General features: G+C 71.3%; 47 protein-coding genes, 2 tRNA genes and 1 riboswitch (2 of these 50 only partly in view). Of the genes, 21 read left to right on the top strand and 28 right to left on the bottom strand.

Annotation, left to right across the window (positions count from 1 at the left end; all coding sequences use genetic code 11):
- The 3 genes from ACIA6T_RS28055 to hcp all read right to left on the bottom strand — a co-directional run.
- Positions 1-22, bottom strand: partial view of a hypothetical protein gene (locus ACIA6T_RS28055; protein WP_399449260.1) — the start only. The gene continues 377 nt to the left of window position 1, outside the view; the window shows 22 of its 399 coding nt (coding positions 1-22); it begins with the start codon at positions 20-22; its stop codon lies off the left edge, out of view.
- 73 nt (positions 23-95) lie between these two features.
- Positions 96-1190: an FAD-binding oxidoreductase gene (locus ACIA6T_RS28050; protein WP_399449259.1), complete on the bottom strand. Its 1095-nt coding sequence runs from the start codon at positions 1188-1190 to the stop codon at positions 96-98.
- Complete coding sequence (hcp, locus tag ACIA6T_RS28045) at positions 1187-2866, bottom strand: hydroxylamine reductase (protein ID WP_399449258.1); 1680 nt, start codon at positions 2864-2866, stop codon at positions 1187-1189. Before hcp ends, ACIA6T_RS28050 begins: the two co-directional genes overlap by 4 nt.
- 150 nt (positions 2867-3016) lie before the next feature.
- On the opposite strand from hcp, the gene ACIA6T_RS28040 reads away from it, so the two are divergent.
- Entirely contained in the window at positions 3017-3718 is a 702-nt protein-coding gene (locus ACIA6T_RS28040; protein ID WP_399449257.1) for a Crp/Fnr family transcriptional regulator, read from the top strand.
- Between the two features lie 139 nt (positions 3719-3857).
- Here ACIA6T_RS28040 and ACIA6T_RS28035 read toward each other — a convergent pair.
- Positions 3858-3941 (bottom strand) — tRNA-Leu (locus ACIA6T_RS28035).
- 389 nt (positions 3942-4330) lie between these two features.
- Here ACIA6T_RS28035 and ACIA6T_RS28030 point away from each other — a divergent pair.
- Both ACIA6T_RS28030 and ACIA6T_RS28025 read left to right on the top strand, forming a co-directional pair.
- Positions 4331-5101 (top strand): ABC transporter ATP-binding protein, encoded by a 771-nt coding sequence (locus tag ACIA6T_RS28030; RefSeq protein ID WP_399449256.1) that lies wholly within the window; start codon positions 4331-4333, stop codon positions 5099-5101.
- A 60-nt stretch (positions 5102-5161) separates the two neighbouring features.
- Positions 5162-7690: an ABC transporter permease gene (locus ACIA6T_RS28025; RefSeq protein WP_399449255.1), complete on the top strand. Its 2529-nt coding sequence runs from the start codon at positions 5162-5164 to the stop codon at positions 7688-7690.
- A gap of 148 nt (positions 7691-7838) precedes the next feature.
- Here the strand turns inward: ACIA6T_RS28025 and ACIA6T_RS28020 are convergent, their stop codons facing one another.
- From ACIA6T_RS28020 to ACIA6T_RS27955, 14 genes are all read right to left on the bottom strand, one after another.
- On the bottom strand, positions 7839-9137 hold the full coding sequence (locus ACIA6T_RS28020; RefSeq protein ID WP_399449254.1) for a class I SAM-dependent methyltransferase: 1299 nt from the start codon (positions 9135-9137) through the stop codon (positions 7839-7841).
- A gap of 627 nt (positions 9138-9764) precedes the next feature.
- Positions 9765-11156, bottom strand: coding sequence for an NAD(P)/FAD-dependent oxidoreductase (locus ACIA6T_RS28015; protein ID WP_383454461.1), 1392 nt, complete (start codon positions 11154-11156; stop codon positions 9765-9767).
- Between the two features lie 442 nt (positions 11157-11598).
- Complete coding sequence (locus tag ACIA6T_RS28010) at positions 11599-12540, bottom strand: exopolyphosphatase (protein ID WP_399449253.1); 942 nt, start codon at positions 12538-12540, stop codon at positions 11599-11601.
- Positions 12537-13070, bottom strand: coding sequence for a DUF501 domain-containing protein (locus ACIA6T_RS28005; RefSeq protein ID WP_399449252.1), 534 nt, complete (start codon positions 13068-13070; stop codon positions 12537-12539). The genes ACIA6T_RS28010 and ACIA6T_RS28005 overlap by 4 nt, the downstream gene beginning before the upstream one ends.
- A 30-nt stretch (positions 13071-13100) precedes the next feature.
- The gene (locus tag ACIA6T_RS28000) at positions 13101-13577 is read right to left on the bottom strand and encodes a septum formation initiator family protein (RefSeq protein WP_399449251.1); all 477 of its coding nucleotides are present in this window, start codon (positions 13575-13577) and stop codon (positions 13101-13103) included.
- Positions 13578-13742: 165 nt separating this feature from the next.
- Positions 13743-15032 (bottom strand): phosphopyruvate hydratase, encoded by a 1290-nt coding sequence (gene eno / locus ACIA6T_RS27995; RefSeq protein WP_399449250.1) that lies wholly within the window; start codon positions 15030-15032, stop codon positions 13743-13745.
- Between the two features lie 232 nt (positions 15033-15264).
- Positions 15265-15987: a transglycosylase family protein gene (locus tag ACIA6T_RS27990; protein WP_399449249.1), complete on the bottom strand. Its 723-nt coding sequence runs from the start codon at positions 15985-15987 to the stop codon at positions 15265-15267.
- A 3-nt stretch (positions 15988-15990) separates the two neighbouring features.
- Positions 15991-16159: riboswitch (cyclic di-AMP (ydaO/yuaA leader) on the bottom strand.
- Positions 16160-16364: 205 nt separating this feature from the next.
- Entirely contained in the window at positions 16365-17384 is a 1020-nt protein-coding gene (locus ACIA6T_RS27985; RefSeq protein ID WP_399449248.1) for a transglycosylase family protein, read from the bottom strand.
- A gap of 203 nt (positions 17385-17587) precedes the next feature.
- A complete protein-coding gene (locus ACIA6T_RS27980; protein WP_399449247.1) occupies positions 17588-18850 on the bottom strand; it encodes a cytochrome P450 in 1263 nt (420 codons plus the stop codon).
- 271 nt (positions 18851-19121) lie between these two features.
- Entirely contained in the window at positions 19122-20114 is a 993-nt protein-coding gene (locus ACIA6T_RS27975; RefSeq protein ID WP_399449246.1) for a nucleoside triphosphate pyrophosphohydrolase, read from the bottom strand.
- 70 nt (positions 20115-20184) lie between these two features.
- Positions 20185-20832 carry a SurA N-terminal domain-containing protein gene (locus ACIA6T_RS27970; RefSeq protein ID WP_399449245.1) on the bottom strand — a complete coding sequence of 216 codons (648 nt, stop codon included), beginning with the start codon at positions 20830-20832 and terminating at the stop codon, positions 20185-20187.
- Positions 20833-20990: 158 nt separating this feature from the next.
- Positions 20991-22487, bottom strand: a complete 1497-nt coding sequence (locus ACIA6T_RS27965) for a protein kinase (RefSeq protein WP_385050311.1) — start codon at positions 22485-22487, stop codon at positions 20991-20993.
- Positions 22488-22525: 38 nt separating this feature from the next.
- Positions 22526-23170, bottom strand: a complete 645-nt coding sequence (locus ACIA6T_RS27960) for a hypothetical protein (protein WP_399449244.1) — start codon at positions 23168-23170, stop codon at positions 22526-22528.
- A 185-nt stretch (positions 23171-23355) separates the two neighbouring features.
- A complete protein-coding gene (locus ACIA6T_RS27955; RefSeq protein WP_399449243.1) occupies positions 23356-25464 on the bottom strand; it encodes an N-6 DNA methylase in 2109 nt (702 codons plus the stop codon).
- A gap of 200 nt (positions 25465-25664) precedes the next feature.
- Here ACIA6T_RS27955 and ACIA6T_RS27950 point away from each other — a divergent pair, with 200 nt between their 5' ends.
- Entirely contained in the window at positions 25665-26144 is a 480-nt protein-coding gene (locus ACIA6T_RS27950) for a hypothetical protein (protein ID WP_399449242.1), read from the top strand.
- Between the two features lie 20 nt (positions 26145-26164).
- Positions 26165-26965 (top strand): hypothetical protein, encoded by an 801-nt coding sequence (locus ACIA6T_RS27945; protein ID WP_399449241.1) that lies wholly within the window; start codon positions 26165-26167, stop codon positions 26963-26965.
- A 13-nt stretch (positions 26966-26978) separates the two neighbouring features.
- On the opposite strand, the gene ACIA6T_RS27940 is transcribed toward ACIA6T_RS27945, so the two are convergent.
- Entirely contained in the window at positions 26979-27758 is a 780-nt protein-coding gene (locus tag ACIA6T_RS27940; RefSeq protein ID WP_399449240.1) for an HNH endonuclease family protein, read from the bottom strand.
- A 163-nt stretch (positions 27759-27921) separates the two neighbouring features.
- Between ACIA6T_RS27940 and ACIA6T_RS27935 the strand changes: the two genes are divergently transcribed.
- A complete protein-coding gene (locus ACIA6T_RS27935) occupies positions 27922-28107 on the top strand; it encodes an antitoxin (protein WP_399449239.1) in 186 nt (61 codons plus the stop codon).
- Positions 28108-28171: 64 nt separating this feature from the next.
- Here ACIA6T_RS27935 and mfd read toward each other — a convergent pair whose 3' ends face one another.
- The 3 genes from mfd to ACIA6T_RS27920 form a co-directional block, all read right to left on the bottom strand.
- Complete coding sequence (mfd, locus tag ACIA6T_RS27930) at positions 28172-31780, bottom strand: transcription-repair coupling factor (protein ID WP_399449238.1); 3609 nt, start codon at positions 31778-31780, stop codon at positions 28172-28174.
- Positions 31781-32090: 310 nt separating this feature from the next.
- Positions 32091-34670, bottom strand: a complete 2580-nt coding sequence (locus tag ACIA6T_RS27925) for an ABC transporter permease (RefSeq protein WP_399449237.1) — start codon at positions 34668-34670, stop codon at positions 32091-32093.
- Positions 34667-35506: an ABC transporter ATP-binding protein gene (locus ACIA6T_RS27920; RefSeq protein WP_399449236.1), complete on the bottom strand. Its 840-nt coding sequence runs from the start codon at positions 35504-35506 to the stop codon at positions 34667-34669. The genes ACIA6T_RS27925 and ACIA6T_RS27920 overlap by 4 nt, the downstream gene beginning before the upstream one ends.
- 440 nt (positions 35507-35946) lie before the next feature.
- Between ACIA6T_RS27920 and ACIA6T_RS27915 the strand changes: the two genes are divergently transcribed.
- On the top strand, positions 35947-37440 hold the full coding sequence (locus tag ACIA6T_RS27915; protein ID WP_399449278.1) for an MFS transporter: 1494 nt from the start codon (positions 35947-35949) through the stop codon (positions 37438-37440).
- A 46-nt stretch (positions 37441-37486) separates the two neighbouring features.
- Here the strand turns inward: ACIA6T_RS27915 and ACIA6T_RS27910 are convergent, their stop codons facing one another.
- From ACIA6T_RS27910 to ACIA6T_RS27900, 3 genes are all read right to left on the bottom strand, one after another.
- On the bottom strand, positions 37487-38371 hold the full coding sequence (locus ACIA6T_RS27910) for a cellulose-binding protein (protein WP_399449235.1): 885 nt from the start codon (positions 38369-38371) through the stop codon (positions 37487-37489).
- Between the two features lie 203 nt (positions 38372-38574).
- Positions 38575-41382: an SUKH-4 family immunity protein gene (locus tag ACIA6T_RS27905; RefSeq protein WP_399449234.1), complete on the bottom strand. Its 2808-nt coding sequence runs from the start codon at positions 41380-41382 to the stop codon at positions 38575-38577.
- Between the two features lie 9 nt (positions 41383-41391).
- Positions 41392-42411 (bottom strand): SMI1/KNR4 family protein, encoded by a 1020-nt coding sequence (locus ACIA6T_RS27900; RefSeq protein ID WP_399449233.1) that lies wholly within the window; start codon positions 42409-42411, stop codon positions 41392-41394.
- Positions 42412-42763: 352 nt separating this feature from the next.
- Between ACIA6T_RS27900 and ACIA6T_RS27895 the strand changes: the two genes are divergently transcribed.
- Together ACIA6T_RS27895 and ACIA6T_RS27890 are read left to right on the top strand one after the other, a co-directional pair.
- A complete protein-coding gene (locus ACIA6T_RS27895) occupies positions 42764-43276 on the top strand; it encodes a YwqJ-related putative deaminase (RefSeq protein ID WP_399449232.1) in 513 nt (170 codons plus the stop codon).
- Between the two features lie 42 nt (positions 43277-43318).
- Positions 43319-43813 carry an SUKH-3 domain-containing protein gene (locus tag ACIA6T_RS27890; RefSeq protein WP_399449231.1) on the top strand — a complete coding sequence of 165 codons (495 nt, stop codon included), beginning with the start codon at positions 43319-43321 and terminating at the stop codon, positions 43811-43813.
- A 62-nt stretch (positions 43814-43875) separates the two neighbouring features.
- On the opposite strand, the gene ACIA6T_RS27885 is transcribed toward ACIA6T_RS27890, so the two are convergent.
- Complete coding sequence (locus ACIA6T_RS27885) at positions 43876-45186, bottom strand: sensor histidine kinase (protein WP_399449230.1); 1311 nt, start codon at positions 45184-45186, stop codon at positions 43876-43878.
- 161 nt (positions 45187-45347) lie between these two features.
- On the opposite strand from ACIA6T_RS27885, the gene ACIA6T_RS27880 reads away from it, so the two are divergent.
- The 7 genes from ACIA6T_RS27880 (at position 45348) to ACIA6T_RS27850 (ending at position 51013) form a co-directional block, all read left to right on the top strand.
- Complete coding sequence (locus ACIA6T_RS27880; RefSeq protein WP_399449229.1) at positions 45348-46214, top strand: hypothetical protein; 867 nt, start codon at positions 45348-45350, stop codon at positions 46212-46214.
- 15 nt (positions 46215-46229) lie between these two features.
- Positions 46230-46302: transfer RNA gene (locus ACIA6T_RS27875), tRNA-Gln, on the top strand.
- A 114-nt stretch (positions 46303-46416) separates the two neighbouring features.
- Positions 46417-47862 (top strand): bifunctional UDP-N-acetylglucosamine diphosphorylase/glucosamine-1-phosphate N-acetyltransferase GlmU, encoded by a 1446-nt coding sequence (gene glmU / locus ACIA6T_RS27870; protein ID WP_399449228.1) that lies wholly within the window; start codon positions 46417-46419, stop codon positions 47860-47862.
- A gap of 88 nt (positions 47863-47950) precedes the next feature.
- A complete protein-coding gene (locus ACIA6T_RS27865) occupies positions 47951-48931 on the top strand; it encodes a ribose-phosphate diphosphokinase (RefSeq protein ID WP_385050226.1) in 981 nt (326 codons plus the stop codon).
- 217 nt (positions 48932-49148) lie between these two features.
- A complete protein-coding gene (locus ACIA6T_RS27860) occupies positions 49149-49742 on the top strand; it encodes a 50S ribosomal protein L25/general stress protein Ctc (protein ID WP_399449227.1) in 594 nt (197 codons plus the stop codon).
- A gap of 72 nt (positions 49743-49814) precedes the next feature.
- Positions 49815-50417 (top strand): aminoacyl-tRNA hydrolase, encoded by a 603-nt coding sequence (gene pth / locus ACIA6T_RS27855; RefSeq protein WP_399449226.1) that lies wholly within the window; start codon positions 49815-49817, stop codon positions 50415-50417.
- Between the two features lie 110 nt (positions 50418-50527).
- Positions 50528-51013, top strand: coding sequence for a hypothetical protein (locus ACIA6T_RS27850; RefSeq protein ID WP_399449225.1), 486 nt, complete (start codon positions 50528-50530; stop codon positions 51011-51013).
- A 71-nt stretch (positions 51014-51084) separates the two neighbouring features.
- On the opposite strand, the gene ppc is transcribed toward ACIA6T_RS27850, so the two are convergent.
- Positions 51085-53817 (bottom strand): phosphoenolpyruvate carboxylase, encoded by a 2733-nt coding sequence (ppc, locus tag ACIA6T_RS27845; RefSeq protein WP_399449224.1) that lies wholly within the window; start codon positions 53815-53817, stop codon positions 51085-51087.
- A 291-nt stretch (positions 53818-54108) separates the two neighbouring features.
- On the opposite strand from ppc, the gene ACIA6T_RS27840 reads away from it, so the two are divergent.
- From ACIA6T_RS27840 to ACIA6T_RS27825, 4 genes are read left to right on the top strand one after another with little or no spacing between them, the layout of a single operon-like run.
- Positions 54109-55122, top strand: a complete 1014-nt coding sequence (locus ACIA6T_RS27840) for an acyl-CoA desaturase (RefSeq protein ID WP_399449223.1) — start codon at positions 54109-54111, stop codon at positions 55120-55122.
- Entirely contained in the window at positions 55119-55796 is a 678-nt protein-coding gene (locus ACIA6T_RS27835) for a TetR/AcrR family transcriptional regulator (protein ID WP_399449222.1), read from the top strand. Before ACIA6T_RS27840 ends, ACIA6T_RS27835 begins: the two co-directional genes overlap by 4 nt.
- 41 nt (positions 55797-55837) lie before the next feature.
- Positions 55838-56089 carry a type II toxin-antitoxin system Phd/YefM family antitoxin gene (locus tag ACIA6T_RS27830; protein ID WP_399449221.1) on the top strand — a complete coding sequence of 84 codons (252 nt, stop codon included), beginning with the start codon at positions 55838-55840 and terminating at the stop codon, positions 56087-56089.
- Positions 56086-56334: a type II toxin-antitoxin system RelE/ParE family toxin gene (locus ACIA6T_RS27825; protein WP_399449220.1), complete on the top strand. Its 249-nt coding sequence runs from the start codon at positions 56086-56088 to the stop codon at positions 56332-56334. The genes ACIA6T_RS27830 and ACIA6T_RS27825 overlap by 4 nt, the downstream gene beginning before the upstream one ends.
- Here ACIA6T_RS27825 and ACIA6T_RS27820 read toward each other — a convergent pair.
- The gene (locus ACIA6T_RS27820; RefSeq protein WP_399449219.1) at positions 56309-57139 is read right to left on the bottom strand and encodes a trans-aconitate 2-methyltransferase; all 831 of its coding nucleotides are present in this window, start codon (positions 57137-57139) and stop codon (positions 56309-56311) included. The genes ACIA6T_RS27825 and ACIA6T_RS27820 overlap by 26 nt on opposite strands.
- A gap of 114 nt (positions 57140-57253) precedes the next feature.
- Here ACIA6T_RS27820 and tamR point away from each other — a divergent pair, with 114 nt between their 5' ends.
- Positions 57254-57395, top strand: partial view of a MarR family transcriptional regulator TamR gene (tamR, locus tag ACIA6T_RS27815; RefSeq protein ID WP_399449218.1) — the 5' portion only. Its footprint extends 356 nt past the window's final position; only the first 142 of its 498 coding nucleotides appear in the window; it begins with the start codon at positions 57254-57256; its stop codon lies off the right edge, out of view.

The raw sequence follows: 57395 nt of genomic DNA, 5'->3' as shown, positions 1-57395 counted from the left end.
GCCCCGCCGCCCCGGCCGGCATACGCGCTCCTGCTCAAGCTCCTCCGCGGCACCCGGGTACGCGCACTCGGGTGCCGCGGGCGGCGGGGGGAGGATCAGGCGGTGGTGGAGACCGAGAACTTCTCGCTCAGGATCCGCGTGATCGGGACACCCGCCTCCTGGGCGACCTTCTCGACCGCGTCGATCATGCCCGGCGGGCCGCACACATAGAGGTCGGGCAGCTCCTCGTCGCGTTTCCGGAGGTCCGCGAGGTCCTCGGCGAGGGCGGTCACGGGGCCGCCGGCGCGGACGTCCGTGCGTTCGCACGGCCGGTTCACGCACAGCTGTACCGAGAAGTCCGCCAGTTCTCCGCCGACCTCGGCCAGGACGTCCTCGCCGAAGATGTCGTCCTCGCCGCCCACCCCCAGATAGAACCGCAGCGCGTGCGGCTCCTGGAACTCGGCCATGCGGCGGGCCATGGAGAACAGGGGCGAGACCCCCGTGCCGCCCGCGACGAACCAGCGGGGCCGCGGCCCGGTCTCGACGAGGCCGAAGGCTCCCTGGGGGCCGTGCACGGTCAGCGTGTCCCCGGTCCTCGCCGTGTGGTCCAGCCAGGTGGAGAAGTGGCCGCCCTCGCGCAGACGGACGTAGAACTCCAGTTCACCGTCCCAGTTGGGGGCGTTGGAGTAGGAGTACGCGCGGGTCTCGTCCTCCCCCGGGATCTGCAGCTGGGCGAACTGGCCGGGTTCGAACTCGGCGGTCCCGCCGTGCTCGGGGTCGTCGTCCAGCCGGAGCAGAAGGCGTACGACGTCATGCGTGCACCGGTCGATGGCGGCCACGGTGGCGGAGCACACGGAGATGGTCCCGGTCAGCACGCGGGAACGCTCGTACGGCAGCGAGATCGTCAACGGGCTGCCGGCGTAGGTGCGGCACAGCAGGGCGCCGCCGGACGCCGCCCGCTCCGGGCTCAGCGCGAGTTCGCTGTGGTCGCCGAGCGTGAACTCGCCGTCGACGACCGTGGCCACGCAGGCACCGCACGTCCCCTTCCGGCACAGCGCGGGCAGCAGGTATCCGGCGTCCGCGGCCGCGTCCAGGACGGACTGTCCCTCGGCGGCGGTCGCCCCGATGACCTCCCCGTCGAGGGTGGTCATGGTCAGCGGGTACCCGTCGGGTGCGGCGGGCGTCGGTTCCGGGGTCGGCACGGCGGTCATCGGGCCGCTCCCAGCGCGTCGGCGAGGTCCTGCTCGGCGCTCTGGCTGGTGCGCAGGCCGAAACGCTCGGACAGCAGGTCCCACACCGGTTCGGTGACGAACGCCGGCACGCTCGGGCCGGTGCGGACGTTGCGCAGGCCGAGATGGAGCACGGTGGTCAGGATCGCCAGCGCCTTCTGCTCGAACCAGGCGAGCACCAGGGTGAGCGGCAGGTCGTCGACCGTGCGGTCCATCGCCGTGGCCAGGGTCTCGGCGACCCGGATCGCGGAGTAGGCGTCGTTGCACTGGCCGACGTCGAGCAGCCGGGGCAGACCGCCCGGTGTGGTGCCGTGGGTGAGCCGGTTGAACCGGTACTTGTTGCAGCCCAGCGTGAGGATCACGGATTCCGCCGGGGTGTTCATGGCCAGTTCCGTGTAGTAGTCACGGCCGGGGGCGGTGCCGTCACAGCCGCCGATCAGGAACATGTGCCGGATGTCGCCCGACCCGATGGCGCCGACGATGTCGTCACCGATCTCCAGCAGGGCCCGGCGGCCGTAGCCGATGGTGATCTCCTTCTCCGGTTCGTCCGCCGGGAAGCCGGGGGTGCCCTTGGCGGCGCGTACGACTCCCTTGAAGTCGTAGTCGTCGATGTGCCGCACCCCCGGCCAGCCGACCGGGCCGGTGGTGAAGGTGCGGGTCCTGTAGGCGGGCAGCGGTTCGATCAGACAGTTCGAGGTCATCACGATCGGTCCGGGGAACGCCGCGAAGTCCTGCTGCTGGTCCTGCCACGCGCCGCCGTAGTTGCCGGCCAGGTGCTCGTACCTGTTCAGCTCCGGGTAGGAGTGGGCGGGGAGCATCTCGCCGTGGGTGTAGACCTGGATGCCGGTGCCCTCGGTCTGCTCGAGGATCTCCAGCAGTTCGTCGAAGCCGTGGCCGCTGACCAGGACGGCCTTGCCCCGGACGGCGGAGACCTTGACCTTCGTGGGGCGCGGCGTCCCGAACGTACCGGTGTTGGCGCCGTCCAGCAGCTCCATCACCTTGAGGTTGGTGGAGCCGACCGCGAGGATCCGTTGCAGCAGTTCCTCCCGGTCGCTCGGGCCGTCCGCCAGATAGGCGAGGTGTTCCTCGATCTCGCTGTCGACCTCGTCGCTCCGGTAGTCGACGACACGGGCGTGGTGGGCGTAGGCGCACACTCCCTTGAGGGAGTAGAGGACGAAGGCGCGCAGTCCCGTGATGTCGGCGCCCAGTTCCTCGTCGTCCACCAGGATGCCGGCCTCCGGCGCCTGCCGGAGCAGGTCGTCGACCTTGGCGGCGGGCCGGAACGCGGCCGGACCGTCCAGCACGGCCGGCTCCTCGCCGGCCTCCCGGGCCGCCTGCTCGTGCGCGGCCCGGACCCGGTCCCGGAGCGCGGCGCCCTCGTGGATCATCTTCACGAACCGGGTGGCGTTGAAGTTGACGTTGGTGAGCGTGGAGAACATGCCGTGAACGACGAAGGCGGCAGCCTCCCGGTCCAGCTCGACACCCCGCTCGGCGGCGGCCCGCGCGTGCTGGGAGATGCCCTTGCAGACATGGATCAGCAGATCCTGCAGGGCGGCGGTGGTGGCGTCCTTGCCGCAGTTCCCCTTGACCGTGCAGCCGACCGTACCGCCGGTACGGTCCGTCTGTTCGCACTGGTAGCAGAACATGTCATGCGCCATGGGGCTGTCTCCTCTTCCGATCGCTCACGCGGCAGGCCGTGGCCACCGGCCCTGGCTCCCGCCGGCGCGATCAACGTAGGAAAGAAGCAGCGGAGTTGCCTTGACGCAGGTCAATTCGGCGGAGATTTCACGGACGATAGGATCCGGAGCATGGCCCTCCGTCGGGAGTCACCCCGCAGTCTGCTCCGCTCGATACCGCTCTTCAACCAGCTGGACGCGGAAAGCCTGACCCACCTGGCCGCCTTCACCCGGACCTTCCCGGCGGCCAAGGGACAGGTGGTGGTGGAGGCGGGCACCCGGCCGGGGGCGTTCTACTGCCTCATCACGGGACAGGTCCAGCTGGCCGTCTCCGCGGCGTTCGGTGGAGAGAAGGTGATCTCCATCGTCGCCCCGGGCCAGACGTTCGGTGAGGCCCTGCTGTTCACCGGCGACCCCTACCCCGTCAGCGCCGTCGCGCTCTCCGACTGCCTCCTGCTGTCCGTGCCCTTCGCCCCCGTGCTCGAACTCGCCGACAACCGGTCGGGATTCGCGCTCCAGATGGCCGCCGGGCTCGCCATCCGCCTCCAGCACTTCGTCATGGACATCGAGCAGTACGCCCTGCACAGCGGGACCGAACGCGTCCTCGACCTGCTGCGCCGGCTCGCCGAGGAGACCTGCCCGGCTCCCCGCCCGGCCCCGGCCGTGGTCACCCTCCCCGCCTCCAAGAACGTCATCGCGTCCCGGCTCAGCCTCAAGCCCGAGACGTTCTCCCGCATCCTGCGGCGGCTGACGGACGCGGGCGCGATCCGGATGAACGGCCGCACCATCGTCCTCGTCGACCTGGACGCCCCGGACATCACGGGCCTGATCTGAGGCGCGGGTCCCGCCCTCGCACGCGGTACGGTCCCGCCCTCGCACGCGGTGCGCCGGTGACACAGCGGTGCGCCGGTGACACGAACGGGTGACGGCGCACCCGGCCGTGCCGGCCGGTCGAGCGCCGTGGTCGAAGAAGTGCCCGGAGCCGGACTCGAACCGGCACGCCCGCTGAGGGGCAGCGAGGTTTAAGCTCGCCGTGTCTGCATTCCACCATCCGGGCAGGCCGTGGGCTCCGCTTCGCGGTTCCGAGCCTATCGGTGGCCCTCCCGTCGACAGCGGCGGGATGAACCGATCTTGTCTTATTTTATTGGCGCCTGAGGGTGCATCAGCACTGCGAACTCGCCGTCAGCACGTGCCAACAGCCTTGCGTGTGACGTTCCGTCACGCACGCGGAATGACGGAATTTCACCGTCCGAACAAGGGCGCTCCACCCGTTCCACGCACCCCTGCTCAGGGGCCGCCGTCATCCCCAGGTATGACGCCGCGCCCGGTGGTCCCTCCCGAGTCGCCCCCCGGAACCGGAGCAGCGGCTGACTACACGGCGGCGAAGCGGCGCAACGATGGACGACGTCCCCGAGAACACACCGTCCCGACAGGAGCGTCCATCCCGTGACCACCGCACCCCTCGCCGACCGGACCACCGCCGTGGCCGCGCGCGCCACGGAGCTTTCGAAGATCTACGGCCAGGGCGAGACCCAGGTGGTCGCCCTGGACCGGGTCTCCGTCGCCTTCCGGCAGGCCGAGTTCACCGCGATCATGGGCCCGTCCGGGTCCGGCAAGTCCACGCTGATGCACTGCGTGGCCGGCCTCGACACCTTCTCCTCCGGTTCCGTCCGCATCGGTGAGACCGAACTGGGCTCGCTGAAGGACAAGCAGCTCACCAGGTTGCGCCGGGACAAGATCGGCTTCATCTTCCAGGCGTTCAACCTGCTGCCGACGCTGTCCGCGCTGGAGAACATCACCCTCCCGATGGACATCGCGGGCCGCAAGCCGGACAAGGAGTGGCTGGACACCGTGATCCGGATGGTCGGCCTGTCGGACCGGCTGAGCCACCGGCCCTCACAGCTCTCCGGCGGTCAGCAGCAGCGGGTCGCGGTGGCGCGGGCGCTGGCGTCCAAGCCGGACATCATCTTCGGCGACGAGCCCACCGGAAACCTCGACTCCCGTTCCGGCGCCGAGGTGCTGGGCTTCCTGCGCAACTCCGTGCGCGAGCTGGGGCAGACGGTGGTCATGGTGACGCACGACCCGGTCGCCGCCGCCTACGCGGACCGCGTCGTCTTCCTCGCCGACGGCCGGATCGTGGACGAGGTGCACGGGCCGACGGCCGACTCGGTGCTCGACCGCATGAAGCGGTTCGACGCCAAGGGCCGCACCAGCTGACGCCCCCGCCCGCTCCCCCGCCCGCCCCTCCTCCGTACGTCTGGACTCGAGAAGACTTCCATGTTCCGTACCGCCTTGCGCAATGTGCTCGCGCACAAGGCCCGGCTCCTGATGACCGTGCTCGCCGTGATGCTCGGCGTGGCCTTCGTGTCGGGGACCCTGGTCTTCACCAACAGCCTCTCCGACGCCCTGCAGAAGCAGTCCGCCAAGGGATTCGACCACGTCGACGTCGCCGTCACCCCCCAGTGGAAGGAGGCGGAGGGCGACAAGGTCGGCGAGTACCGGGAGCTGACCCGCGAACTGGTCGACGACAGCGCCGCCGTGCCCGGCGCCGCGCAGGCCATCGGCACCGTCCAGGGCTTCACCGCGCTCGCCGACAAGGACGGCAAGCTGCTCGGCGACGGCTTCCAGTCGCAGGGCGGCAACTACTGGGGCACCGAGGACCCCCGGTACCCGCTGGCCGACGGGCGTGCGCCGAAGGGTGAGGGCGAGGTCCTCATCGACTCCGAGACCGCGAAGCGGGCCGGTTACAAGGTCGGCGACAAGGTGAGGATGTCGGTCGACGGGCCCGTCCTGGAGCCGGAGATCACCGGCATCTTCACCACCGACGACGGCAATGTCGCGGCCGGCGGCAGCCTCACCCTGTTCGACACGGCGACCGCGCAGAAGCTGTTCGGCAAGCCGGGCACCTTCGACGAGATCGCCGTCAAGGCGAAGGACGGCGTCAGCGACACCGCGCTGCGGGCCCAGCTGGAGAAGGCGCTGCCGTCCGACGTCGTGGAGACCACGACGGGCACGCAGCTCGCCGAGGACCAGGCGGAGGCGATCGCCGCCTCGATGGGCGGCCTGAAGCAGGGCCTGCTGGTGTTCGCCGGGATCTCGCTGTTCGTCGGGACGTTCATCATCGCCAACACCTTCACCATGCTGATCGCCCAGCGCACCAAGGAGCTGGCCCTGATGCGCGCGGTCGGCGCCTCCCGGCGTCAGGTCACGCGGTCGGTGCTGATCGAGGCGTTCGTGGTCGGCGCGGTCGCCGCCGTCGCCGGACTCGTCGCCGGTGTCGGCATCGGCGCGGGGCTGCGCTCCCTGATGGGGACGCTGGACGCGCCCATGCCCGACGGGCCCCTGGTGATCAGCCCGGGCACGGTCGGCTCCGCGTTCGCGGTCGGCATCCTGGTGACCATGCTCGCCGCGTGGCTGCCCGGCCGCCGGGCCGCGAAGATCCCGCCGGTGGCGGCGATGGGCTCGGTGCACGCCGCGGCGACCACCAAGTCGCTGGTGCTGCGCAACACGCTGGGCGCGCTGTTCTCGGCGGCCGGTGTCGCGGTGGTCCTCGCGGCCACGACGATGGAGGGCTCCGACGGCCAGGCCCCGATGGGTCTGGGCGCCGTCCTGCTGATCATCGGTGTCTTCGTCCTGACCCCGCTGCTGTCCCGCCCGCTGATCGCCGCCGCGGGGCCGGTGCTGCGCGTCTTCGGGGTCTCCGGGAAGCTGGCCCGGCAGAACTCGGTGCGCAACCCGCGCCGTACCGCCGCCACCGCGTCCGCGCTGATGATCGGGCTCACCCTGATCACCGGGATGACGGTGATGGCCGGCAGTCTGCAGAAGTCCATCGACAAGATGGCGGCCTCCGCGATCGAGGCGGACTACATGGTGTCCATGGCGAACGGACACCCGCTGTCGCCGGACGTCGAAAAGGAACTGAAGCGGGCCGACGACGTCACCGCCACCAGTCCGATGCGCAACGCGTACGCCCTCGTCGACGGCGAGGACGAGTACCTGACCGGCGTGAACGGCGCCACGATCGGCGAACTGACCGAGTTCCCGGTGGTGCAGGGCGCCTTCGAGGTCGGCGGCACGCGGGTCGTCGTGGACGAGGACACCGCGAAGTCGTACGGCTGGAAGGCCGGTTCGGACTTCACCGTCACCTATGAGGACGACGAGAAGCAGGAGCTCACGGTCTCCGGTGTCTACCAGGCCAACGACATGATCAGCGGCATCATGATCGACACCGCGACGCTCGATCCGCACGAGGCGGAACCGGCCGACATGATGGTCATGCTGAAGACCGCCGACGGTGCGTCCGACGCGGTGAAGGACTCGCTGGAGAAGGCCCTCGGCACCAACCCGGCGATCAAGGTCCAGGACAAGCAGGACCTCTCCAACGAGATCGCGAGGATGTTCACCCTGATCCTGAACATGGTCTACGGCCTGCTGGCGATGGCGGTGATCGTGGCGGTCCTCGGCGTCGTCAACACGCTGGCGATGTCGGTGTTCGAGCGCTCCCAGGAGATCGGCATGCTGCGGGCGATCGGCCTGGACCGCACGGGCATCAAGCGGATGGTCCGGCTGGAGTCCCTGGTGATCTCGCTGTTCGGCGCGGTGCTCGGCCTCGGCCTGGGCGTGTTCTTCGGCTGGGCGGCCGGTGAGCTGGTGGGGTCGAGGATGGCGACGTACGAACTGGTCCTGCCGTGGGCCCGGATGGGGGTCTTCCTGCTGCTGGCCGCGGTGGTGGGTGTGCTGGCGGCGCTGTGGCCGGCGCGGCGGGCGGCCCGGCTGAACATGCTGCAGGCGATCAAGGCCGAGTAGGAGCCACGGCCAGGGGACGTCGTTCGGATCAGGCCGGCTCCAGTGGGCGGTGCCGGCCCCCGCGGCCCCGGCAGGATCCGAACGACACCCCCAAGGCTGTGACGCGGGCCCCGTTCCGGGTGGAGCGGGGCCCTTCGCCGTGTGCGGATCAGTTCCAGGTGCGGGCGCGCAGGGGGAGGGCGGAGGCGCCGGACTCGGGGGTCCTGACGGCGAGGACCTGGTTGACGCCGAGGCGGTTGCGTTCGAAGGCGAGGGCGGACGCGGCCATGTACAGCAGCCAGACGCGGGCCCGTCCCGGACCGGCGAGCGACACCGCGCGGGTCCAGTCGTCCTCCAGGTTCGCCACCCAGCGGCGCAGGGTGAGCGCGTAGTGCTCGCGGATCGACTCGACGTCGCGCACCTCGAAACCGGAACGTTCCAGCAGGGACACCGTGGTGCCCAGCGGGGCGAGTTCGCCGTCGGGGAAGACGTAGGCGTCGATGAAGGGGTCCACCCGGTACGACGTCTCGTCCCGCTGCGGGCGGCGCGCGATCTGGTGGTTCAGCAGCCGTCCGCCCGGCTTGAGGAGCCGGTGCAGGGTGGTGGCGTACTCCAGGTAGTGCTCGGATCCGACGTGTTCGGCCATGCCGATGGAGGAGACGGCGTCGTACGGGCCGTCCGTGACGTCCCGGTAGTCCTGTACGCGGATCTCGACGCGGTCGCTCATGCCCTCGTCGGCGACACGCTTACGGGCGTACGCGGCCTGTTCGTGGGAGAGGGTGACGCCGACGACGCCCACGCCGTGGTCGCGGGCGGCGTGGACGGCCATGGAGCCCCAGCCGCAGCCGACGTCCAGCAGCCGCCGGCCGGGTTTCAGGGCGAGCTTGCGGGCGACGAGTTCGAGTTTGTCGTGCTGGGCCTGTTCGAGGGTGCTCCGCGGGGGCGGGGCGGGCCAGTAGGCGCAGGAGTACACCATGGACGGGCCGAGGACGATCTCGTAGAAGTCGTTGCCGACGTCGTAGTGGTGGCTGACGGCGCGCAGGTCGCTGTGCCTGGTGTGCGGGCCGCGGCGGGGACGGCGGGCCTCCTCGCGGGGCGGGGCGGGCGGCAGCGGGGGGCCCGCGAGGGCGATCAGTCCGCGGGCGGCGGAGCGGAAGGCGGGGTCGCGCAGGGCCTGGACGAGGGTGCGGGCGTCCTCGCCGCGCTCCCAGACGAAGCCGGCGAGCCGGTCGAGGACGGTGTAGAGGTCGCCCTCGACGGCGAGGTCGCCGGCCACCCAGGCACGGGCGAGGCCGAGTTCGCCCGGCTTGCGGAGCAGGTGGCGCAGGGCCCGGCGGTTGCGTACGACCAGGGTGGGGGCGTCCGGGGGGCCGGCCTGTGATCCGTCCCAGGCGCGGACACGGACGGGGAGGGGGGCGTTGATCAGCTGTTCGACGTGGCCTTTCAGCCGCGAGGCGACGTCCGGCATGGTGTACACCTCCGTGACGGGGAATCCCGGAATGTCCTCCTTACGTAAACACTTGAGGGTGGGTCGTCAGTCCCCGGCGCGCGTCATCTCCGGGCAAAACGCTGGATCGCACGCGCGGAGGCGAGCCGTGTGGGCTCCGCCCCTGCCAGGGGGCTCCGCCCCCTGGACCCCCGTCCTTCGCCCACCCACCACCCGACTCGGGAGCCGAGAACGCACCCCGACGGGGTTGCTCCCCGGAACTCGGGCGGGGCCCGTGGGGCCGGGGGCGGAGCACCGGTGAGGTCCGGGGGCGAAGCCCCGGGGCAAGCTTTCGCCCACCGGGTCGGGCGGGCCGGAACCGAGGCCTGGGGCGGGCCCCCGGAGGGCGCTTCTCAACCCACCGAGTCGGGACAGCGGGCGGACCCGGAACCGGGGCCTGAGGTGGACCCCCAGGGGCGCTTCTCAACCCACCGAGTCGGGACGGCGGGCGGACCCGGAACCGGGGCCTGGGGCGGAGCCCCGGGGGTGGCCTTCCGACTCGGTGGGTCGGGCGGATGGATGGGCGGGCCCCCGTCGGCCCCTCGGGAACGCCGAAGGGGCCGCCCGCACCACGGATGGCGGGTGGCCCCTTCGGAGGGTGACCGGAGGTCAGGAAGCCTTGGCCTCGGTCTTCTTCGGTTCCTGCTTGGCCGCCGCCGGTGCGGGTGCCGGCTTCGCCGCCTCGTAGAACTCGTCGCGCGGCGACTCGATCGCGCCCAGGGACACGACCTCACGCTTGAGGAACATGCCGAGGGTCCAGTCGGCGAAGACGCGGATCTTGCGGTTCCAGGTCGGCATCGCCATGCCGTGGTAGCCACGGTGCATGTACCAGGCGAGCCGGCCCTTGAGCTTGATCTTCATCTTGCCCATGACGATCATCGCCACGCCCTTGTGCAGGCCGAGGCCCGCCACCGCGCCCTTGTTGGCGTGGCTGTACTCCTTCTGCGGGAAGCCCCGCATGCCGGAGACCACGTTGTCGCCGAGGACCTTGGCCTGGCGCAGCGCGTGCTGGGCGTTCGGCGGGCACCAGGCGTTCTCGTTGCCGGCCTTGCGGCCCACGAGGTCCGGGACCTGGGCGTTGTCGCCCGCGGCCCAGATGTAGTCGGTGCCCTTGACCTGGAGCGTCGGCTCGGTGTCGACGTGACCGCGCGGCCCCAGCGGCAGGCCGAAGCGGGACAGCGCCGGGTTCGGCTTGACGCCCGCCGTCCACACGATCGTGTTGGAGTCGACCTCCAGGCCGTTCTTCAGCACGACGTGGCCGTCGACGCAGGAGTCCATCGACGTGGACAGGTAGACCTCGACGCCGCGGCCCTCGAGGTGCTCCTTGCCGTACTTGCCGAGCTTGGGACCCACCTCGGGGAGGATCTTGTCGGCGGCGTCGACGAGGACGAAGCGCATGTCCTCGCGGGACACGTTCTTGTAGTACTTGGCGGCGTCACGGGCCATGTCCTCGACCTCGCCGATGGTCTCCGCGCCGGCGAAGCCGCCGCCCACGAAGACGAAGGTGAGCGCCTTGCGCCGGATCTCCTCGTCCGTGGTGGAGTCGGCCTTGTCGAGCTGCTCGAGGACGTGGTTGCGCAGGCCGATGGCCTCCTCGATGCCCTTCATGCCGATGCCCTGCTCGGCGAGGCCGGGGATCGGGAAGGTGCGGGAGACCGCGCCGAGCGCGATCACCAGGTAGTCGAAGGGCAGCTCGTACGCCTCGCCGACCAGCGGGGCGATCGTGGCGACCTTGCGGTCCTGGTCGATGGTGGTGACCCGGCCGGTGAGGACCTCCGCCTTGGGAAGCACGCGCCGCAGCGGGACGACGACGTGCCGGGGGGAGATGCTGCCGGCGGCGGCTTCGGGGAGGAAGGGCTGGTAGGTCATGTACGACCGCGGGTCGACGACGGTGACGGTCGCCTCGCCGTAACGCATCTTCTTCTGGATGCGCCGAGCTGCGTACAGGCCTACGTACCCACCGCCTACTACGAGGATCCTGGGACGCTCCGTGGTGCTCATGCCATCGAGTATCCACCCGCCTCAGGGGGGTACCTCGTGCGCCCCTTCACAAGCTTCGACAGGGCCTGTGTTACCATCCCGCACTTCTTGATCCAGATCACAACGCGAAACGGGAACCGGCACCCCGTGCGGGACGTTGTCAATGCCGCGTGAGCTGCCTCTCTGCCGCTCGGGCGGCGCCGTGAGGCCGGCCGCCGAGCCCGTACGATGATCTCCGACGGGACGCCCACCACCACCTTCTGAACGTGTTCAAAGGGGTGTTGAGGGCCCGAATGGGTCAACCGGGATCACTTCTTCGTTCTCCCGGGGCCAATTCCTTGTGAAGAACTTCACGAACTTTCCCGGCGGCGCCTCGCCGAGGGGCCCGAAAGGCCCCCCGGACGCCGCTCAAACGCCATCCCGACTGCTCAGCGGAGTGCTGCTGACCAGTGGCGAAGGAGGGCTAGGCCACGGACCAGGCGATGCCGTCGAGGATGTCGTGCTCCGACACCACGACCTCCTCCGCGCCGATCCGCTCCATGATCGCCAGAAGGACCAGGGCCCCGGCGCCGATCACGTCGACCCGGCCCGGGTGCATGGAGGGCACCGCCGCGCGCTCGGCGTGGGTGGAGCGCAGCAGCCACCCGGTGATCTCGCGGACGCGGTCGCGGGAGACGCGGGAGTGGTGGATGGCCTCGGAGTCGTACTCGGGGAGGTCCTGGGCGATCGCCGACACGGTCGTGACCGAGCCGGCCAGGCCGACCAGGGTGTGCGCCCCGCGCAGCGGGACCGTCTCCTCGGCGCGGTCGAGGGCGGCCTCGATGTCGGCCCGTATGGCCGCGATCTGCTCCTCGGCCGGCGGGTCCGTCACGGCCCCGTCCCGCACCAGGTGCCGCTCGGTCATCCGTACGCAGCCGACGTCCACGGAGCGGGCGGCGCGCACGTGGTCGTCGCCCACGACGAACTCGGTCGAGCCGCCGCCGATGTCCACGACCAGGAAGGGGCGGTGCAGATCGGTCCGGCCCGTCAGCTCCTTGGTGGCCCCGGTGAAGGAGAACTCGGCCTCCTGGTCACCGGTGATGACCTCGGGCTCCACGCCCAGGATGTCCACCACCCCGCGCACGAACTCGTCGCGGTTCTCGGCGTCGCGGGAGGCGGAGGTGGCGACGAAGCGCAGGTGCTCCGCGCCGTGCTCCTTGATGATCTCCGCGTACTCGCGGCAGGCGGCGAACGTCCGCTCCAGCGCCTCGGGCGCCAGCCGGCCCGTACGGTCGACGCCCTGGCCGAGCCGTACGATCGTCATACGGCGGTCCAGATCGGTGAGTTCACCGGTCTCCGGGTCGGCGTCGGCCACCAGCAGCCGGATGGAGTTCGTACCGCAGTCGATGGCGGCGACCCGGGTCACTGGCCGTCCTCCTTCGCGGGCAGCGTCACGCAGGCGCCCTTGCGCCACCACTGGGGCAGCATCGCCAGCGCCTCGTCGCCCAGCGGGTTGACGCCGGGGCCCGCGGCCAGCGAGTGGGCGACCAGCACGTGCAAGCACTTCACCCGGTCGGGCATGCCGCCCGCGCTGGGGAAGTTCTCGAGCTCCTCGATCTCGTCGCGGCGCCGGACGTAGTCCTCGTGCGCCGCGCGGTACGCGGCCGCCAACTCCGGGTCGGTGGCCAGCCGTTCCGTCATCTCCTTCATCACGCCGTTCGCCTCCAGCGTCCCGATCGCGGAGTTCGCCTTCGGGCAGGTGAGGTAGTAGAGCGTCGGGAAGGGGGTGCCGTCGGGCAGCCTCGGCGCGGTCTCCACGACGTCCGGCTGTCCGCAGGGGCAGCGGTGCGCGATGGCGCGCAGCCCGCGCGGGGGCCGCCCGAGCTGCTGCTTGAAGGCCTCGACGTCCGCGTCGGTGGGCTCGGTGCGGGGGGTCGTGGGCGGGGGCGTGTCCATACGTGTCTTTCTGCGGCTCTCGATAAGGGGTCACTGGGCGGCGGCGTCGGCCTTGTCGACGCCGTCCCAGACGTTCGCGTACCAGGGGCGGTCGGCGGCTTCGAGATCCGTACGGGACTGCTTCGCCGTACCCGGGTCGATGACGACGTAGCCGGTCTCGCCGGGCAGGACGTAATGCAGCCGCCTGCGGATCTCCTGCTCGGCGTACGCGTCGTCCTGCCAGCGGGCCTTCATGTCGCGCAGCCGTTCGACCCGCCGGCGGGCCTCGTCCTGCTCCTGCTGGAGGTCGGCGATGTCCGCGCGCTGGGAGACGTACTGCCGCATGGGATAGGCGAGGGCGACGATCAGGGAGCAGACCACCAGGGCGAGCAGCGCGGCCCGGCCGGTCAGCCGGGAGCGGCGGGCCTGGCGCTTGGTCTGCGAGCGGTAGACCCGGGCCGCGGTCTGCTCACCGATCAGCCGGATCCTGGTCGCGGTGGAGAAACGGTCCCGGTCCTTGACCGCCATGTTCCCGCCTCTCGTTCACCGTCATACGCGCGTACGTCCCCGCACACGGTACGGGACCGGGTACGGGGACGTACGTACGACGCCGCCTCTTACGGGGCGGGTCAGCCCTTGCTGTGCCTACTGGTCCGCAGAGCGCTGTGCCTACTGGTCCGCAGAGCGCTGTGCCTACTGGTTCGCAGAGCGAAACCGCGGGAACGCGCTGCGGCCGGCGTACACCGCGGCGTCGTCGAGGATCTCCTCGATGCGCAGCAGCTGGTTGTACTTGGCGACGCGCTCGGAGCGGGCCGGGGCGCCGGTCTTGATCTGGCCGCAGTTGGTGGCGACGGCCAGGTCGGCGATGGTGACGTCCTCGGTCTCGCCGGAGCGGTGGGACATCATGCACTTGAAGCCGTTGCGCTGGGCCAGCTCGACGGCGTCCAGGGTCTCGGTCAGCGAGCCGATCTGGTTGACCTTGACCAGCAGGGCGTTGGCGGCGCCCTCCTCGATGCCGCGGGCGAGGCGCTCGGGGTTGGTGACGAACAGGTCGTCGCCGACGAGCTGGACCTTGTCACCGAGCTTGGCGGTGATGGTCTTCCAGCCCTCCCAGTCGTCCTCGAACAGCGGGTCCTCGATGGAGACCAGCGGGTACGCCTCGACGAGCTCGGCGTAGTACTCGGTCATCTCGGCGGCGGAGCGCTCCTTGCCCTCGAAGGTGTAGGAGCCGTCCTTGTAGAACTCGGACGCGGCGACGTCGAGCGCGAGGGCGATCTGCTCGCCGGGGGTGTAGCCGGCCTCCTTGATCGCCTCGAGGATGAGGTCGAGGGCCTCGCGGTTGGAGCCGAGGTTCGGGGCGAAGCCGCCCTCGTCGCCGAGGCCGGTGGCCAGGCCCTTGCTCTTCAGGACCTTCTTCAGGGTGTGGTAGACCTCGGTGCCCCAGCGCAGGGCCTCGGAGAAGGACTCCGCGCCGATCGGGGCGATCATGAACTCCTGGATGTCCACGTTGGAGTCGGCGTGCGAGCCGCCGTTCAGGATGTTCATCATCGGCACCGGCAGCAGGTGCGCGTTGGGGCCGCCCAGGTAGCGGAAGAGCGGGAGGTCGGAGGCCTCGGAGGCGGCGTGGGCGACGGCGAGCGAGACGCCGAGGATGGCGTTGGCGCCGAGGGAGCCCTTGTTGTCGGTGGCGTCCAGGTCGAACATCGCCTGGTCGATCAGGCGCTGCTCGGTGGCGTCGTAGCCGACGAGTTCCGGGCCGATCTGCTCGATGACGGCCAGGACGGCCTTCTCGACACCCTTGCCCAGGTAACGGTTGGCATCGCCGTCACGGAGTTCGATGGCCTCGAAGGCGCCGGTGGAGGCGCCGGACGGGACGGCGGCACGACCCGTGCTGCCGTCGTCGAGGCCGACCTCGACCTCGACCGTGGGGTTGCCTCGGGAGTCCAGGATTTCCCGGGCTACGACGACGTCGATGGACGGCACGAGCATCTCCTTCTTGGATGTGACGCGGGTGGGCAGGACCCCGGAGGGTCTTGCGAGTCCGAGCCTAACCGGCTCCGGGCGATCGGCCATCCGGCCGCCCGTCCCGTGGACAGAACCGAGAGTAAATTGTTTCCGAATGGAACAAAGCCGTTTCCGGAAACCCGGCCGCAAAAACCCCGCCCCGGCGCGTACGGGGGAAGACGCGCCGGGGCGGGGAGCAGGGGGCAGCCGCTTACTTGAGGTGCAGCTGCTGGCCCGGGTAGATGAGGTCGGCGTCGTCGACGATGTCGTCGTTCAGCTCGAACAGCTCGGCCCAGCCGCCCTCGACGTCGTGCTCGGTGGCGATGGAGCTGAGGGTGTCGCCCTTGAGGACCTTGTACTCGCCGTCGCCCTTCTCGACCTTCTTGCCGGTCGGGGTGGTGACGGTCTTCTCCTCGGCCTTCCGCTCGACCTGCTTCTCGGTCTTCTGCTCGGCGGCCGGGCGCTCGGTGGAGCGGGAGGCCTTCTGCTCGGTCTCACGGGTCCCGGTGGAACCGGTGCTCTGCGAGGAGCCGGAGCCGTTCGAGGAGGAGCCGGTGTAGGCGGCGTTGGACAGGCCCGTGCCGCAGACCGGCCAGGCGCCCTTGCCCTGGCCCGCGAGGACCTTCTCGGCGATCTCGATCTGCTGCGCCTTGCTGGCCCGGTCGGCGGTGGAGGCGTACTGCGTGCCGCCGTACGCGGCCCAGGTGGAGGCGGAGAACTGCAGGCCGCCGTAGTAACCGTTGCCGGTGTTGATGGACCAGTTGCCGCCGGACTCGCACTGGGCGACGGTGTCCCACTCGGAGGCGGTGGCGGCGGAGGCGCTGCCGGACGCCATCAGCGGGGCGGCGACGGCGGCGGAGGCGACACCGGCGACGGCGATCGCGCGGGTGGCCTTGGACGGACGACGGTGCTTGCCCTTGCCGGAAAACAGCATGGTGGATCCCCTCACCGACGCCTGCGAGGTGAGCTGTCGGGTTCGGGCCGGTTGAGTTGCCCGGCCGCGCCCCTTGCGGGACGCGGCTTCACCCCAAGCCCTCTCCGGTGTCAACCACCGGAAGGGGCGCTTACCTTGGGTCCCCCGCTCCTGCCTACGGCGCATGACGCGACGACTGTTCCCGTGCTGCCACTGGCAGGATTCGGCGTGGCGGCAGCCGGGGCCCGCGGTGGCGAGCGGTCACGACCGTAGACACGCGATCCGCGGAATTTCAAAGACGATCAGGGCCTCTGAGACCTATCTCTCACAGTCTTTAAACCGGACATTCGTCGCGAATCATGACGCCAACTGCCGCCGCGTCCAGTCCCTTTCGGGCGTCACTTCTCGTCCGGTCCGACCCCGACCTCGAGCTCCTGACCCGGCAGGATGAGGTCCGGGTCGGCACCGACGACCTGCTCGTTCTCGGCGTAGAGCGACCGCCATCCGCCGCCCAGCTCAAGGGAGTCGGCGATGGACGAGAGGCTGTCGCCGGTGCGCACGGTGTACGAGCCGTCGGCGGCATCGCGCGAGGCGTCGGTGCCGCGCGAGGCATGCCGGCCGGACGATTCCGACGTACGGTCCTCCACCACACCCTCCTCGGCGGTGACGCCGCGGTGGCGGCCCGTGCCGGTGTCCTCGGTGTCGGTGACTTCGGAAGAACCGGTGGTCTGCCCCGACTTGTCCGACTCGTCACTCTTGGGGGTGGCCGAGGCGGAGGGGGAGGTGCCGGATCCGTCGCCGGAGCCGGTGTCCGAATCCGTGTCCGAGCCGCTCGCCTCGTCGGACTTGGCCGATTCACCGGCCGCACCCTCGCCGTCCTCCGGCCCTTCCGCGTCGGACGAGGCCGACGGGGAGGGCGAAGCGGACGAATCACCGGAGTCCGAAGAATCGGATGATGCGGAGGAGTTGGAGGAGTTGGAGGAGCCGGACGTGTCCGAGGTCGAGTCCCCCGCCACGCCCGTGTCGATGTCGGCCGACGTCGAGTCCTGGTTCAGGCCCGCCGTCAGTCCGCAGGTGCGCCACGCGCCGACCCCCTGGTCGGCGAGGATTCTCTCGGCCACGGCTATCTGCTGGCCGCGGCTGGCCTGGTCGGGGCTGGTCGCGTAGTCCAGTCCGCCGTAGCTCTCCCAGTCGTCCTGGGTCAACTGCAGGCCGCCGTAGTAGCCGTTGCCGGTGTTCTGGCTCCACGAGCCGCCGGACTCGCACTCGGCGACCCGGTCCCAGGTCGCGCCGTCGGCCGCGCTGGCGCTGCCGGCCCCGAGGAGCGGGATCGCGATGGCGGAGCCGGTCACCCCGGCCGCGACGAGGAGAGCCGGAGCCTGGCGGGGGCGGCGGTGCCGACCGTTCCCGGAGAGCATGCGGAGACCTTTCGCAAGACAGCAATGACCGGCGCGGCGAACGGAAACCGAACCGATGCACCGCACTTGATGGGTGAACGTATCCGCAGACGATCACTTGTCACAAGTTCATGCCGCGCAGATCACGTGAAGATCACAGAGTTGAGCGCGTGTCATGTTTGCGCCGGTCCGCTCGGGGGCACAGCGGACGGCGGCCCGGTCCGTCACTTCCGCGGAGGGGTGAACTCCACCGGGAGCGTACGCAGTCCGCGCATGATGAGCCCGCCCCGCCAGCGGAGTTCGGCCGGTTCCGCCGCGAGCCGCAGGTCCGGCAGGCGCGTCAGCAGGGTGGCGAGCGCGATCTGGCCCTCCAGGCGGGCCAGCGGGGCGCCCAGGCAGTAGTGGATGCCGTGGCCGTATCCCAGATGCTGGTTGTCGCGCCGGCCGAGGTCGAGCACGTCCGGGTCGGCGAACCGCTCCGGGTCCCGGTCCGCGGCGGCGAGTACGACGAGGACGGGGTCGCCGGCCGCGATGCGCTGCCCGCCGATGGTGACCGGCTCGGTGGCGAACCGCCAGGTGGCGAGTTCCACGGGACCGTCGTACCGCAGGAGCTCCTCGACACCGGTCTCCAGCAGCCCGCGCTCCCCGGCGGCGAGGGCCCCCTGCAGGCGCTCACGCTGGTCGGGGTGGGTGAGCAGGGCGTAGGTGCCGTTGCCGATGAGGTTGACGGTGGTCTCGAAGCCGGCGAACAGCAGGATGAACGCCATGGCGGCGGCCTCGTTCTCGGTGAGGTGCTCACCGTGGTCGGAGGCGCGGATGAGGCCGGAGATGAGGTCCTCGCCGGGGGCGGGTTCGGCGGGGAGCGCCTCGCGCTTGCGGTGGATCAGCTCGGCGAGGTAGCCGCGCATCTTCTTCACGGACCGGGCGACCCCGCCGCGCGGTCCTCCGCCGTGACGGATCATCATGCCCGCCCAGTCCCGGAAGTCGTCCTGGTCCTCGCGCGGGACACCGAGCAGGTCGCAGATGGCGTGGATGGGGAGGGGGAAGGCGAACTCGTGGATGAGGTCGGCGGAGCCGCTGTCCGCGAACCGGTCGATGAGCCCGTCGGTGAGCTCCTGCACCCGGGGCGCGAACTCGGCGACCCGGCGCGGGGTGAACGCCTTGCTGACCAGCCGGCGCAGCCGGGTGTGGTCCGGCGGGTCGATGTTCAGCAGATGCGTCATCAGCTCCGCCTGGCGCTCCCCGGGGATACCGGTCCTGCCCTTGGCGTGCGCGGGCTCGTCGTGGTGCGCGGGGTTCTTGGACAGCCGGTTGTCGGCGAGCGTCTGCTTGGCATCGGCGTACCGCGTGACCAGCCAGGCCTCCACCCCACTGGGCAACCGGGTCCTGCGCACGGGCTCATGCTCACGCAGCCAGGCGTAGGCGGGGTAGGGATCGGCGGCGAACTCCCAGGTGAAGAGTTCGGGAGTGGTGGGCTGGTCATGCATGCGGCGACCCTAACGGGCGGGACAGGGAGCGCGGCGCGGCAGAACTCGGGTGACTGGGGTCGTCCGGCGGGCGCGGGTGCGTCGGGGTTGCTCGCGCAGTTCCCCGCGCCCCTTTGGGGGCGCGGGGAACTGCGCAAGGGGGGTCTGGGGGCAGCGCCCCCAGGGACGATGGGGGTCCCCCGCTCGAGCGAAGCCGAGAGTGGGGGAGGGAAGGGGCGGCGGGGGCGAAGAACTCCTGCCCCGGACCCTGCACCCCGCACTCGCCCCCGGCTCAGCCCTCCCCCTGCCCCTCCGCGAAGCGGATCGCGTCGCGATACACCCGCGCGGCCGCCCGCAACGCCGCCTCCGGATCCACCCCCTCCGCCTCCGCCCGAACCGCCAGGCCGAGCAGTTCGTAGCCGATGCCCTCGCCCGCGGGAAGGGGGACGGAGAGGCCGGCGGTGCGGACGCGGGACGCCAGCTTCGCGGTGAGGGCGAGGGCGGGCTGGCCGAGGGGGATGCCGTCGGTCACGGACTCGCGCCGCTTCTCGATCGCCTTCGTGCGCAGCCAGTGTTCCTTCACGTCCTCGGGGGTCTCGGCCGTCTCGTCACCGAAGACGTGCGGGTGACGGTGGATGAGCTTGGCGACGATCCCGCCGGCCACGTCGTCGACCGAGAAGGGGGCGTCCGGGTCCTCCTCCGCTATCCGCGCGTGGAAGACGACCTGGAGCAGCACGTCCCCCAGCTCCTCGCGCAACTCGTCCCGGTCGCCCTCCTCGATGGCCTCGACGAGCTCGTACGCCTCCTCGATGCCGTACTTCGCCAGGCCCTTGTGGGTCTGCCGCGACGACCACGGGCACTCCGCGCGGATGCGGTCCATGACCTGCACGAGGTCGAGCAGCCGGGCGCCCGGCAGGTCGTAGGAGGCGGGCAGCAGCTCCAGCTCGGGCATCCGCACCCTGCCGGTCCCGGCCAGCCGCGCCAGCCCGTCGGTCAGCGCCGGCTCGCCCTCCCCCGTCGCCACGACCACCACCGTCCGCCCGCCGGCGCAGGCGTCGACGATCTCCTCGGCGGTCGGTGCCGCCTCCTCGACCGGTGTCCCCGCCTCCCGCAGATACGGCAGCTGCGGGTGGGCGCCGTCCGCGCACAGCACCCTGTCGGCCGCGCGCAGGGCCTGCCAGGCCGGCCAGGACAGCAGGCCGGGCGCGACACGGTGGCTGGTGGTGAGCAGGACGACTCGGCCGGGGGCGGTCCCGGAGTCCGGTGCGGGGCTGGTTGCGTTCACACTGCGAAACTAGCCCACCCCGCCGACAGCCCCCGAGTTGTCCACAGGCCGGTTGTCCACAGGCGGCGGGTCAGAGCGTCTGCGGCATCCCGGTCGCCGTGACGTCCCGCACCCACGGCGCCCTGGCGTCGACCCGGCTGCTCTTCTCGACGTCCCAGTCGCCGTAGCGCGGGTTGAGGTCGATGTCGAGCTTCTTGCCCGCCTCGGACAGCGCCTGCCAGAACTCGGGCCGGCTGGTGTCGGTGCCGAGCTGCTGGGCGAGCTTCTGGGCCTGGATCTGGAGGCGGAAATTGGCGTCGAGGCGCTGCGGCGGGATGCCGTACTGCTGCAGCCAGGCCGCCTCCAGCGCCTCGGCGCCGCCGGCCTGCTGCTCCAGACCGGACCGCATCCGCTGGACCTCGCGGTCCGTGACCGTCACGCCGGCGTCCTGTGCGGCGCGCTCCAGCACCCGGTCCAGGACCATGCCGTGCAGGGTGTCGCGGGTGAGGCTGCCGGTGCGGGCGATGGCCTGCTGGTACTGGGCGTCGTCCGGTACGGCCGCCCGCTGGGCCGCGCGGACCTCGTCGACCCGGTTCTCCAGCTGCGACACGGTGATCCGCTCGCCGCCGACGACGGCTGCCGCACCGGGGTGCGCGTCGTTCCCGCAGGCGGTGAGCAGGGGCGCCGCTGCGGCGATCGCGGCGGTGAGGAGGAGCGCGGTGCGACGGCGGCGGTGCAAGGAGACCTCCTGAGGAGAGCTTGTGCGGCGGTGCACAAAGTCTTGCGGTGATCGATGGTAGGCATCGGCCAAGCTCTGGCCAACCCATTCGACCAACGATTCACAAGGACTTCCGGCACCGGCGTCCGCCCCGTACGGCGCAGCGGCCCGCCGTCCCGCTATCCGCGCACCTGTCCCAGCCACTGCAGGGTCCGCCGGATGTCGGCGGCCAGCGGGTGCCCCGGTCCCTGTACGCGTTCCACGTCGTGCAGCAGCCGCACCAGCGTGTCGTGCGCGGCGGCCCGGTCGCCCAGGGCGAGCAGCAGATGGCCGATGCGGCGGCGCACGTCGTGGGCGAGCTGCGGGTCGCCGGCGGCCACGTACTGGTTCTCGTAGTACGCCAGCAGCGCCCGGTACTCGGCGAGGGCCGCCGCGGGTTCGCCGAGCTGCTCCAGGCACTGGGCGGCCTCGTAGCGGTAGCGCAGGGACTGCGGGTCGGCCTGGCCGGCCTCGGCGGCGCGTTCGTCGGCGAGGCGGCGCAGTTCGGGCAGGGCGCGCCGGTACTGGCCGTCGTCCAGGAGCGTGGCCGCGTACTGCTTGCGCAGGGTGCGCACGACCGGCGAGTGCTCGCCGTGCTGCTCGGCGGCGATGGGCAGGATCGAGCCGAGGATGTCGACGGCCTGGGTGATGCGGCCCTCGCCGAGCAGCCGTTTCACCTCGTCCACGGCGGCGGCGACGTCGGCCTTCTCCGCCGCGGGCGCGGGCGGCGCGGCGGGGGCCGGCTGGGGCGCGGGGGTACGGGCGCGGTCCGGCCAGGGGGCGTGCGGGCGCAGGAAGGGGCGGGTGGGGTCCAGGGGCGCGCCGGTGGGCGTTCCCCGCGCGGGGAGGAGCTGCGCCAGGTGTTCGTAGACCTCCTGCGCGGAGTCCGGGCGGTGCTGCGGGTCCTTGGCCAGCAGCCGCAGCACCAGGGTCTCCAGGGCCTCGGGGACCTCCGGGCGGATCCGGCGCACGGGCACCGGCGGCTCGTACAGGTGCCGGTGCAGCACCCCGAGCGCCGTGGAGCCCGCGAACGGCACGTCGCCGCTGAGCAGCTCGTGCATCAGCACCCCGAGCGCGTACAGGTCCGTGTACGGGCCGACCGCGCCGCCCATCGCCTGCTCGGGCGCCATGTAGGCGGGCGAGCCGATGGGCGAACCGGTGTGCGTCAGGCGCGTGGTGTCGCTGTCCATGACGGAGGCGACACCGAGGTCGAGCACGGTGACGGTGCCGTCCTGCTTCACCATCACGTTGCGCGGCTTGAGGTCGCGGTGGACGATCGGCACGGCGTGCACGGCGCTCAGCACGGCGCACAGCTGCGCGGCCACCGCGACCGTCCACTGCCACGGGTACGGGTCGTGTTCGGCGAGGTGGTCGCCGAGGTCGGCGCCGTCGACGTACTGCATGACGAGGAACAGCTCCTCGCCCTCGCTGCCCGCGTCGTGCACGGTGACCAGGCCGGGGTGGTCGACCTGTGCGGTCACCCGGCACTCGCGCACGAAGCGGCGGCGCAGTTCGTCGGCCTCCTGGCCGGCCACCTTGTCCGGGCGCAGCAGCTTCACCGCCACGCGCCGGTCCAGCCGTTTGTCGTAGGCCGTCCAGACCTGTCCCATGCCGCCCTGTCCGATGAGCGTGGACAGTTCGTAGCGGCCGGCGACGACACGTCCCGTCGTCACGCTCACCTTCCGCCCCCGTGGTTGCCGTGCTGTCCGGGATTGCCGTCCTGGCGGCGCAGGTAGTCGCTGAGTTCGTCCAGTTCGGCGCGGACCTGGTCGATCCGGGCCGGTGGTGCGGGGTGCCGCGGCGGCTGCGACGACTGCGGCGGTACGGGGGTGGGGGGCGCCGGGGTGTGCGGTACCGGGGTGTGGGGGGCCTGGGGCTGCGGCATCGGCGTGGGCGCGTACGGCGAGCCCTGCTGCGGGTAGCCGTAGGGGGTGTGGACGCCTGCCGGGCCGTGCGTCGTCGTGGCGTGGGGCGGCGGCAGCTGGCCCGCGTACGGGTGCGGCCGCCGGTGCAGGCGGATGTCCACGGTCAGGTAGTACGCGGCCGAGCTCGCGCCGAGGATCAGGACGGCGGCCAGGGCCACGTCGGTCCGGTAGTCCGACTCCGGCAGCGAACCGACCACCGCCAGGCAGGCTATCGACAGCGGGATGCTCACCCAGGCCGCCGCCCAGTCGAACGGCCGTCCCCGCAGGAACGCGACCCGGAACAGCGGCACACAGGCCAGCAGTCCGCAGCACAGGACACCGGCGGCGGCGTACAGCACGCGCTGCGTGATGACCATTGCCGCGCTGGGAGGGGGCGCCGCGCCGTGGCCGTACATGACTGCTCCTGGACAGGTGTAGCCGATGGGAACTCGGAGTCCGAGCGTATAGGCCGACAGCGACAACCGATCCCGGGATGTACCGAACCGTTGTCGTACCGGGGCGTTCCGGAAGCGCGCCGAGGGCTCGTTCGGGCCCGGTCGGGGGTTCGGTCGGGGGTTCGGTCGGGGGTTCGGTCGGGGGCTCAGTCGGGGGCGATCGTCCCGTCGGTCAGGCCGTCGTACATCCCGCGGACGAGCTGCTCGCCGAGCCGGCCCGCCTGTCCGAGCGCCCGCTCGAACTCGTCCAGGGCCCGGAAGCGGGCGCCGTAGCGCCGCTGCTCGGCCGGTGCGAGCCGGGGCAGTTGCAGCCGGCGCACGTCGAGCCGGGTGGCGGTGGACGCGTAGCTGCTGGCCCGGCGGTGGTTGGCGGTGCCGCGCAGGAACCCGGCGAGGAACCAGGCGTCGAGCACCTCCGGATCGGGGCGCAGCAGCACGAGGTTGCGGCCCAGGGCGGCCCCGGCGGTCGCCTCGTCGACCACCCGCGCGACGGCGCCCCCGCCGAGCACGGGCACGACGACGTCGCCGGGTTCGGTGAGCACCGCTTCCTCGTCGCTCTCCGGAAGCGTGCCGGAGGGGCCGGTTCCGGAGAGTACGTCGTGGTCGGTGAGGACGGGCACGCGCGCGTGGCCGCCGTTTCCGCCGGTACGCATCACCAGGGCGCCCGCGCGGGCGAGTTCACCGACGGTGGTGAGCGGGAGGCGTCCGGCGGCGGGCGGCGCGGGGTCGACGGGCGGCGGGGCGAGGCCGGCGGCCAGGCGCAGCGTCTCGCCGAGCCGTTCGCGTACGTCGGTGAGCCGGCCGGCGCCGTCCGCGGCGGCCGGGGGCGGGAGGTGGCGGGCCGGGGCGAGGTCGACGTCGTCGTCGAGGAGTTCGATGACCGGCACGGAACGGGCCAGTCCGGGCCGTTCGTCGAGCCGGCCGGTCCGGTCGAAGGCGTGCCAGGCGTCGAGGACCGTCTCCCGCACCCCCGGCCAGTCGGGCCCGCCGCGCCCCTCGCCGGCGAACCGCCCGGCGTCGGCGAGCAGCACCTCCGGCCGCGTCGGGGCCTGTTCGGGCCGGCGCAGCACCCACAGGTGCAGCGGGATGCCGTACGGGGGCGCGGCGCCGGCCGGCAGTGCGACGACGGCGCGCAGCGCGCCCCGGCGCAGCAGGTCGGCCCTGATCCGGCGTCCGGAGCGGCGGGACGCGGCGGCGGGCGGCATCAGCAGCACCGCGATGCCGCCGTCCCGCAGCCGGGCGAGCGCGTGCTGCACCCAGGCCAGCTCGGACTCGGTGCGGGCCGGGAAGCCGTACTCCCAGCGCGGGTCGTAGGCGAGTTCGTCGTGTCCCCAGTTGCGCTCGTTGAACGGCGGGTGGCACAGGACGGCGTCGGCCCGCAGTTCGGGGTGGGCGTCGGCGCGCAGGGTGTCGCCGGTGGCGGCGTGCACGGGGGCGCGGGTGTGCAGGGCGAGGCGGAGCGCGGTGAGGGCGGCGAGTTCGGGGGCGCCGTCCTGGCCGTACAGCCGCCGGCCGGGGCCGTTGCCGGCGGAGCGCAGCAGGGCGCCGGTGCCGCAGGCCGGGTCGAGGACGGTGCGGGCGGTGCCGGCCAGGCCGGCCATGAGAGCGGCGAGGTCGGCGGGGGTGGGCGTGTACTGGCGCGGGTTGGCGTCGAGGTGCCGGCCGAGCAGGAACTCGAAGGTGTGCCGGGCGCCGAGTCCGGCGGCGAGTTCGGCGACGGCCCGGAGGAGGGGAACGGAGGGGAGCAGGTGGGGGGTGGTGGGGGGTTCGAGCGCTTTTCGGGTGACCGAGGTGACCGAGGCGGCGGGGACGGCGGGGCTGTGAACAGTGCCCGCGGTGTTCACACGTGAGCCGTTCGCGGCGCCGAACCGTGGTGTGAGCACCTGCTCCAGCGCTCCGGGCAGCAGCGCGGCGAGTCGCTCGTCGGAGCCGGAGCTCACCTCGAGCCAGACCGGGGAGCGGTCGTGGATCAGCAGCAGGACGCAGCCGGCGTGGGTGAGGGCGGTGACCGGTCCGGCGGGGTGGCCGACGAGCCGCTGCCAGACGCGTTCCCGCAACGGGACCTCGGCGAGCTTGCTGTGCCTGCGCAGCCAGCCCTCGACCTCGGCCAGCGCGAACGAGGGGCTGGTCTCGGTGCCGCCGACGGGCCGGGGGAAGTCGGTGTGCCGCCGGCGCCAGTTGCTGACGGCGGCGCGGCCGACACCGGCCAGTCGTGCGATCCCGGCGGCGGTCACTTCTGTCGCGTTGTCCTGCATGCCCGGCACCCCGCCCTGTTCCCCTCTGTTCCGTCTGTGGCGACGAGCATACCGACGTGCGCAAGATTTACGATTCACATGCGTATACCTAGTCATCATTGTGAACCTTGTTGACTCCGTTCACAGCATCTGTTCTCATTGACCCCGCGAACGAGCGACCGTCGGCAGGCGGCGGTGGCCGCGTCGGGAGGGACACAGTCATGGGCATGAAGAGCAAGATCGCGCTGGGCGCCGTCGTGGGGATCGTCGTCATCGGTGCCGCCTCGGCGAACTCCGGCGACTCGGACGGCGGTTCCGGCGACAAGGGCACCTCGGCGTCCGCGGAGCAGCGGTCCGGCGGCACGGAGTCGGACGGCGCGCCGGACGCGAAGCCCGCCGGGGACAAGGGCACCGAGAAGGCGTCCCAGGCCGAGCAGTTCAAGGCGTTCGTGCAGAAGAACGGGACGCCGCAGGAGAAGGACGCCGCCTCGCACATCACCAAGGTCCAGGGCGCGGACGAGCAGAACGACATCCTCGACGCCGCCGACGTCTACACCGACTTCACCGGCGGGATCATGGGCGAGGGCACGGGCCCCGCCAAGCTCATCGCCTCCGCGTTCGCCGACTGGAAGCAGAGCGACAACGGTCTCGTCACCGTCTACGACGCCGACGGCGAGATCATCGGCAACGGCAGCTTCTAGGACTTCCGGGGGAATCCACCATGCGTCGCACCACACTCGCCGCCCTCTGCCTGGCCGCCGTGGCCACCGCCGGCCTCACCGGCTGCGGCGAGGACAGGGCGGACACCGGCACATCACACGATCCGGCCGGACAGAAGACCGCGGAGAAGGGGAAGAGCTCCCAGGAACCGAAGAAGGAGCCCTTCGCCGGACTGACCGGCGGCGAGATCGCCGAGAAGGCCTTCAAGACCACGACCGGGGCGTCGTCCCTGCGGATGACGGGTGACGTCCCCGACGACGGCACTGGCGGCACCATCCACGTCGACCTGGCCCTGAACAAGCGGGGCGAGTGCGCCGGCACGATGGGGCTGGACGGCCAGGGCGAGGCCGAACTGATCAGGACCGGCGACACCGTCTACATGAAGTACGACGAGAAGTTCCTGCGGGCCCAGAGCAAGGACGAACCCGAGGAGGACGTGGACGCGGCCGTGGCGCTGCTGGCCGGCAAGTGGATGAAGATGTCCGCCGAGGGCCCCGACGCCGGGGACCTCACGGGCTTCTGCGACCTCGACGAGGTCCTCGGCGGCGCGGAGGACGGTGACGCGGAGGCGACGCGCGGCAAGGTGACGACGGTCGACGGCACGCCCGCGATCACGCTGGAGGCGCAGGACGGCGACGACCGCTTCACGCTGTACGTCGCCACCGAGGGCGAGCCCTACCTGCTGCGGCTCGACAGCACGTCCCCCACCGACCCGGGCTCCCTCTCCTTCGGCGACTACGACGAGCCGGTCCCGGTGGAGAAGCCCGCCGGCGAGGTCCTGGACATCGGCTCCCTGAGCTGACCCGCCCGGCGGCTCAGCCGCCGCACTGCTGAAGCAGCATGCGCTTGTCGGCCGGCGTCACCGGCATCTCGTACTCGACGGCGACCTGGGCGAAGCGGACCGCGTACGCGCACCGGACCCGCTTGTCGGGCGGCAGCCAGGCCGCCGGCCCGGAATCGCTCTTGGCCGAGTTGGCGCCGCCCTCGACCGGGACCAGGTTGAGCGGGTCGTTGGCGAGCCGCTCGCGCTTGCTCTCCGACCAGCGCGACGAACCCATCTGCCAGCTGTAGGACAGCGGCACCACGTGGTCTATCTGGACCTCGGCGGCCTCCTGCTTGCGCCACTCGATGGTCGTACCGGTGTACGGGTCGGCCAGGGTCATGGCGACCACCACACAGTCGGACCCGGAGCGGAACCGCAGGTCCTGGCCGTCGCGTTGCAGCAGGTCGTTGCGGGTGTCGCAGCCGTTCCTCGCGAGCGGCACTCCGTCCGCCGTGTCCATCCAGGCGTAGCCGAACTCGTCCCGGTCGTAGCCCGTCTTCGGTCCGCGGCCCTTGGTCGTCACCTTGGTGATGAGGTCGACGGCCTCGGCCCGGTCCGACTCGCCGGTCACGGGCGCGAGGCCCGGTCCGGTGCCCTCGGGGTTGTCCAGCGGGCTGACGGCGCGTCCGTCGGAGGCGGCGCTGCCGCTTCCGTCGCCGGCCGGGGACTCCGCGTCCTGGATCCCCTCGCAGCCGGTGAGGAGAACCACCGCGGCGATCACCGCCGGGCCCGCGCTCCGGGCCCGTATGCCCCATTCCCTGTTCCGCGTCACCGCGCCCCTCCTTCGCTCTTCTGTCTCCTGCCCTGGCGAGGGCGGGTCGAGCCGGATCTCACCGTAACGAGTGAGAGGTCCAGACCAATACGGCACTACACGGGCATTCGTCGCGAAGCGCGCGTATCGTCGGTTCTGAGTCACCTCCGGAAGGAGCTCCCGCATGGGCATCCTCGACAAGTTCAAGAGCAACAAGGCGGCACGCGACAAGGCCAAGCACGCCTCGGACGCCGCGGAACGGAAGATGAACGAGAGGACCGGCGGCAAGTACGAGCAGCACATCGACACCGGGCAGCAGCAGGCCGAACGCCGGCTCGGCATGGACCGCGACCGTCCCGACCAGCCGTAAGGCCGCGCACCCGTCAGGGCCGTCCACGGCGACCTCACGCCGTGGACGGCCTCTCCTGTGCGGGTCAGGACCCCAGGACCGACGTCAGGAACTCCCCGACCCAGCCCAGCAGGTCCCGCCCGACCAGCGGCTTGCCGCCCACCTTCGCGGTCTTCGGGCGCGGGACCAGCACCTGGTGCGCGGCCGCCTTGATGACCGTGCCCGGGTACAGGCGCTTCAGGCGCAGTTCCTGGGACTCGCGCAACTCCACCGGCGCGAAGCGGATGTTGTTGCCCTGGAGCACGATCTCGCCGACGCCGCACGCGCGGGCCAGCATCCGCAGGCCCGCCACCAGCAGCAGGTTCTCCACCGGTTCCGGCAGCTTGCCGTAGCGGTCGACGAGTTCCTCGCGCACGGCCTTGACGTCGTCCTCCGAGTTCGCGGAGGCGATCGCCCGGTACGCCTGGAGGCGCAGCCGCTCGCCGGGCGCGTAGTCGTGCGGGACGTGCGCGTCGACGGGCAGCTCGATCTTCACCTCGAGCGGCGGCTCCTCCTCGATCCCGCCGGTCTCCAGCTGGCGCCGGTAGTCCGCGACCGCCTCGCCGACCATCCGCACGTACAGGTCGAAGCCGACGCCCGCGATGTGCCCGGACTGCTCGCCGCCGAGCAGGTTGCCGGCGCCGCGGATCTCCAGGTCCTTCATCGCCACGTACATGCCCGCGCCCATCTCCGTGTGCTGGGCGATGGTCGCGAGGCGCTCGTGCGCGGTCTCCGTCAGCGGCTTCTCCGGCGGGTACAGGAAGTAGGCGTAACCGCGCTCCCGTCCTCGTCCCACCCGGCCGCGCAGCTGGTGGAGCTGGCTGAGGCCGAAGTTGTCGCCGCGCTCGACGATCAGGGTGTTGGCGTTGGAGATGTCGATGCCGGACTCGACGATCGTCGTCGACACCAGCACGTCGAACTTCTTCTCCCAGAAGTCGACGACGACCTGCTCCAGCGCCGACTCCGACATCTGGCCGTGGGCGGTGGCGATGCGCGCCTCGGGCACGATCTCGCGCAGCCGGGCCGCCGCGCGGTCGATGGACTCGACCCGGTTGTGGATGTAGAAGACCTGGCCCTCGCGCAGCAGCTCGCGGCGGATCGCGGCACCGATCTGCTTCTGCTCGTACGGCCCGACGAAGGTGAGCACCGGGTGCCGTTCCTCCGGCGGGGTGGTGATCGTCGACATCTCGCGGATGCCGGTGACCGCCATCTCCAGGGTGCGCGGGATCGGCGTGGCGGACATGGTCAGCACGTCGACGTTGGCGCGCAGCTTCTTCAGCTGCTCCTTGTGCTCGACGCCGAAGCGCTGCTCCTCGTCGACGATGACCAGGCCGAGGTCCTTGAACCTGGTCTCGGAGGAGAACAGCCGGTGGGTGCCGATGACGACGTCCACCGAGCCCTCCCGCAGGCCCTCCATGGTCGCCTTCGACTCGGTGTCGGTCTGGAAGCGGGACAGCGCCCGCACGTTCACCGGGAACTGCGCGTACCGCTCGCTGAACGTCCCGAAGTGCTGCTGCACCAGCAGCGTGGTGGGGACGAGCACGGCGACCTGCTTGCCGTCCTGTACGGCCTTGAAGGCGGCCCGGACCGCGATCTCGGTCTTGCCGTAGCCGACATCGCCGCAGATCAGGCGGTCCATCGGGACCGACTTCTCCATGTCCTCCTTGACCTCGGCGATGGTGGTGAGCTGGTCGGGGGTCTCCGCGTAGGGGAAGGCGTCCTCCAGCTCGCGCTGCCAGGGCGAGTCGGCGCCGAAGGCGTGGCCGGGGGCGGCCATGCGGGCGCTGTAGAGCTTGATCAGGTCGGCGGCGATCTCCTTGACCGCCTTCTTGGCGCGCGCCTTGGTCTTGGTCCAGTCGGCGCCGCCCAGGCGGTGCAGGGTGGGGGCCTCGCCGCCGACGTACTTGGTGATCTGCTCCAGCTGGTCGGTGGGGATGTACAGCCGGTCGCCGGGCTGGCCGCGCTTGGCGGGGGCGTACTCCACGACCAGGTACTCGCGGGTGGCGCCCTGCACGGTGCGCTGCACCATCTCGATGTAGCGGCCCACGCCGTGCTGCTCGTGGACGACGTGGTCGCCCGCCTCCAGGGTGAGCGGGTCGATGGTCTTGCGGCGCCGGGCCGGCATCCGGGCGCCCTCGCGGCCGGATGCCTTCTGGCCGGTCAGGTCGGTCTCGGTGAGCACGACGAGCCCGAGCGCCGGGTCGACGAAGCCGTGGTCGATGCAGCCGCAGGCGACGTGCACGACGGACGGGGTGATCTCACCGAGGTCCGTGTCGAGACGGGCGGCGATGCCCTCGCCGCCGAGCACCTCGACGGTGCGGGCGGCCGGGCCGTGGCCCTCGGTGACGAACACCGTGCGCCAGCCGTCGGCGAGCCAGCCCTTGGTGTCGGCGAGGGCTCTGGCGGTGTCGCCGCGGTAGGTCTCGGGGGCGTGCATGCCGAGCTTGAGCGTGTCCGCGTCCCCCGCCGCGTCAGCGGCTGATGTCAACGTCTCGTCGGCGGCGAACGGCGACACCGACCACCACATCATGTCCAGCTCGCGGGCCCGGTCGCGGACGTCCGCGAGGGACCACAGGGAGGCGGCGCCGACGTCGATGGGGGCCTCGCCTCCCACCCGTCGCCCACCACCACCCTTGCCGGAGCGGACTTCGTCCGCGCTGGACATCGCGGTGGCCGCCCAGGACGCCTGCAGGAACTCCTGGCTCGTGGCGACCAGGTCGGCGGCCCGGGTCCGCACCCGCTCCGGGTCGCAGACGACGGCCATGGCGCCCTTGGGCAGCACGTCCAGCAGCAGCTCCATGTCGTCGACGAGGACGGGCGCCAGGGACTCCATGCCCTCCACCGCGATCCCCTCGGCGATCTTCCCGAGCAGCTCCCCCAGCTCCGGATGCTGCTCGGCGAGGACCCGCGCACGCTCCCGTACGTCCTCGGTGAGCAGCAGCTCGCGGCAGGGCGGGGCCCACAGGCCGTGCTCGGCGACCTCCAGGGAGCGCTGGTCGGCGACCTTGAAGTAGCGGATCTCCTCGACGTCGTCGCCCCAGAACTCCACCCGCAGGGGGTGTTCCTCGGTGGGCGGGAACACGTCGAGGATGCCGCCCCGTACGGCGAACTCGCCGCGCTTCTCGACCAGTTCCACGCGCGCGTACGCGGCGGCGGCGAGGGCTTCGACGGTCTCGTTCAGGTCGGCGCTCCGACCGGTCCGCAGGGACACCGGCTCCAGGTCGCCCAGACCCTTGACCTGCGGCTGGAGCACGGAGCGTACAGGCGCGACGACGACGGACACCGGGCCGGTCTCGGGGTCGTCGGAGCGGGGGTGGGCCAGGCGGCGCAGCACGGCGAGGCGGCGGCCGACGGTGTCGCTGCGGGGGCTGAGCCGCTCGTGCGGCAGCGTCTCCCAGGACGGGTACTCCACGACGCCCTCGGGCGGAAGCAGGGAGCGCAGGGCCGCGGCCAGGTCCTCCGCCTCGCGTCCCGTGGCCGTCACCGCCAGTACGGGGCGGCCGGTGTCGCGGGCCAGGGCGGCGACGGTGAAGGGGCGGGCCGCGGGCGGGCCGACCAGGTCGACGTGCATGCGGTTGCCGTCCGCGGCGGCCGCGATCGCTTCCGCGAGAGCGGTGTCCTTGACTACGGCGTCGAGCAGACCGTGCAGGCTCATTCGGGGCGCTTTCCGTCCGGGGGTGTGCAACACGTCGGGCCCGACGCGCGTCGCGGGCCGGGGGTCTCCAGCGTACGTCGCTGGAGACCCCCGGTGCCGGGGCTGTGGACAACGTCCGTCGACCGGTGGGGCGGTGCCGGTGCTCGGCTCCCAGGGGGCTCCCGCCCCTGGACCCCCGGCCTATGCCCACCCACCACCCGACTCGGTCGGCTGAAGAGCCGAGGTGCCTGCATGCGCACACCCGGCGCCGGAAAGTCCCCCAGGACTTTCCGGCGCCGGGTGTTTCCCCCGCAACCCCCGTATGCGGTGGCTAGTCGGTGGCGATGGCGTTCAGGACGTTCATGCGGCCGGCGCGGAAGGCCGGGACCAGGGCGGCGAACAGGCCCACGAAGGCCGAACCGATGAACACGCCGATGATCGTCGGCCACGGGATGTCGAGGACCTTCAGGCCCTCCAGGGCGAGCAGCTGCTGCGCGGTGGCGCCCCAGCCCATGCCCAGACCCAGGCCCAGCAGGGCACCGAAGAGGGCGATCACGACCGACTCCATGCGGATCATGCGGCGCAGCTGCCGGCGCGAGAGGCCGATGGCCCGCATCAGTCCGATCTCCCGGGTGCGCTCCACCACCGACAGGGCCAGGGTGTTCACCACACCGAGGACCGCGACGACGATCGCCAGGGCCAGCAGACCGTAGATCATGTTCAGCAGCTGGCCGATCTGGTCCTTCAGCGCCTCCTTGTAGTCGGTCTGGTCGCGCACCGTGTACTGCGGGTAGTCGTGCAGCGCGTCCTTCAGCGACGTGTACGCGGCATCGGTCCGCCCGTCCTTCGCCGAGGCGAAGAGCAGCGTGTCCAGCGGCATCTTCTCGGCCGGCACGTACGTGGCGAGGGTGTCGATGGACGTGTACATCGCGCCCGCGTCGACGACGCCCTCACTGCCGGTGATCGCCCGGACCGTCAGTGTGCCCGTCTCGCCGTCCTTGAACGCGATCCTGATCTCCGAGCCGAGCTTGATGCCGTGGTCCTTCGCGAAGTCCTCGTGGACGGACATCGAGTCGGGCCGGTAGGCGTCGCCGAGCTTCCCGGCGACCGTCTCGACCCGCAGGTCGGTCGCGTACGTCGGGTCGGCCGCCGTGATCGCCGTGTCCTTCAGCGTCTTGCCGTCGGGCGTGGTGAAGTCGGCCTCGGTCCACTTGTACTCGGTGACCCGGTCCACCTCGGGTGACGCCTTCACGGCCTCGACGGCCTGCGGGGTGATCAACTGGCCGTTGTCGGACTGGATGATGAAGTCCGTGCCGACGGCCTTGTCGAGCTCGTCGGTGGCGGAGGCCACCATGGAGGAGCCGACCACGGACAGGCACGCCACCAGCGCCAGACCGATCATCAGCGCGGCACCCGTCGCACCGGTACGGCGCGGGTTGCGCAGGGCGTTGCGCTCGGCCATGCGCCCCACCGGGCCGAAGGCCCGCAGCAGGATCGCGCCGAGGACCCGCACCACACCGCTCGCCAGCACCGGACCGACGACGACGAAGCCGATCAGGGACAGCACCACGCCCAGGCCCAGCCACATCGAACCGTCCGTCGCCTTGTCCGCGCTGCCCGCCAGGTACAGGGCGAAGCCGCCGGTGCCGGTGAGGACCAGGCCGATCCCGCCGCGTATCCAGCCGGCCCTGGCGTCCGCCGGGGTGCCCGCGTCGCGCAGCGCGGCCATCGGGGAGATCTTCCCGGCCCGCCGGGCGGGCAGGTAGGCGGCGAGGACCGTGACGACCACACCGAGGAGCAGTCCGATCGCGGGGGTCGTCCAGGCCACCGTGAGGTCGTCCGTGGACAGTTCCATGCCCATCATGCCCATGAGCTTCATCAGCCCGACCGCGAGTCCGACGCCCGCGCCGACCCCGAGGACCGAGCCGAAGGCGCCGAGCAGCAGCGCCTCGACCAGCACCGAACGGTTGACCTGCTTGCGGGACGAGCCGATCGCCCGCATCAGGCCGATCTCCCGGGTGCGCTGGGCGACCAGCATGGAGAAGGTGTTGATGATCAGGAAGATGCCGACGAGGAAGGCGATCCCGGCGAAGCCGAGCATCGCGTACTTCATGACGTTCATGAAGTCCCCGACGCTCTCCTGGTTGGCCTCCGCGGTCTCCTCGGCGGTCTGCACCTTGTAGGCGCCGCCGAGTTCGGCCGCGACGTTCTTCTTCAGCTGCGCGTCGCCGACGCCGGACGCGGCGGTCACGTTGACGTTGGTGTAGACGCCGCTCTCGCCGACCAGGGCCTGCTGCGCGGTCCTGGTGTCCAGGTAGAAGATCGCCGCACCGGGGTTGGTGACCGTGAAGTCGGCGATGCCGGAGACCTTCGCGGTGAGCGTGCCGACCACGCTGATCACGCCGATCTCGTCGCCGAGCTTCAGGTCGTGCTTGTCGGCGGTGTCGGCGTCGACCATGATCTGGTCCGCGCCCTTGGGCGCCGCACCCTCGGTGATCTCCATGGTGCGGGCGTCGTTGCCGTTCCAGCTGCCGACGATGGTCGGGCCGCCGCTGGTCGGCGAGAGGCTGTCCTTGTCGCCGTCGACGACGGTCACCGAGGTGGAGAACACCGTGCCCTCGGCCGACTTCACGCCGTCCGCGCCCTTGACCTCGTCGAGCACGGAGGCCGGTATCACCGGCGGCCTGCCGTTGTCGGAGGTGGTCTCACCGCTGTCGGAGGCGCCCTTGGCGCTCACCGTGACGTCCGAGGAGGTGGCCGCGAACAGCTTGTCGAACGTCGTGTTCATGGTGTCCGTGAACACCAGCGTGCCGCACACGAACGCCACGGACAGCAGCACCGCCACCGCGGACAGCGCCATCCGCCCCTTGTGCGCGAAGAAGTTGCGCAGGGAGGTCTTCAGGACGGTCATGACGTACGCCCCCGGGCGTCGAAGTCCTTCATGCGGTCCAGGACCTGATCGGCCGTCGGCTGGTGCATCTCGTCGACGATGCGGCCGTCGGCGAGGTACAGCACCCGGTCCGCGTAGGAGGCGGCCACGGGGTCGTGGGTGACCATCACGATGGTCTGGCCCAACTCGTCCACCGAGCGGCGCAGGAAGCCGAGCACCTCGGCGCCGGCCCGGGAGTCGAGGTTCCCGGTCGGCTCGTCACCGAAGATGATCTCCGGCCGGGCCGCCAGCGCCCGCGCCACCGCGACCCGCTGCTGCTGGCCGCCGGAGAGCTGCGTCGGCCGGTGCTTGAGCCGCTCCGCGAGCCCGACGGTCTCCACCACCTGGTCCAGCCACCCCTGATCGGGCTTGCGGCCGGCGATGTCCATGGGCAGCGTGATGTTCTCGATCGCGTTCAGCGTCGGCAGCAGGTTGAACGCCTGGAAGATGAAGCCGATCCGGTCCCTGCGCAGCCGCGTGAGCTTCTTGTCCTTCAGGCCGGTGATCTCGGTCTCGTCCAGGTAGATCTGCCCGGACGTCACCGTGTCGAGCCCGGCGAGGCAGTGCATCAGCGTGGACTTGCCGGACCCCGAGGGGCCCATGATCGCGGTGAACCGGCCGCGGGCGATGTCCACGTCGACGTGGTCGAGGGCGACGACACGGGTCTCCCCGGACCCGTACGCCTTCACGACCTGCCGCGCCCGCGCGGCAACGGCCGTACTCCCTCCCGCCGCCCGGCCGCCACCCCTCATCGAGGCGCTTCGCGCCGCACCTTCCGAATCGCCCCCGTGCCCGGGAATGGTCACAGCCGATGTCACGGTAAGTCTCCTATGTCGGTCAGCAGATGAAAGCGGTGTTCCGGCGCCCGCCCGTCGTGTCCGGCGGCCGCTTCGTGCGTGTTCGTGCGACGTGATTCAGTCTGGCGGCCGGCAGGGGCCCCGCGCCCTGGTGTTCAGCGCAGTCTTGTACTGAGGAAAACCCCACCCCCGCCGGTGCGGTGCGCCGCCCCCCAGCGGCGTAAAGCCAGGTTAAGGACGCCCCCCGCCCCGTCTCGTCCTCCGTCGGTACGAACCCTCCCCGACCCGTAGTACGGAGGTACCCCTAAGGGCTCTCCTCCGGCGGGTGGACACCGTCTCAGGGTCGGCTCCACCCGCAGGCCCATACAGGCTCCACCCTCCCGCCGCGTGAGGATCAAGTGCGAAGCTGTGCGGCGGCAGACAGGTGCAAGGGGCAATCAACCGTGCGGGAGGGACTCCGGGTGGACGGCACCAGACCGGTGACACGCGACAGCGGGCGACCCGCCGCGACCGGGCGGCGCGGAGCCGTCGTCGCCGCGCTGATGCTCGCGATGGCCCTGGCGGCACTCGACTCCACCATCGTGGCCACGGCCGTCCCCCAGATCGTCGGCGACCTGGGCGGCTTCTCCTACTTCTCCTGGCTCTTCTCCGGCTACCTGCTGGCCGTCACGGTCACCCTCCCCGTCTACGGCAAGCTCTCCGACACCTTCGGCCGCAAACCGGTCCTCGTCGCGGGCGCCGCGCTGTTCCTGCTGGGTTCGCTGCTGTGCGCCGCGGCCTGGAACATGGCCGCGCTCATCGCGTTCCGCGTCGTGCAGGGCCTGGGCGGCGGCGCGCTCCAGGGCACGGTGCAGACCCTCGCCGCCGACCTGTACCCGCTTCGGGAACGCCCGAGGATCCAGGCCCGCCTCTCCACCGTGTGGGCGGTCTCCGCGGTGGCCGGCCCCGGCCTCGGCGGACTGCTCGCCTCCTACGCCGACTGGCGCTGGATCTTCCTCGTCAACCTGCCCGTCGGGGCGGTGGCGTTGTGGCTGATCGTCCGTCACCTCCACGAACCACGGCGGGAGAACGGCCGCCACGCGCGCGTGGACCGGGCGGGCGCGGTCGCGATCTTCGCCTGCGGGGGCGTCCTCCTCACCGCGCTCGTGCAGGGCGGAGTCGCCTGGCCGTGGCTGTCCGCCCCGTCGCTCGCCCTGTTCGCGGCGGGAGCCGCCCTCCTGGCGGTCGTGGTCGTGGTGGAACACCGCGCGGCGGAGCCGATCATCCCCGGCTGGGTGTGGCGCCGCCGTACGATCGCCGCCGTCAACCTGGCCCTCGGCGCCCTGGGCCTGCTGATGGTGGCCCCCACGGTCTTCCTGCCCACCTACGCCCAGTCCGTCCTCGGTCTCACCCCGGTGGCCGCCGGATTCGTCCTCTCCGTATGGACGCTGACCTGGCCGGTGTCGGCAGCCCTCAGCCAGCACGTGTACCGCCGCATCGGCTTCCGCAGCACCGCGATGCTCGGCATCGGCACGGCCGCGCTCGTCCTCCTCGCGTTCCCCTTCCTGCCCTACCCCGGCCGGGCGTGGCAGCCGACCCTGCTGATGCTGCTGCTGGGCGCGGCTCTCGGCCTGTTCCAGCTGCCCCTGATCATCGGAGTGCAGTCCTCGGTGGAGTGGGAGGAACGCGGCACGGCGACCGGGTCGGTCCTCTTCTGCCGGCAGACCGGCCAGACCGTCGGCGCGGCCCTCTTCGGCGCGGTCGCCAACAGCGTCCTGGCCGCACGCCTGGGCGGCGCGAGCGACCTGGACTCCGTCACCCGCGCCCTGGACGCGGGCACCGTCCCCGAGGCGACCCGCCGGGCCGTCGCGGACGCCGTGCACGCGGTCTACCTCGGCGCGGCGTGCGCGGCGGCGCTGGCGTTCCTGGTCCTGCTGCTCCTCGCCCCACGCACGTTCCCGGTGCTCAAGGAGTGAGAATACCCCCCTCCGCACCCGCCGCGCGGAAGGCCCCGGGACCGGCTCACTCCACGGCCCGGCCCGTCAGCGCGCTGAGACCGGCACACACCTGGTCCAGCTGCGCCTGTACCTCCTCCCGCGTCCCGGCGTGCTCGCGCAGCACCCGCTCGGTCTCCCGCACGACGCCCTCCGCGCGGACGCGTGCCCCGGCGAGCAGCTCCGCCGCCCGCTCCCGCGCCTCCTCCGCGCGGCGCCGCGCCGACTCCTCCGCGTCGGCGAAGACCTGCCGCGCCTCGGTCAGCGCACGCTCGGCACGCTCCTCCGCCTCGGCGTGCCGGGCCTCCAGCGCGGCCACCCGCGCCCCCTCCTCGCGCGCCACCGCGTCCAGCCGTTCCGCCTGCTCCCCGGCCGCCTCGGCGAGCATCCCGGAGGTGCGCTCCCGCATCTCCCGCAGCACCGCCAGCGTCTGTGCGCGCCGCTCCTTCACCTCCCGCCGGGCCTCGGTCCGGATCCGGTCGGCCTCCGCGCGGGCCGCCAGCAGCACCTCCCCGGCATGCTCGTCGGCCTCGGCGCGTACGGTCCCGGCGTACGCCCGCGCGGCCTCCCGCACGCCGGCCGCGTCGTCCCCCGCCAGGTCCGTCACGTCCCGCGCGTACTGCCGCGCCGACTCCCGCACGGCCGCCGCCTCCTCCCCGGCCAGCCCGAACAGCCGCCGCGCGCTCTCCCCCAGCGAGTCGTACGTCTGCGGCGCCAGCCCCGCCACCCGCACCCGCAGCAGCTCCAGCTCCTCCTCCATCTCCCGGGCGAGGACGGTGAGCCGCGCGGCCCGCTCCCAGGCGGCGTCACGATGAGCCGAGACGCCCTCGACGTACGCGATCACCTGCAAAGGACGGTAGCCACGCCCCCGTACGACCTCGAAGCCCTGCGACGACACCGATGCGCTGCTCACCCTGGAACCCCTCTCCACCGACGGACACGAAGCCCAGCACGAAAGACCGAGCACGAAATGGGATGAATCGCGCACATCTTGGTGGATGACACGGAAGTGTTCATAACGCGACACTCCGCGAGGAGGGCACGCAAAAGCCGGGCCCGGTCGTCCTGACGACCGGGCCCGGCTCCTCACGTCACACGGGGTTCACCCGTGACGGGTCACAACAACCCGTCCCACATCTGCTCCAGCAGCACCGACCACCAGCTCTCCGGCGAACCCAGCGCCGCCGGGTCCAGCGCGGCCAACTGCGCCTGGAAGTCCACCGTCCAGCGGCCCGCCTGCTCCTGGTTCAGCCCGAACCGCAGCCGCCACATCCGGCCCAGCAGCGCCAGACAGCGCGCGAACTCCGGCAGGCCGGTGTTCACGAACTGCGGCGGCACCGGCGCACCGCCCGGCCCGGACTCCACCGGCACCGCGACGATGTTCGCCGTGCCGTACTGCACACAGATCGCCTTGCCGAAGTCGCTGCCCATCACCAGGTACGAGCCCGCGTCCGAAGCCGGCTGCACACCCCGCTCCGCCGCCAGCTCCGCCAGCGTCGGCACCGGACGGCCCGGCTGCGCCTGCGCCCAGAAGAACGGGCCCATGTCCAGCGGCAGCCCCGCCACCACCAGGGTGTGCGCCACGACCGGTGGCACACCCTGCCGGGACACCGCCGCCTGCTCGAACCGGAACACCCCCGGCCCGAACGCCCCCGCCAGCTCCTGCGCGACCGCCTCCGGCGGAACCGGCGGCACGGGCTGCACCGGCGGAATCGGCGCACGCACCGGCGCGGGACGCGCCGGACCGTCCGCCACCTGATGCAACTCACCCTGGTGGGCCAGCAGTTGCCCCATGCCCTGCTGCCGGCTCGCGTGATCGGTGCCGTACGGGGCGATGGACGTGATCCGCGCCTGCGGCCACTGCTCCCGGATCATCCGCGCGCAGTACGCACCCGGCAGCTCGCACGACTCCAGCTCGGTGTGCAGCTCCAGCACCTGGCCCGGCGGCACGTTCATCGCACGCAGCTCGTGGAAGATCTGCCACTCCGGGTGCGGCGTACCCGGCGCCGAACGCCGGATCAGCTGCTGCTCGCTGCCGTCCTGCGCGCGGTAGCGCAGCACGGCCTGGTAGCCGGGGCCCACGGTCGGCAGGCCGGCGGGCGGCTGCGGATAGCCGTACGCCGGCGGCTGCCCCGGCACGGGAACACCGGGCGGCGTACCGGGGGGCATCCCGCCGGGCGGCATCGGCGGAGCACCGCCGGGCATCCCCGGGGGCGCCGGGGGCGGCGGCACACCGGGCCCCGCCACCGGCGGCGCGGCCAGCACGGTCTCCGCGTGATGCACGGGCCCGCGCCCGGCAGCACCGGGGGCACCGGGCGGCCCCGGAGGCTGCGGAGCGCCGGGAGCACCAGGGGCGGCGGGAGGACCGGGAGGCTGGGGCGCACCAGGGGTACCGGGGACACCGGGCGGGCCCGGAGGCCGGGGCACACCCGGACCGGCGAGCATCGTCGCCGCGTGGTGGGCGCCACCGGGCGGCGGAGGCGGGGCCGGCGTCCCCGGCGGCGGGGTCGGACCACCCGGCGCCTCCGGCCCGTCGGGGCCGAGCGACGACACCATCTGCGTCGGCACGTACCCGCCCGCCGGAGCGGACGGCGGCGCGGGCGTACCGCCCGGACGCGCACCCGGAGTCCCCGGAGCACCCGGCGGAGGCGGGGTCGTCGCACCCGGGCCGCGCCGCGGAGGCGGAGCCGCCTTGCTGGTCGCGGCGTCCGCGATGTCCCCGGCGTTCGGCGCGAGCGGACGCTCCGGCGCACCCGCACCGGCCGGCGGAGGCGTGGGCGCACCGGCCGGCGGAGGCGTGGGCGCACCGCCGGGCCCCTGCGGACGACCGTACGGCGCACCGCCCTGCGCGGGCGGCGGCGTACCCGGCGCCCCCTGCGGCACAGCGGGATCCCGGAGCGCCGGCGCGACGGCCGTCGGCGGAAGCCCGCTGCCGCCCGACATCAGCGCCGTCATCGCCTCCGGCGGAGTCGCGGGCGGCGGAGCGCCGTCACCGGACTCGCCCAGCTGCGGCGCGAACACGGTCTCCGGCAGCGGAACGGAACGGTCCTCACCGGCGTCGGCGTTGGTGTCCGTACCGGCCCACGGAGTCGCCCCGACCGGCGCACCGGCCCCCGCGCTCCCCCCGGCGGCGGGCCACGCGGCACCGCTCCCCGCGCCGGCAGCCGCACCCGGCGCGGAAGCCCCCGCGCCGGAACCCGCCCCCGAAGGACCGGCAGCCGCGCCCGCCGGCCCCGGAGCGGGACCCGCGGACGAGGCCGGAGCCGCACCACCGGCACCCGAAGCCCAACTCGCATCCGGAGCCGCGGACGGCCCCGAAGCGGAAACCGCATCCGAAGCAGGAACCGCATCAGAAGTGGGACCCGCATCCGAAGCAGGAACCGCATCAGAAGTGGGACCCGCATCCGAAACAGCGGACGAACCGGAACCCGCGGTCGAACCCGATGCCGGAACCGAGCCCGATGCCGGACCCGCGGACGAGTCCGAAGCCGCGTACGAGTCCGAAGCCGGCCCCGCGGACGACCCCGCCCCCTCCCCCCGCCGATCCGGAATCCCCAGCCGGTCCGCCGCCTCCTGCAACCACTCCGGCGGACTCAGCAAGAACGACGTCTGATTCAGATCCACCCGCGCCGCAGGCGCCGGCACCGGCTCGGGCACCGAGTCGTCACGGCCGTACTCCTCCTCGTACCGGCGGATCACCTCACCCACCGGCAGCGCCGGCCACAGCGTCGCCTCACCACTGTCACGGGCGATCACCAGCCGCTGCGCACCCCCGTCCGAGCGGGGCCCGTCCGCACGGTCCTCCGCCCACACCACGAACCCGAGGTCGAACTCCCGCACCCGCACCTCACGATGCTGGTACGACGGCACATCCCCGTTGACCCACTCCTCCGCACGCTCCTGCGCCTGCGCGAACGTCACCATCGCCGAAGCTCACTCCCCCGCGGAAGAAACCGGGACGGCACGCGCGAACCCACCGTCCACCATCAGATTCGCCACCGTGTCCAGCTCCGGCGGAGACCCCGCCAGCCGGGACAGGAACACATCGAAGTCGTCCCCGCACGACAACAGCAGCCGCTCCACCCGCTCGGCCGGCGACCACGACGGATCCACGTCCCGCGCGTCGTCGTACGCGCAGAACCACACCGAACCCTGCCGCTCGCCCCGCACCTTCACGGCCAGCAGACCACCCTGCACGAAACCGACGCACAGATAGTCCTTGGTCAGATGGTCCCGCAGACACTTGTTGACGTACACGAGGTCATTGACCGCCGCCTCGTCCCGCACCGTGAAGAACGGCTGGTCCACCAGCAGCCCCAGCCCCGCGTCCAGCGCCGTACCCACCGGCGCACAACCACCCGCCGCCTTCAGGAACGACCGGTACGCACCCGGCAGCCGGTACCCGAGCTCCTCCTCGACCCCCAGCACCTGCGACTCCGTCACCGCCACACCCGACTTCGGCAGCCCGAAATGCGCCGGACGCGTCTCCTGCAACGGCCGCGTACCCCGCTTGCCGTGGTCCACCGCCGACGTCACCACACCACCGTGATGCCGCAGCAACGCCTTCACCTCGACCGGCACCAACTCCAGCCGACGCGACCCCACCACGTGATGCCACGTCCAGCCGTGCGGCGTCGCCACCGCCGGCACCGTGTCCCACAACTCATGACCGCTCGCCGCCAGCGCCGCGTTCGCCGACACGTAATCCGTCAGCCGCAACTCGTCCACGCCGAAACCCTCCGGCGGCTCGGCCACCTCCGCGGCCGCACGCGCGTAGGGCGAGAAGTCGGGATACCCCCGCTCGTCCACCCGCACCCCTCTCGGGTGACGGGCCGCCCGCACCGGATCCGGGAAGTGCACGACCTGCCCCGCATAGGCCGCGTTCGGCGGCGCGGCTTCGCCCCCGGCCTGGCGGCCGGGAGGTGCCCCCAGCCCGAGCCGACCTGTCGTCATGGCGGTTGCCCCCTGCGGCACTCTGTACGTCCCGCACCGCCCACCTTCGGACCACTACGGAACGTATTCGACTCTCACGTCTGTCTCGACTGCTTACCGCCACGACCCCCACGGCGCCCGCACACACCACCGCGCGGATCACCGCATGGATCGCGGTGCCGACAGCCTATGCGGTACGACTCCACCGGTCACCGGCACCGGCCCTCCGCCCTTCCGCTTCCGTGACCAGCCGTCACCCTCCCGTGACAGCCCGCCCAAACCCGGGCGTGTCACCCCGACCCAGCTTCCACATCAGCCACGCCATTTGGCACCCTGTGACCTCCGGGGGGATGCTCGGGAGGGGATGATGATCATGAACGTGACGCAGACGGGGCCGCACAACGGCCCATCCGGCGACCCCCGCATCGGCTGGAGCGCCACCGACACCCCCCACACCCCCACCCTCCACCACCGCCGCGACGGCATCCTCCCCACCATCGCCGCCGCCCTCTCCGTCCGCGGCGCCACCCTCACCTGCACCGCCGCACGCGGCGACACACCCCCCGCCCTGCACCCCCTCGTCCAGGACTTCCTCGACACCCTCACCAGCGACCAACGCGACCGCTTCACCGGCCGCTGCGCCGAGACCATCCTCATCTCCCGGCACCTCACCACCGCCGACGCCGCCCGCAGCAAACGCGCCGCACGCAAACCCATGACCAACGGCGAAGCCCGCAGATCCCTCAAACACGCCAAACTCACCACCCGCCGCATCCGCGAGGACGGCGACCCCCTGCACGGCGCCTACGCCACCCCCTGCCGCGCCTGCACCGCCCTCACCGCCCACTTCGGCGTCCGCCTGGTCGACCCCGCCACCAACGGCTGACCCCAGCCCCCGCCCCCCACGACCCCGACGGACAAAAGGCAGATGCACACCGACCGCACCTCCACCACCCGCTTCGCCGTACCCGTCGACGCCGCACTGCGCACCGCCGGCTGGCAACCCGGACGCTGGAACATCAAACAAGCGGAGATCTGGGCCGACACCCTCCGCGACCACACCTCACCCGCCGGGCACCGCCACACCGTCTTCCCCGCCGCCGTCGAAGCCTGGGCCGAATTCGGCGGACTCCACATCAACCCCACAGGACCCGGCCGCCAAGTCGCCCCCGCGACCCTCCACCTCGACCCCCTCCACGGCCTCCACCTCGCCCGCACCCTCGGCGACCTCGGCCGCGCCCTCGACACCGAGGTCTGCCCCCTCGGCACCGAAACCGACACCCGGGCACTCCTCGCCATCGACACCCAAGGCCGCGCCTACGCCCTCGACCACACCGGCGACTGGTACCTCGGCCCCGACATCGACCACGCCCTCGCCACCCTCGTCTCCGGCATCCAGCCCACACGCCTCACCGCCGGCTGAACCCGGAAGACGACCGGACGAGGACCGGACGACGGCCGAACGACAACCGGACGACGACCGGACTACGACGCCGGAATCACCGCCGACACCCGAAAACCCCCCGCATCCGTCGGCCCCGACACGAACACCCCACCCAACGCCGACACCCGCTCCTTCATCCCCACCAGACCGTTCCCCCCCGACGGCAACCCCGCCGACGCCCCCGCCCCCGCATCCGGCGGCGGCTCGTTCTCCACCTGCATCGCGATCTCCGACACCCGGTACGCCAGACGCACATACGCCTTCGCACCCGCCGCATGCTTGTGCACGTTCGTCAACGCCTCCTGCACCACCCGGTACGCCGTCGACTCCACCTCCCGCGCACACGACCGCGACTCCCCCTCCACCGACAGATCGACCACCATCCCCGCAGCCGCCGACTGCCCCACCAACTCCTCGATCTCCGACAGACACGGCCCCTCCCCCTCCTCCACCGCACGGGACGCGGCAGCCGCCGCGGCCACCCCCACCGCCGCCAACGGCACCGACGCCCGCTCCCGCCGCCGCTCCCCGCCCCCACCCGAGCGCAGCACCCCGAGCATCTCCCGCAACTCCGTCAACGCCTGCCGCCCCATGTCCCCCACCAGAGCGGCGTTCCTCACGGCCTTCTCCGGATCCTTCCGCGCCACCGCCTGCAACGCCGCCGCATGCACCACCATCAGACTCACCCGGTGCGCCACCACGTCATGCATCTCACGCGCGATCCGCGTCCGCTCCTCGCCCCGCGCCCACTCCGCCCGCTCCTCGGCCCGCTCCGCGAGCAACTGGAGCTCCCGCTCCAGACTGTCCGCCCGCTCCCGCAGACTCTCCATCAACCGCCGCCGCGCCCCCACGTACAGCCCCAGCAACAACGGCGGCGCCGTCACCCCGATCGCCATCGTGATCGACGCGAACGGCACGATCCAGTCCCCGACGTCCAGCTCCCCCCGCGCCAGGTTCTGCCGCATCCGCACGAACATCACGATGAGCACACCCACCGACTGCATCCCGGCCAGCGACGCGATGATCCGCCGCGGCACCTCGGACGCGGCCAGCGAGTACAGACCGACGACGCCCATCAGGAAACCCATCGCGGCCGGCGTCACCGCGATCGCCACCAGCACCACCGCGATCGGCCACCGCCTCCGCACCAACAGCACGGAACCGGCCAGCACACCGAACACGACCCCCACGGCCGCCGGAACCCCCGCCTCCCGCGCGAACGGCACCCCCTCCAGCCCGCACTCCAGCGCGGACACCACCGCGAGACCCACATCCAGCACGGCACTACGCCGCCTGTCCCACCACCATGGCCCTCCCCGGGCCGCCACCAGCTCTTCCCCCGTCGCGGTCATGCGTCCAGCCTACGGGCGGGAAGCTCCGCTTTTCCGGCGAGTTTCCACGTCCGGACCACACCACACGGGGTGACCGTTCGGACGCGGTACGGCCCGAAATCCCTCGAACTGCTGAATCGGACACCGTTCGAGGGGGGAACCGACCATTCCGCCCGGACGGTATGCGTGTGACACATGCACCCGGCACATACGACGACTTCGAGAGGTTGCGGGAACAGGCGGTCGCCCTGCGACGGGCGGGCCACAGCCTCCGCCAGATCCGCGACGAGCTGAAGATCTACAACAACGACATCCTCAACCAACTGGTGAAGGGGGAGCCCCCGCCGGCCTGGACGAAACGCCCGCGAGCGAAGGACGACCTACGGGAGAAGGCGAGGGAGCTCCGACTCCAGGGCTGGACGTACGACCGGATCCAGGTCGAGCTGGGCTGCTCGAAGAGCTCGATCTCGCTGTGGGTACGGGATCTGCCGAAGCCGGAGCGACGCGACCCGACAGAGCAGGCGAAGCTGGCGGCCCGAAAGCGCTGGGAGCACGAGTTGGCCATCCGGGACGAGGAACGACAGCGGACCAAGAGCAAGGCGGCGCAGGAGATCGGCGAGATGTCGGACCGGGACCTGTTCATGACCGGCGTCGCCCTCTACTGGGCCGAAGGCACGAAGGACAAGCCCTACGCCCGACGGGAGAATGTCATCTTCGTCAACAGTGACCCGGGGGTAATCCAGCTCTACTTGGCCTGGCTGCGCCTTCTTGGCGTTGAACGCGAGCGCCTGCAGTACCGCGTGATGATCCACATGACGGCGGACGTAGAGGGAGCCAAGCGCTACTGGGCCAACCTGGTTGATGTCGACGTCTCCACGTTCCAGAAAACGACGATCAAGAAGCACAACCCCAAAACCGTTCGCAAGAACGTTGGTGAGAGCTACCGAGGATGCCTCGTAATCCGCGTGTCCCGAGGGGCTGAGCTGTACCGCCAGATCGAAGGATGGTGGAGAGGGATGGTGGCCCAAGCTCCAGCACGTCTCGGGTAAGGTCTGACGCAGCCATCCGCCATGGGGTAACTGGTAGCCCGCGGGCCTTTGAAGCCCTGTAGTGCTGGTTCGAATCCAGCTGGCGGAGCTGCTCGGTTCGGGCCCTGACTGCACAGTCAGGGCCCGCTCTCATGTCCCCCACAAACACCCCCGGTATCCTGCGGATGTCACCCCCTCCCCCATCACAGCCGAAGGGCATCCCGTGAGCACCAGTCGCCCGGCAGCCGTCGTCGTTCTCGCAGCGGGTGAGGGCACCCGTATGAAGTCGGCCACACCGAAGGTCCTGCACGACATCTGTGGTCGTTCCCTGGTGGGTCATGTGCTCGCCGCGGCCGGTGAGCTCCAGCCGGAGCATCTGGTCGTCGTCGTGGGTCACGCCCGTGAGGAGGTGACCGCGCATCTCGCCGAGGTCGCCCCTCAGGTGCGTACCGCCGTGCAGGCGGAGCAGAACGGTACGGGTCATGCCGTGCGGATGGGGCTGGAGGAGCTGGGTGGTTCCGTGGACGGGACCGTGGTCGTCGTGTGTGGTGACACCCCGTTGCTGACCGGTGGGACGCTGCGGCGGTTGTCGGCCGCGCACACCGCCGACGGCAACGCGGTGACGGTGCTGACGGCCGAGGTGCCGGACGCGACCGGTTACGGGCGGATCGTGCGGGACGACAGTGGTGCGGTCACGGCGATCGTGGAGCACAAGGACGCGTCGGAGGCGCAGCGGGCGGTCCGGGAGATCAACTCGGGTGTGTTCGCGTTCGACGGGGCGTTGCTGGCGGACGCGTTGAAGAGGGTGCGGACGGACAACAGTCAGGGTGAGGAGTATCTGACGGACGTGCTCGGGATCCTGCGTGAGGCGGGGCACCGGGTGGGTGCGTCGGTGGCGGGGGATCACCGGGAGATCGCGGGGATCAACAACCGGGTGCAGCTTTCGGAGGCGCGGCGGATCCTCAACGACCGTCTGCTGACGGCCGCCATGCTGTCGGGTGTCACGGTGGTCGATCCGGCGACGACGTGGGTCGATGTGGCGGTGACGTTCGAGCAGGACGTGGTGGTTCACCCGGGGACGCAGTTGCACGGGGTGACGCATCTCGCCGAGGGGTGTGAGGTGGGGCCGAACTCGCGGTTGACGGACACCCGTGTGGGTGCGGGGGCGCGGGTGGACAACACGGTGGCGGTGGGTTCGGAGGTGGGTCCCGAGGCGAGTGTGGGTCCGTACGCGTATCTGCGTCCGGGGTCGCGGCTGGCGCGCGGGGCGAAGATCGGTACGTACGTGGAGACGAAGAACGCGTCGATCGGTGAGGGGTCGAAGGTTCCGCATCTGTCGTATGTGGGGGATGCGACGATCGGCGAGTTTTCGAACATCGGTGCGGCGAGTGTGTTCGTCAATTACGACGGGCAGGACAAACATCACACGACGGTCGGGTCGCACTGCAGGACGGGTTCGGACAACATGTTTGTGGCGCCTGTCACGGTCGGGGACGGCGCTTACACGGCTGCCGGGTCGGTGATCACGAAGGATGTGCCGCCGGGTTCGCTGGCCGTGGCCCGTGGCCAGCAGCGGAATATCGAGGGTTGGGTGGCTCGTAAGCGTCCGGGGAGTGCTGCCGCGAAGGCGGCGGAGGCGGCTTCGCGGGAGCCGGCCGCCGAGGACTGACCGGATTCGGCCCTCTCGAACAGGGCGTACCGTGATAAGTGCACTTCCGCACCGCCATCAGCTGCGACACCTCTGAGGAGATTGTGCTGTGACCGGGATCAAGACGACCGGCGAGAAGAAGATGATGTTCTTCTCCGGCCGCGCCCACCCCGAGCTTGCCGAGGAGGTCGCCCAACAGCTGGAGGTCGGGGTCGTCCCGACGAAGGCTTTCGACTTCGCCAACGGTGAGATCTATGTGCGGTATCAGGAGTCGGCTCGTGGTGCCGACTGTTTCCTGATCCAGAGCCACACCGCTCCGATCAACAAGTGGATCATGGAGCAGTTGATCATGATCGACGCGTTGAAGCGTGCGTCGGCCAGGTCCATCACGGTGATCGTGCCGTTCTACGGTTACGCGCGGCAGGACAAGAAGCACCGGGGTCGTGAACCGATTTCGGCGCGTCTGATCGCGGACCTGATGAAGACGGCGGGCGCGGACCGGCTGCTGGCCGTGGATCTGCACACGGACCAGATCCAGGGTTTCTTCGACGGGCCCGTCGACCATCTCTTCGCGCTGCCGCTCCTCGCGGACTACGTGGGCGCGAAGGTGGACCGTTCGAAGCTGACGGTGGTGTCTCCGGACGCGGGCCGGGTGCGGGTGGCGGACCGTTGGTGCGACCGGCTGGGTGCGCCGCTGGCGATCGTGCACAAGCGCCGGGACAAGGACGTGGCGAACCAGGTCACGGTGCACGAGGTCGTGGGTGACGTGAAGGGGCGCATCTGCGTCCTGGTGGACGACATGATCGACACGGGTGGCACGATCTGCGCCGCGGCGGACGCGTTGTTCGCGCACGGTGCGGAGGACGTGATCGTGACGGCGACGCACGGTGTGCTGTCGGGTCCGGCGGCGGACCGGCTGAAGAACTCGCGGGTGAGTGAGTTCGTGTTCACGAACACGCTGCCGACGCCGGGTGAGCTGAGCGAGTCCCTGGACAAGATCAAGGTGCTGTCGATCGCGCCGACGATCGCGCGTGCGGCGCGTGAGGTGTTCCAGGACGGTTCGGTGACGAGTCTGTTCGACGAGCAGTAGTCCCGTGCGATCCGTGCAGTAAGGGTTCTGCACAGGGTCTTCCGGTGATCGTTTTGGGTGCGGCCTCCTGGTCCGAGTAGACTGCTTGAGTTGCTCGGCGAGGGAGGCCGTTCCGCTTTTCACGAGGCGGGTTCGGCTCTCCGTTATCGACGCGCTCTTCGTAGCAGGCCGTTCGTGGCCGGGTGACCACGTCCGTTTCTGACTTCGAGGAGTGATTATGTCCGAGGTGAAGATCTCCGCCGCGACGCGCACCGAGTTCGGCAAGGGTGCCGCGCGCCGTATCCGCCGTGACAACAAGGTTCCGGGTGTGCTGTACGGGCACGGTTCGGACCCGCTGCACCTGACCCTTCCGGGCCACGAGCTGCTGCTCGCGCTGCGTACGCCGAACGTGCTGATCGCGCTGGACATCGACGGCAAGACGAACGAGCTGGCGATCCCGAAGTCGGTGCAGCGTGACCCGATCAAGGGCTTCCTGGAGCACGTCGACCTGCAGCTGGTGCAGCGCGGCGAGACCGTCACGGTGGAGATCCCGGTCCTCACCGAGGGCGAGCTGGCCGCGGGCGGCAACCTGCTGGAGCACGTGCTGAACACCCTGACGGTCGAGGCCGAGGCCACCCACATCCCCGAGTCCGTCACGGTGTCCGTCGAGGGCCTGGCGGCCGGTTCCTCCATCCTCGCCAAGGACATCACCCTCCCGAAGGGCGCCAAGCTGGCCGTCGACGAGGACGCGGTCGTCATCCAGGTGCTGGCCGCGCAGGCGGAGGAGGCCGCGGAGGGCGAGGAGGCCGCCGAGGCCGCCGCCGAGGCCTGATCCGCACCGACGCCGTTTTCGTCAGCCGCTGCTTCCCTTCGGGGGCAGCGGCTGGCGCGTATCGAGGGAGACATGCAGGTGACGACCGATGCCGGTGCCCCGTGGCTGATCGCGGGGCTGGGCAATCCGGGGCCCGAGTACGCGATGAACCGTCACAACGTGGGGTTCATGGTGGCGGATCTGCTGGCGGAGCGGATGGGGGGCCGGTTCAAGCGGGCCGGCAAGGCTCAGGCGCAGGTCGTGGAGGGCCGGATCGGTCCGCCGGGTCCGGCGAACCGGCGGGTGGTCCTGGCGAAGCCGATGTCGTACATGAACCTGTCGGGCGGGCCGGTGAACGCGCTGCGGGAGTTCTACAAGGTGCCGGTGGAGCGGGTGGTCGCGGTCCATGACGAGCTGGACATCGATTACGGGACGCTGCGGCTGAAGCTGGGGGGCGGGGACAACGGTCACAACGGGCTGAAGTCGCTGACGAAGGCGTTCGGGCGGGAGTACCACCGGGCGCGGTTCGGGATCGGGCGGCCGCCGGGGCGGATGCAGGTGGCGGACTTCGTGCTGAAGGACTTCTCGTCGGCGGAGCGCAAGGAGCTGGACTACCTCGTGGACCGGGCGGCGGACGCGGTGGAGTGTCTGGTGATCGAGGGACTGGAGCGGGCGCAGGGCACGTACAACTCGTGAGGCGCCGATGGGTACATCGGTGGACTTGTCTCCCCTCCGGAGCCTGCTGGAGTCCGCCGGAGCCCGCCCGGAGTTGACCGACCGCAAGGTCATGGCCAAGGATCTCGGCCATGTCTCCCGCTGCCCGCTCCTCCCGTGGCTCCTCCGCCCTGCGGTTCGGCCGGTTCGCGGCGATGGGCACGGTCGCCGCGCTGATCCTGATCGCGGGTGTGTGGGCGTCGTGGGGTACGGCGCAGCACGCGATGCTGACGAAGGGGCGTGAGCGCGGCACGGTGGAGGTGACGCGGTGCGGCGCGAAGACGTGTACGGGGCCGTACACGCCGCTGTCGCAGGGGTCGCAGCCGCGTGCGGAGGTCGTGCTGGAGAACTCGGTGGCCGTGGAGAAGGGGCGGACGTACACGGTGGTGCTGAAGCCGGGCGGTACGGACGCCGTGCGTGCGGGTCCCGCCGGGGTTCTCTACGCGTGGGTTCCGCTGGGCGGCGCGCTGCTGCTGACGTCGGTCGTCGTGGCGGGCGGTCTGCTGCGGACGCGGGCGGCGTGGGTGCTGGCGCTGTCGGGGACGGTGCTGCTGACGGCGGCTTTCCTTGCCGTGTAGGACGGATCCGTACAGGACAAAGGGGTGCCCCCGGCCGTACGAGGCCGGGGGCACCCCTTCTTTCCGGCGGGTCAGCCGGTGTTGCGCAGGCCGGCCGCGACACCGTTGACGGTGAGCAGCAGGGCGCGGGCGAGCAGCGGGTCGGGCTTCTCGTCGGCGCCGGCGGCGTCGCGCTGGCGCTTGAGGAGGGCCACCTGGAGGTAGGAGATCGGGTCCAGGTAGGCGTCGCGGATGGTGAAGGTCTGCTTGAGGACCGGGTCGGCGTCCAGGAGTTCCTGTTCGCCGGTGACGCGCAGGACCTCGGCGACGGTGAGCTCGTGCTCGGCCTTGATGGCGTCGAAGACGTGCTTGAGCTCGTCGGGGACGAGGGTGTCGACGTAGTGCTGGGCGATGCGCAGGTCGGTCTTGGCGAGGGTCATCTCCACGTTGGAGATGAAGTTGCGGAAGAAGTGCCACTGCTGGTGCATCTCGTCCAGGACGGTGTCCAGGCCGGCCTCGCGCAGGGCCTTGAGGCCGGAGCCGACGCCGTACCAGCCGGGGACGATCTGCCGGGACTGGGTCCAGCCGAACACCCACGGGATGGCGCGCAGTCCGTCGAGCGAGACGCCCGAGCCGGGGCGGCGGGAGGGCCGCGAGCCCAGGTGCAGGTCGGCGAGCTGGTCGACCGGCGTGGAGGCCAGGAAGTACGTCGGCAGGTCGGGGTCCTCGACGAGCCTGCGGTAGGCCGTGTGGGCGGCGTCGGAGACGACGTCCATGGCGGCGTCCCAGCGGGCGAGGGCCTCGTCGGACTGGCGGGGCGCGGTGTGCAGGGCGGACGCCTGGAGGGTGGCCGCGACGGACAGTTCCAGGTTCTCGCGGGCGAGGGCCGGGATGAGGTACTTGTCGGAGATGACCTCGCCCTGTTCGGTGACCTTGATCTCGCCTTCGAGGGTGCCCCAGGGCTGGGCGAGGATGGCGTCGTGGGTGGGGCCGCCGCCGCGGCCGACGGTGCCGCCGCGGCCGTGGAAGAGCCGCAGCCGTACGCCGTAGCGGTGGGCGACGTCGCGCAGGCGCCGCTGCGCCCGGTGGATCTCCCACTGGCTGGTGGTGATGCCGCCGAACTTGGAGGAGTCGGAGTAGCCGAGCATGACCTCCTGGACGTCCCCGCGCAGCGCGACGAGGCGCCGGTAGGAGGGGTCGGCGAGCATGTCCTCGAGGATGGTGTCGGCGGCCTTGAGCTCGTCGGTGGTCTCCAGGAGGGGCACGATGCCGATCTTCGCCCAGCCGGCGTGCAGGTCGATCAGTCCGGCCTCGCGCGCCAGCACGGCGGCGGCGAAGACGTCGTCGGCGCCCTGGCACATGGAGATGATGTACGACTCGACGACCTCGGGTCCGAACACCTCCAGGGCCCGCCTGACGGTCTGGAACACGCCGAGGGTCTTCTCCCCCGCGGCGTCGACGGGCGCCGGGGTGGGGGCGAGCGGGCGGCGTGACCTGAGCTCCTTGGCGAGGAGCTTGGAGCGGTACTCGCGGGGCATGTCGGCGTAGCGCCACGACTCCTCGCCGAGCCGGTCGAAGAGCTGGCCGAGGGCGTGGTGGTGGGCGTCGGCGTGTTCGCGTACGTCCATGGTGGCGAGCTGGAGGCCGAAGGCGGCCAGCGTGCGGATCGTACGGGCGAGGCGGCCGTCGGCGAAGAGGCCGCCGCGGTGTTCGCGCAGGGATGCCTGGATGATCCGCAGGTCGGCGAGGAGTTCGCCGGTGCCGAGGTAGTCGCGGCCGGGCTCGTGGGCGGTGCCCTTGGCGAGGCGGAGCTTGGTGTTCTCCAGCTTCTGCCGGATGCAGGTGGCCTTGAGCCGGTAGGGCTCCTCGGCGTTGAGCCGCTTGTAGCGGGGGCTGATCTCGGGCAGGGCGCCGAGGTCGGCCTGGAGGGAGGCGAGCAGCTCCTCCGTCGCACCCGCGTAGCGGATGGAGTTGGAGAGGAAGCCGCGCAGTTCGTCGATCATCTCCAGGGCGTCGTTGATGCCGTGCTCGTGCTGGAGGATGAGGACGTCCCAGGTGACCTGGGGGGTGACGTTGGGGTTGCCGTCGCGGTCGCCGCCGATCCAGGTGCCGAAGGTGAGGGGGCGGGTGTCGTCGGGGAGGTGGACGCCGACGCGCTCCAGCTCCGCCGTGAGGTCCTCCAGGACGTCGCCGACCGCGCCGGCGTGCAACTCGTCGAGGTAGTAGATGGCGTTGCGGGCCTCGTCGGCGGGCTCGGGGCGGACCACGCGCAGTTCGTCGGTCTGCCAGACGAGGTCGATGTTCTCGGCGAGCCGGGTGTCCAGGCGGCGCCGGTCGGAGGCGATGACCGGGGTGTCGAGGAGGGCGGCGATCCGGCGGAGCTTGTTGAGGACGGAGCGGCGGGCGGCCTCGGTGGGGTGGGCGGTGAAGACGGGCCGGATGTTGAGGTTGCGGACCGTCTCGCGCAGGTGCTCGGGGTCGGCGTCCTTGAGGCGGTCGGCGGTGCGGGAGAGCAGTCCGCCCTCGGCGGCGCGGCGGGCGCGCAGTTCGCGGCCGCGGTGCACCTGCTCGGTGACGTTGGCGAGGTGGAAGTAGGTGGAGAACGCGCGGACCAGCTTGGCCGCGGTCTGCAGTTCGGTGCCCCGCAGCAGCTCGGCGGCGGCCTCGCCGTCCTCACGGGTGAGTCGGCGCACCTTCTCGACGAGGTCGAGCAGCTCCGGGCCCTCCTGCCGTACCAGGGTCTCGCCCAGGAGATCACCCAGTCGGCGGATGTCGGCACGCAGCTCGCTGCTCGTCGTGGTGGTCTGGTCGTCGGCACTGCTCACAGGTGCGGCTCCTTGCAGTGTTGAAGCTCGTCTGGGAGGGAACCCGGACGGCGTCTCGCGCGGCGTGCGCCGCTTGCGGGCCGGACGTCCGGGAAGAAATCAGAGCGGACCGCGCTGTCCGACCGACTTCAAGGATAGGTGTCGGTCCGGACGCGCAGGCCGACGGGCTCTTGCCGACGGGCTACGCACTGCCATACTTACGTTGCCGTAGGTTACGGAAGCGTAGGAACGCGGTGCGTTTCCGACGGCCCGGCACCCACCCTCAGTCCACATACCCCACAGGGGACACGCATGACCTCAGGCTCCGACGTGCTGCACGAAGCTCCGAAACAACCCGAGTCCGACGACGCCGCGCACTCCGCCACGCTGGGCGGTGAGCGCAAGCGCTCCATCGAGCAGATCACGCTGCTGCTCTTCATCACCGTCCCCTTCCTGGCGCTGGTGGCGGCGGTGCCGCTGGCGTGGGGGTGGGGGGTGAGCTGGCTGGACCTCGGTCTGCTGGTCTTCTTCTACTACCTCGGCTGCCACGGCATCACCATCGGTTTCCACCGCCACTTCACGCACGGTTCGTTCAAGGCGAAGCGGCCGTTGAAGATCGCGCTGGCGATCGCCGGGTCGATGGCGGTGGAGGGCCCGCTGGTGCGGTGGGTGGCCGACCACCGCAAGCACCACAAGTTCTCCGACGCGGAGGGCGACCCGCATTCGCCGTGGCGGTACGGGGAGACGGTCCCGGCGCTGATGAAGGGCCTGTGGTGGGCGCACATCGGCTGGATGTTCGACGAGGAGCAGACACCGCAGGAAAAGTACGCGCCGGACCTGGTCAAGGACAGGACCCTGCGGGCGATCTCCCGGCAGTTCGTCCTCTGGACGGCGCTGTCGCTGGCGCTGCCCGCGCTGATCGGCGGGCTGGTCACCATGTCCTGGTGGGGCGCGTTCACCGGCTTCTTCTGGGGGTCGCTCGTCCGGGTGGCGCTGCTGCACCACGTGACGTGGTCGATCAACTCGATCTGCCACGCGGTCGGCAAGCGTCCGTTCAAGTCGCGGGACCGTTCGGGCAACGTGTGGTGGCTGGCGGTCCTGTCCTGCGGTGAGTCCTGGCACAACCTGCACCACGCCGACCCGACGTCCGCGCGGCACGGTGTGGAGCGCGGGCAGCTCGACTCCTCCGCCCGGCTGATCCGCTGGTTCGAGCAGCTGGGCTGGGCCTCCGACGTGCGGTGGCCGTCACGCTCGCGTATCGATTCGCGCCGTAACTCCCCGGAAGGCAGCGCCCGGCGCGGGAAGGAACCCGTCGAGGCGGCATGATGGTCGTCGTGGCGACCGACTCCAGCAACACCCCGAGCAACGAGAAACCGCGGCGCGTCCGCCGCACCCGGATGACCGGTGCGGAGCGCCGCCAGCAGCTGCTGGAGATCGGCCGCACCCTGTTCGCGGCGAAGGGCTTCGAAGGCACGTCGGTGGAGGAGATCGCGGCGAAGGCCGGGGTCTCCAAGCCGGTGGTGTACGAGCACTTCGGCGGCAAGGAGGGCCTGTACGCGGTGGTGGTGGACCGCGAGATGCGGCGCCTGCTGGACATGGTGACCAGCTCGCTGACGGCCGGCCATCCCCGCGAACTGTGCGAGCAGGCGGCGTTCGCGCTCCTCGACTACATCGAGGAGTACACGGACGGTTTCCGCATCCTGGTCCGCGACTCCCCCATCCCCCAGTCGACGGGCTCCTTCGCCTCGCTGATCTCGGACATCGCCACCCAGGTGGAGGACATCCTGGGCCGCGAGTTCAAGAGCCGCGGCTTCGACCCCAAGCTGGCCCCGCTGTACGCGCAGGCCCTGGTCGGGATGGTGGCGCTGACGGGCCAGTGGTGGCTGGACGTCCGCAAGCCGAAGAAGGCGGAGGTGGCGGCCCACCTGGTCAACCTGGCCTGGCACGGCCTGGACGGCCTGGAGCCGAAGCCTCGGCTGATAGGTCACCGGAAGAGCTGAATCAACGACGCACTGGATTAATCTTGTGCAATCATGTGCGCATGACTGAGATCACGATCAGCGCAGCCCGTGCCCAGCTCGGCGACCTCGTCCGTCGCGCAGCCCACAGCCGCGAGACCATCGCGCTCACGGATCACGGGCACGTGGCCGCGCTGCTCGTGTCGCCGCAGGTCATAGAGGATCTGGAAGACGCCCTGGCGCTCGCCGACCACGAGCGCCGCAAGGCTGCGGGCACCCTCGGCGAGGGCATCCCGCACGAAGAGGTCGGACGCATGCTGGGGCTGCGCCCGTGACCTATCGCATCATCTGGGAGCCGAAAGCCACCGACGCGGCCGTACGGTTTCTCCGCGACGACCCGGCCGGGCTGGCCGCTGTCTACGAAGCCGTCGACACCCTCGCGAAAGAGCCCCGCCCCGCCGGCTCCGTCGCCTACGGACCGACAGCCCGCCGATTGCGTGTCGGCGACTACCGCGTGCTCTACGTCATCGACGACGACGTAATCCACATCCTCGTCACCCACCTGGGTCGCACGCCCTGAGCCAGCTCCCCTTGACGGCGACCGCGAAGACGCGGCGGAACGGGAACGGAGTGCCGTGCGGGCCGGTCGGACAGGCGGTCCGCAGGGCGGTGCGGTACTCGGCGACGAACGCTTCCCGCGCCTCGGGATCGTCCGCCAGAGCCGTCAGGACGGGACGCAGGCCCGTGCCCCCGACCCAGTCGAGGACCGGGTCCTCCCCGGTCAGCAGGTGGACGTACGTCGTCTCCCAGGCGTCGGTCGTGCAGCCGAGGGCGGTCAGCCGCTCCAGGTAGGCCTCGGGGCGGAGTACGGCGCCGTCGTGGCGCAGGACGCCGGCCAGGCGGGCCCGCCAGCGCGGGGAGGCGGCCAGTTCGCGCATCAGTACATGGCTGGGGGCGTCGAAGTTGCCGGGCACCTGGAAGGCGAAGGTGCCGCCGGGGGTGAGCCCGGCGATCCAGTCCCGGAACCGCTCCGCATGCCCCGGAACCCACTGCAGCGTGGCGTTGCTGACGATCAGGCCGTACGCCCCGTCCGGCGCCCAGGTACGGACGTCGGCGTGGGCGAAGCCGAGGCTGCCGCCCCCGTGGTCGGCGCGGGCCCTGTCGAGCATCTCGGGCGAGTTGTCGTAGCCGGTGACGCGGGCGGCGGGCCAGCGGTCGGCGAGCAGGGCGGTGACGTTGCCTGCGCCGCAGCCGAGGTCGGCGATGCGGGGCGGGTCCCCCGGGAGGTCCGGGACGCGGGCGAGCAGGTCGGTGAAGGGCCGGGCGCGGTGACCGGCGTGACGCAGGTACTGGGCCGGGTCCCAGACAGGGGTCGCTGCGGACATGGGGCCTCCCGATGACCGACGGACGGGTACCCAGCGTCACCCGTCACTCATCTCGACGTCAAGAGACTCGATATCAAGAGACTTCACATCGACACAACCACTACACTGATCACCATGGAGGACGAGGTCGATCGGCTGGTCGCAGCGTGGCGCCGGGAGCGCCCGGACCTCGACGTGGAACCGCTCGAGGTGCTCAGCCGGGTGAGCAGACTGGCCCGGCACCTGGACCGGGCACGCCGGCTCGCCTTCACCGAGC

Source organism: Streptomyces sp. NPDC051740, assembly GCF_044453165.1.
Lineage (GTDB): Bacteria > Actinomycetota > Actinomycetes > Streptomycetales > Streptomycetaceae > Streptomyces > Streptomyces atrovirens.
The sequence above is the reverse complement of the archived record's forward strand: the minus strand, read 5'-3'. Positions and strand labels throughout refer to the sequence as shown.

What these genes read in the sequence shown, in the direction of transcription:
- ACIA6T_RS27945 (WP_399449241.1), top strand. Translation starts at nt 26,165, where the DNA reads ATGCGTCGCACCACACTCGCCGCCCTCTGCCTGGCCGCCGTGGCCACC.
- ACIA6T_RS27820 (WP_399449219.1), bottom strand. Translation starts at nt 57,139, where the DNA reads ATGTCCGCAGCGACCCCTGTCTGGGACCCGGCCCAGTACCTGCGTCAC.
- ACIA6T_RS27935 (WP_399449239.1), top strand. Translation starts at nt 27,922, where the DNA reads ATGGGCATCCTCGACAAGTTCAAGAGCAACAAGGCGGCACGCGACAAG.
- ACIA6T_RS28005 (WP_399449252.1), bottom strand. Translation starts at nt 13,070, where the DNA reads ATGGACACGCCCCCGCCCACGACCCCCCGCACCGAGCCCACCGACGCG.
- ACIA6T_RS27885 (WP_399449230.1), bottom strand. Translation starts at nt 45,186, where the DNA reads ATGACCGCGACGGGGGAAGAGCTGGTGGCGGCCCGGGGAGGGCCATGG.
- ACIA6T_RS27835 (WP_399449222.1), top strand. Translation starts at nt 55,119, where the DNA reads ATGATGGTCGTCGTGGCGACCGACTCCAGCAACACCCCGAGCAACGAG.
- ACIA6T_RS27950 (WP_399449242.1), top strand. Translation starts at nt 25,665, where the DNA reads ATGGGCATGAAGAGCAAGATCGCGCTGGGCGCCGTCGTGGGGATCGTC.
- ACIA6T_RS27960 (WP_399449244.1), bottom strand. Translation starts at nt 23,170, where the DNA reads ATGTACGGCCACGGCGCGGCGCCCCCTCCCAGCGCGGCAATGGTCATC.
- ACIA6T_RS28000 (WP_399449251.1), bottom strand. Translation starts at nt 13,577, where the DNA reads ATGGCGGTCAAGGACCGGGACCGTTTCTCCACCGCGACCAGGATCCGG.
- ACIA6T_RS27900 (WP_399449233.1), bottom strand. Translation starts at nt 42,411, where the DNA reads ATGACGACAGGTCGGCTCGGGCTGGGGGCACCTCCCGGCCGCCAGGCC.
- ACIA6T_RS27980 (WP_399449247.1), bottom strand. Translation starts at nt 18,850, where the DNA reads ATGCATGACCAGCCCACCACTCCCGAACTCTTCACCTGGGAGTTCGCC.
- hcp (WP_399449258.1), bottom strand. Translation starts at nt 2,866, where the DNA reads ATGGCGCATGACATGTTCTGCTACCAGTGCGAACAGACGGACCGTACC.
- ACIA6T_RS27955 (WP_399449243.1), bottom strand. Translation starts at nt 25,464, where the DNA reads ATGCAGGACAACGCGACAGAAGTGACCGCCGCCGGGATCGCACGACTG.
- ACIA6T_RS28040 (WP_399449257.1), top strand. Translation starts at nt 3,017, where the DNA reads ATGGCCCTCCGTCGGGAGTCACCCCGCAGTCTGCTCCGCTCGATACCG.
- ACIA6T_RS27860 (WP_399449227.1), top strand. Translation starts at nt 49,149, where the DNA reads ATGTCCGAGGTGAAGATCTCCGCCGCGACGCGCACCGAGTTCGGCAAG.
- ACIA6T_RS27925 (WP_399449237.1), bottom strand. Translation starts at nt 34,670, where the DNA reads ATGACCGTCCTGAAGACCTCCCTGCGCAACTTCTTCGCGCACAAGGGG.
- ACIA6T_RS28025 (WP_399449255.1), top strand. Translation starts at nt 5,162, where the DNA reads ATGTTCCGTACCGCCTTGCGCAATGTGCTCGCGCACAAGGCCCGGCTC.
- ACIA6T_RS27840 (WP_399449223.1), top strand. Translation starts at nt 54,109, where the DNA reads ATGACCTCAGGCTCCGACGTGCTGCACGAAGCTCCGAAACAACCCGAG.
- ACIA6T_RS27990 (WP_399449249.1), bottom strand. Translation starts at nt 15,987, where the DNA reads ATGCTGTTTTCCGGCAAGGGCAAGCACCGTCGTCCGTCCAAGGCCACC.
- ACIA6T_RS27985 (WP_399449248.1), bottom strand. Translation starts at nt 17,384, where the DNA reads ATGCTCTCCGGGAACGGTCGGCACCGCCGCCCCCGCCAGGCTCCGGCT.
- ACIA6T_RS27895 (WP_399449232.1), top strand. Translation starts at nt 42,764, where the DNA reads ATGAACGTGACGCAGACGGGGCCGCACAACGGCCCATCCGGCGACCCC.
- ACIA6T_RS28020 (WP_399449254.1), bottom strand. Translation starts at nt 9,137, where the DNA reads ATGCCGGACGTCGCCTCGCGGCTGAAAGGCCACGTCGAACAGCTGATC.
- ACIA6T_RS27850 (WP_399449225.1), top strand. Translation starts at nt 50,528, where the DNA reads ATGTCTCCCGCTGCCCGCTCCTCCCGTGGCTCCTCCGCCCTGCGGTTC.
- mfd (WP_399449238.1), bottom strand. Translation starts at nt 31,780, where the DNA reads ATGAGCCTGCACGGTCTGCTCGACGCCGTAGTCAAGGACACCGCTCTC.
- ACIA6T_RS28015 (WP_383454461.1), bottom strand. Translation starts at nt 11,156, where the DNA reads ATGAGCACCACGGAGCGTCCCAGGATCCTCGTAGTAGGCGGTGGGTAC.
- ACIA6T_RS27830 (WP_399449221.1), top strand. Translation starts at nt 55,838, where the DNA reads ATGACTGAGATCACGATCAGCGCAGCCCGTGCCCAGCTCGGCGACCTC.
- ACIA6T_RS27880 (WP_399449229.1), top strand. Translation starts at nt 45,348, where the DNA reads ATGCGTGTGACACATGCACCCGGCACATACGACGACTTCGAGAGGTTG.
- pth (WP_399449226.1), top strand. Translation starts at nt 49,815, where the DNA reads ATGCAGGTGACGACCGATGCCGGTGCCCCGTGGCTGATCGCGGGGCTG.
- ACIA6T_RS27890 (WP_399449231.1), top strand. Translation starts at nt 43,319, where the DNA reads ATGCACACCGACCGCACCTCCACCACCCGCTTCGCCGTACCCGTCGAC.
- ACIA6T_RS27905 (WP_399449234.1), bottom strand. Translation starts at nt 41,382, where the DNA reads ATGGTGACGTTCGCGCAGGCGCAGGAGCGTGCGGAGGAGTGGGTCAAC.
- ACIA6T_RS28050 (WP_399449259.1), bottom strand. Translation starts at nt 1,190, where the DNA reads ATGACCGCCGTGCCGACCCCGGAACCGACGCCCGCCGCACCCGACGGG.